The 53003-nt window shown below is 70.7% G+C and carries 43 protein-coding genes, 1 tRNA gene, 1 other RNA gene and 1 pseudogene; 13 read left to right on the forward strand and 33 right to left on the reverse strand.

The genetic code is table 11. The features are described from left to right. Positions 1-88: 88 nt before the first annotated feature. Genes GY24_RS08295 through GY24_RS08310 form a run of 4 tightly spaced genes read right to left on the reverse strand, consistent with a single transcriptional unit; the run spans position 89 to position 4337 of the window. Positions 89-1183 carry an ROK family protein gene (locus tag GY24_RS08295; RefSeq protein ID WP_104475213.1) on the reverse strand — a complete coding sequence of 365 codons (1095 nt, stop codon included), beginning with the start codon at positions 1181-1183 and terminating at the stop codon, positions 89-91. Between the two features lie 2 nt (positions 1184-1185). Further along, positions 1186-2145, reverse strand: a complete 960-nt coding sequence (locus tag GY24_RS08300; protein WP_233279273.1) for a carbohydrate ABC transporter permease — start codon at positions 2143-2145, stop codon at positions 1186-1188. Beyond that, positions 2135-3046 carry a carbohydrate ABC transporter permease gene (locus tag GY24_RS08305; RefSeq protein ID WP_083363475.1) on the reverse strand — a complete coding sequence of 304 codons (912 nt, stop codon included), beginning with the start codon at positions 3044-3046 and terminating at the stop codon, positions 2135-2137. Before GY24_RS08305 ends, GY24_RS08300 begins: the two co-directional genes overlap by 11 nt. A gap of 34 nt (positions 3047-3080) precedes the next feature. Next, positions 3081-4337 carry an ABC transporter substrate-binding protein gene (locus GY24_RS08310; protein WP_233279274.1) on the reverse strand — a complete coding sequence of 419 codons (1257 nt, stop codon included), beginning with the start codon at positions 4335-4337 and terminating at the stop codon, positions 3081-3083. 282 nt (positions 4338-4619) lie between these two features. Between GY24_RS08310 and GY24_RS08315 the strand changes: the two genes are divergently transcribed. Further along, complete coding sequence (locus GY24_RS08315; protein WP_104475214.1) at positions 4620-5795, forward strand: ROK family transcriptional regulator; 1176 nt, start codon at positions 4620-4622, stop codon at positions 5793-5795. A gap of 144 nt (positions 5796-5939) precedes the next feature. Here GY24_RS08315 and GY24_RS08320 read toward each other — a convergent pair whose 3' ends face one another. From GY24_RS08320 to GY24_RS08360, 9 genes are all read right to left on the reverse strand, one after another. Next, complete coding sequence (locus tag GY24_RS08320) at positions 5940-7235, reverse strand: alpha-L-fucosidase (protein ID WP_104475215.1); 1296 nt, start codon at positions 7233-7235, stop codon at positions 5940-5942. 127 nt (positions 7236-7362) lie between these two features. After that, the gene (gene ilvC, locus GY24_RS08325) at positions 7363-8388 is read right to left on the reverse strand and encodes a ketol-acid reductoisomerase (RefSeq protein ID WP_104475216.1); all 1026 of its coding nucleotides are present in this window, start codon (positions 8386-8388) and stop codon (positions 7363-7365) included. A 69-nt stretch (positions 8389-8457) separates the two neighbouring features. Continuing rightward, positions 8458-8967: an acetolactate synthase small subunit gene (gene ilvN, locus GY24_RS08330; protein ID WP_083363469.1), complete on the reverse strand. Its 510-nt coding sequence runs from the start codon at positions 8965-8967 to the stop codon at positions 8458-8460. A gap of 3 nt (positions 8968-8970) precedes the next feature. Further along, entirely contained in the window at positions 8971-10770 is a 1800-nt protein-coding gene (locus tag GY24_RS08335; protein ID WP_233279276.1) for an acetolactate synthase large subunit, read from the reverse strand. A gap of 73 nt (positions 10771-10843) precedes the next feature. Further along, positions 10844-12538, reverse strand: coding sequence for a dihydroxy-acid dehydratase (ilvD, locus tag GY24_RS08340; protein ID WP_104475218.1), 1695 nt, complete (start codon positions 12536-12538; stop codon positions 10844-10846). Positions 12539-12547: 9 nt separating this feature from the next. Beyond that, entirely contained in the window at positions 12548-14767 is a 2220-nt protein-coding gene (locus GY24_RS08345) for a bifunctional alpha,alpha-trehalose-phosphate synthase (UDP-forming)/trehalose-phosphatase (RefSeq protein ID WP_407662161.1), read from the reverse strand. Between the two features lie 359 nt (positions 14768-15126). Continuing rightward, a complete protein-coding gene (locus tag GY24_RS08350) occupies positions 15127-17115 on the reverse strand; it encodes a YhgE/Pip family protein (RefSeq protein ID WP_104475219.1) in 1989 nt (662 codons plus the stop codon). Further along, entirely contained in the window at positions 17115-20126 is a 3012-nt protein-coding gene (locus tag GY24_RS08355; protein ID WP_104475220.1) for an MMPL family transporter, read from the reverse strand. The genes GY24_RS08350 and GY24_RS08355 overlap by 1 nt, the downstream gene beginning before the upstream one ends. Before the next feature lie 75 nt (positions 20127-20201). Continuing rightward, positions 20202-20807 (reverse strand): TetR/AcrR family transcriptional regulator, encoded by a 606-nt coding sequence (locus tag GY24_RS08360; protein WP_104475221.1) that lies wholly within the window; start codon positions 20805-20807, stop codon positions 20202-20204. A gap of 103 nt (positions 20808-20910) precedes the next feature. Here GY24_RS08360 and GY24_RS08365 point away from each other — a divergent pair, with 103 nt between their 5' ends. The 8 genes from GY24_RS08365 to GY24_RS08400 all read left to right on the forward strand — a co-directional run bounded on the left by GY24_RS08365 (position 20911) and on the right by GY24_RS08400 (position 26474). Then, positions 20911-21099, forward strand: a complete 189-nt coding sequence (locus GY24_RS08365) for a hypothetical protein (RefSeq protein WP_083363463.1) — start codon at positions 20911-20913, stop codon at positions 21097-21099. Between the two features lie 157 nt (positions 21100-21256). After that, positions 21257-21583, forward strand: a complete 327-nt coding sequence (locus tag GY24_RS08370) for a hypothetical protein (protein ID WP_104475222.1) — start codon at positions 21257-21259, stop codon at positions 21581-21583. Between the two features lie 75 nt (positions 21584-21658). Further along, positions 21659-22282 (forward strand): biotin transporter BioY, encoded by a 624-nt coding sequence (locus GY24_RS08375; RefSeq protein WP_104475223.1) that lies wholly within the window; start codon positions 21659-21661, stop codon positions 22280-22282. Continuing rightward, entirely contained in the window at positions 22279-23535 is a 1257-nt protein-coding gene (locus GY24_RS08380; RefSeq protein ID WP_104475224.1) for a class I adenylate-forming enzyme family protein, read from the forward strand. The genes GY24_RS08375 and GY24_RS08380 overlap by 4 nt, the downstream gene beginning before the upstream one ends. After that, a complete protein-coding gene (locus GY24_RS08385) occupies positions 23525-24670 on the forward strand; it encodes a thiolase family protein (protein ID WP_104475225.1) in 1146 nt (381 codons plus the stop codon). Before GY24_RS08380 ends, GY24_RS08385 begins: the two co-directional genes overlap by 11 nt. Next, complete coding sequence (locus GY24_RS08390; RefSeq protein ID WP_104475226.1) at positions 24667-25347, forward strand: energy-coupling factor ABC transporter ATP-binding protein; 681 nt, start codon at positions 24667-24669, stop codon at positions 25345-25347. The genes GY24_RS08385 and GY24_RS08390 overlap by 4 nt, the downstream gene beginning before the upstream one ends. After that, positions 25344-25937: an energy-coupling factor transporter transmembrane component T family protein gene (locus GY24_RS08395; RefSeq protein WP_104475227.1), complete on the forward strand. Its 594-nt coding sequence runs from the start codon at positions 25344-25346 to the stop codon at positions 25935-25937. Before GY24_RS08390 ends, GY24_RS08395 begins: the two co-directional genes overlap by 4 nt. Before the next feature lie 135 nt (positions 25938-26072). Then, a complete protein-coding gene (locus GY24_RS08400; RefSeq protein ID WP_104475228.1) occupies positions 26073-26474 on the forward strand; it encodes a VOC family protein in 402 nt (133 codons plus the stop codon). Between the two features lie 188 nt (positions 26475-26662). Here GY24_RS08400 and GY24_RS08405 read toward each other — a convergent pair. Then, positions 26663-26738 (reverse strand) — tRNA-Lys (locus GY24_RS08405). A gap of 127 nt (positions 26739-26865) precedes the next feature. Between GY24_RS08405 and hisN the strand changes: the two genes are divergently transcribed. Continuing rightward, positions 26866-27660: a histidinol-phosphatase gene (hisN, locus tag GY24_RS08410; RefSeq protein WP_104475229.1), complete on the forward strand. Its 795-nt coding sequence runs from the start codon at positions 26866-26868 to the stop codon at positions 27658-27660. Between the two features lie 133 nt (positions 27661-27793). Further along, positions 27794-28321 carry a YdgH/BhsA/McbA family protein gene (locus tag GY24_RS08415; RefSeq protein ID WP_104475230.1) on the forward strand — a complete coding sequence of 176 codons (528 nt, stop codon included), beginning with the start codon at positions 27794-27796 and terminating at the stop codon, positions 28319-28321. A gap of 95 nt (positions 28322-28416) precedes the next feature. Here GY24_RS08415 and GY24_RS08420 read toward each other — a convergent pair whose 3' ends face one another. The 10 genes from GY24_RS08420 to ssrA form a co-directional block, all read right to left on the reverse strand. Then, positions 28417-34068 carry a peroxidase family protein gene (locus GY24_RS08420; RefSeq protein WP_161498710.1) on the reverse strand — a complete coding sequence of 1884 codons (5652 nt, stop codon included), beginning with the start codon at positions 34066-34068 and terminating at the stop codon, positions 28417-28419. Positions 34069-34231: 163 nt separating this feature from the next. Further along, positions 34232-34624, reverse strand: coding sequence for a hypothetical protein (locus tag GY24_RS08425; RefSeq protein WP_133161150.1), 393 nt, complete (start codon positions 34622-34624; stop codon positions 34232-34234). Between the two features lie 105 nt (positions 34625-34729). Beyond that, positions 34730-35131 (reverse strand): 4-carboxymuconolactone decarboxylase, encoded by a 402-nt coding sequence (pcaC, locus tag GY24_RS08430; RefSeq protein WP_104475233.1) that lies wholly within the window; start codon positions 35129-35131, stop codon positions 34730-34732. Beyond that, positions 35128-35916, reverse strand: coding sequence for an alpha/beta fold hydrolase (locus GY24_RS08435; protein WP_104475234.1), 789 nt, complete (start codon positions 35914-35916; stop codon positions 35128-35130). The genes pcaC and GY24_RS08435 overlap by 4 nt, the downstream gene beginning before the upstream one ends. Beyond that, positions 35913-37256: a lyase family protein gene (locus GY24_RS08440; RefSeq protein WP_233279277.1), complete on the reverse strand. Its 1344-nt coding sequence runs from the start codon at positions 37254-37256 to the stop codon at positions 35913-35915. The genes GY24_RS08435 and GY24_RS08440 overlap by 4 nt, the downstream gene beginning before the upstream one ends. Before the next feature lies 1 nt (position 37257). Continuing rightward, on the reverse strand, positions 37258-37827 hold the full coding sequence (pcaG, locus tag GY24_RS08445) for a protocatechuate 3,4-dioxygenase subunit alpha (RefSeq protein ID WP_104475235.1): 570 nt from the start codon (positions 37825-37827) through the stop codon (positions 37258-37260). Beyond that, a complete protein-coding gene (pcaH, locus tag GY24_RS08450) occupies positions 37827-38645 on the reverse strand; it encodes a protocatechuate 3,4-dioxygenase subunit beta (protein WP_104475236.1) in 819 nt (272 codons plus the stop codon). Before pcaH ends, pcaG begins: the two co-directional genes overlap by 1 nt. Before the next feature lie 76 nt (positions 38646-38721). Continuing rightward, positions 38722-39663: a hypothetical protein gene (locus tag GY24_RS17910; RefSeq protein ID WP_193953543.1), complete on the reverse strand. Its 942-nt coding sequence runs from the start codon at positions 39661-39663 to the stop codon at positions 38722-38724. Beyond that, positions 39660-40016: a PadR family transcriptional regulator gene (locus tag GY24_RS08460; protein ID WP_104475249.1), complete on the reverse strand. Its 357-nt coding sequence runs from the start codon at positions 40014-40016 to the stop codon at positions 39660-39662. Before GY24_RS08460 ends, GY24_RS17910 begins: the two co-directional genes overlap by 4 nt. Positions 40017-40164: 148 nt before the next feature. Further along, positions 40165-40540, reverse strand: a transfer-messenger RNA (tmRNA) gene (gene ssrA / locus GY24_RS08465). Between the two features lie 128 nt (positions 40541-40668). Here ssrA and GY24_RS08470 point away from each other — a divergent pair. Next, a complete protein-coding gene (locus GY24_RS08470) occupies positions 40669-41331 on the forward strand; it encodes an SIMPL domain-containing protein (protein ID WP_161498711.1) in 663 nt (220 codons plus the stop codon). Positions 41332-41395: 64 nt separating this feature from the next. On the opposite strand, the gene GY24_RS08475 is transcribed toward GY24_RS08470, so the two are convergent. The 8 genes from GY24_RS08475 to prfB form a co-directional block, all read right to left on the reverse strand. Then, a complete protein-coding gene (locus GY24_RS08475; protein WP_104475238.1) occupies positions 41396-42814 on the reverse strand; it encodes an HNH endonuclease signature motif containing protein in 1419 nt (472 codons plus the stop codon). 364 nt (positions 42815-43178) lie between these two features. Continuing rightward, the gene (locus GY24_RS08480) at positions 43179-43976 is read right to left on the reverse strand and encodes a tyrosine-protein phosphatase (protein WP_104475239.1); all 798 of its coding nucleotides are present in this window, start codon (positions 43974-43976) and stop codon (positions 43179-43181) included. Positions 43977-43978: 2 nt separating this feature from the next. Continuing rightward, positions 43979-44455: an SsrA-binding protein SmpB gene (gene smpB, locus GY24_RS08485; RefSeq protein ID WP_083363443.1), complete on the reverse strand. Its 477-nt coding sequence runs from the start codon at positions 44453-44455 to the stop codon at positions 43979-43981. A gap of 54 nt (positions 44456-44509) precedes the next feature. After that, on the reverse strand, positions 44510-45175 hold the full coding sequence (locus GY24_RS08490) for an ATP-binding cassette domain-containing protein (RefSeq protein ID WP_104475240.1): 666 nt from the start codon (positions 45173-45175) through the stop codon (positions 44510-44512). After that, entirely contained in the window at positions 45159-48167 is a 3009-nt protein-coding gene (locus GY24_RS08495; RefSeq protein WP_104475241.1) for a hypothetical protein, read from the reverse strand. Before GY24_RS08495 ends, GY24_RS08490 begins: the two co-directional genes overlap by 17 nt. A 44-nt stretch (positions 48168-48211) precedes the next feature. Continuing rightward, positions 48212-49126: a permease-like cell division protein FtsX gene (ftsX, locus tag GY24_RS08500; RefSeq protein ID WP_083363441.1), complete on the reverse strand. Its 915-nt coding sequence runs from the start codon at positions 49124-49126 to the stop codon at positions 48212-48214. Next, positions 49123-50148, reverse strand: a complete 1026-nt coding sequence (gene ftsE / locus GY24_RS08505; protein ID WP_104475242.1) for a cell division ATP-binding protein FtsE — start codon at positions 50146-50148, stop codon at positions 49123-49125. The genes ftsX and ftsE overlap by 4 nt, the downstream gene beginning before the upstream one ends. A 97-nt stretch (positions 50149-50245) precedes the next feature. Then, positions 50246-51349, reverse strand: coding sequence for a peptide chain release factor 2 (prfB, locus tag GY24_RS08510; RefSeq protein ID WP_083363439.1), 1104 nt, complete (start codon positions 51347-51349; stop codon positions 50246-50248). A 75-nt stretch (positions 51350-51424) separates the two neighbouring features. Between prfB and GY24_RS08515 the strand changes: the two genes are divergently transcribed. Beyond that, a complete protein-coding gene (locus GY24_RS08515) occupies positions 51425-52672 on the forward strand; it encodes an MFS transporter (protein WP_104475243.1) in 1248 nt (415 codons plus the stop codon). Between the two features lie 73 nt (positions 52673-52745). Here GY24_RS08515 and GY24_RS17630 read toward each other — a convergent pair. Continuing rightward, positions 52746-53003 (reverse strand): annotated as a pseudogene (locus tag GY24_RS17630) (pilus assembly protein TadG-related protein); the annotation flags it as partial.

Below are 53003 nucleotides of genomic sequence, written 5' to 3' on the forward strand. Positions count from 1 at the left end.
GCCGATGCGCGGGCGGACGAGGCCGCCCTCAGCGACCGGGGAGAGCGGGCCGGACCAGATTTCCGATGCTTCAATCACGCTGTAGTTCCTATGCTTCGGCGCTGACGAGAGCGCTGTTTCTGTCTGCGTTGTTCGGGTCCGAGCGGCTCGTGTCCGCGCGGTTCGTGGCTGCGCTGCTCGTGGCTGCGCTGTTCGTGGCTGCGCTGTTCGTGGCTGCGCTGTTCGTGGCTGCGCTGTTGCCGTCGGCGAGCCGCCAGGCCAGCGCGGCGGCGCCGATGGCGACGGAGTTGCCACCGAGCGCGCTCGGCACGACGACGAGGGGGTAGCCGGAGACGGGTTGGTGCGAGTTCAGCGTCTCACGGAGCGCGGGCTCGAGCACGTCCCAGGCGCCGCGCACTCCCCCGCCGATGACGACGTCCTGCACGTCGACCAGGTTGACCGCCGTGGCGATCGCGAGGGCGATGGCGTGTCCGGCGGCGTCGAAGGTGGCGATGGCATCCGCGTCGCCGGCACGCGCGCGCGCGGCCACGAGCACGGCGGTGTCGACGTCGTCGACTCCTGCCCGCTCGCTGTAGCGGGCCGCGATGGAGCGGCCGGATGCCAGCGTCTCCAGGTGGCCGAGCTGGCCGCACGTGCAGACGATGTCGCTGTATCCGGGCGTGTGCCCGATCTCGCCGGCCGCGCCGCGGGCGCCGAGGAACACCGCGCCGCCGAGCGCGAGCGCGCCGCCGACGCCGGTTCCGAGCATGATTCCGAGGGCGTTCTCGCTGCCGGCGATCGCGCCGTAGCGGGTCTCGCCGAGCAGGAAGGCGTTCACGTCGTTGTCGACGGCGACGCCGACACCGAGCCGCTCACCGAGGTCGGCGCCGAGGCCGAAGCCGGCCCAGTCGGTGAAGGACTCGGAGGCGGCGATGATGACGCCGGTCTCGGCGTCGACGACGCCGGCTGCGCCGACACCGGCCGCGATGACGCGGAGGCCGAGGGTGGCCTCGAGGCTCTGCACCAGCCGGGCGGCGGCGCGGCTCATCGCCGCGCCGCCCTCCCTGGCCGGGGCCGGGACCGTGCCGGAGGCCAGCACGGTGCCGGCACGGTCAACGAGCAGCGCAGAGATCTTGGTCCCACCGATGTCGATTCCCGCCACGGCCGCGGGCACAGCGGTGCCCTGGCGTTGTGCGTTCGTCATGCTTAGCGACCACCCAGACCGGCCATGGAGATGCCCTTGACCAGGTGTTTCTGCAGCGCGATGACGAGGACGGTCGTCGGGATCATGGAGATGATCGCGGCGGCCATCTGGAGGTCCCAGCGGGTTCCGGTCAGGCCGGAGAAGCTGGCCAGACCGATCGGCAGGGTGCCGTGGGCGGCGTAGTCGACGGTCACGATGAGCGGCCAGAGGTAGCTGTTCCAGAAGCCGAGGAAGGTGAAGACGGCCAGCACGGCGACGCCGGACTTGGACAGCGGCAGGATGATCTGCAGGAAGGTGCGGATCGGTCCGGCGCCGTCCACGCGGGCGGCTTCCTCGAGCTCGAACGGGATGCCGCGGAAGAACTGGCGCATCAGGAAGGTGCCGAAGGCGGTGAACGCGAACGGGAAGATGAGCGCCTGGTAGGTGTCGACCCAGCCGAACCACTGCATCACGATGAACATCGGGATGACGATGACCTCGGCCGGCACCATCAGGGTGGCCAGGAACAGCACGAACACGGCGTCGCGGCCCTTCCAGCGCAGGCGGCCGAACGCGTAGCCGGCCATGGTGGACACGGCGAGCACGACGAGGGTTCCGGCGATGGCGACGAAGAAGGAGTTGCCGATGTAGGTCAGGAACGGGCCGTAGCTGAAGACGTCGATGAAGTTCGTCCAGCGCACCTCTGACGCGATCAGCGTCGGCGGCATGGAGAAGATCTCCTGGTTCGGCTTCATGGCCGAGAAGAACGCGTACACCAGCGGGGCGAGGAAGATCGCGGCGGCGATGTAGACGCCGATGTGGGCGAAGACCAGGCGGACCTTCTCCGGTCGGGTCATCGGGGCGTGCCCGGCGACCTTCTCTTGGTCCTCCTTGCCGCGGCGGCGCTTGCGCGCCGGCGGCATCGTCACCGCGCGGGTGTCGTCGGCCGGGGCGGCCGGGGCGGTGATCGTACTAGTGCTCATAGTGCACCCACTTCTTCTGAGCGCCGAACTGCGCGGCGGTCATGGCGATGATGATGGCGAAGAGGATCCAGGCGGCCGCGGCGGCGAGGCCGAGCTCTTGGAACTTGAATCCCTGGTTGTAGATGAACTGCACGATCGGCTGGGTGGCGTTGCCCGGGCCGCCGCCGGTGAGCATCTGCGGCTGCACGAACACCTGCATGGCGCTGATCATGGTCATGATGCTGGCGAAGAAGATCGACGGCGACGTCAGCGGGACGGTGATCTTCCACGTCATCCGCAGGCCGGTGGCTCCGTCGATGCGGGCCGCCTCCACGACGGACTCCGGCAGCTGCTCGAGAGCGGCGGAGAAGATCAGCATGTTGTAGCCGAGGCCCTGCCAGACGCTCATCATGACGACCATCATCATGGCCCACTGCGGGTCGGCCAGGAAGTTCGGCAGTTCGATGCCGAACCAGGTCTGGGAGAGGCCGTTGACGAGGCCCTGCGGCTGCAGCAGCATCTTCCAGACCAGGACGTTGGCCACCATCGGGGTGACAACGGGGATGAAGAACAGGACGCGGAGGGCGCCACGGCCACGGATCCGCGAGTGCAGCGAGAGCGCCAGCAGGTAGGACATGACGACGCTGATCGGCACGTAGAGCAGCGCGAACACGAAGGTGTTGCGGAGGGCGGGCCAGAAGTCCGGGCTGTCCGTGAAGAGCTTGACGTAGTTGTCGAAGCCGACAAACGTCTTCTCGCCGACGGTGGGCCAGTCGAAGAAGCCCATCACGATGGAGAGTGCTACGGGGACGAAGGTGAACAGGGCGAGGCCCGCCAGGGCCGGGCTGACAAAGCCCAGCGCCTGACGGGATTCGCTCTTTGCAAGAGCCCCTCGACGAGGTGTGTGAGTACCGTTCGACATGTCGAGAGGACTCCTCGCTTTCGTTAGTTAGTTGTTACTTGCCGAACTGCGACTGAGCGGTCTTGAGCACGTTCTCCATGCTCTCCTGGCCGTTGTAGACGCTGACCAGCTGCGGCTGGACGAAGGTGTCGATCTTGGACCAGTTGTCGGTGACGTACTGACCCTGCACGTTGCTGAACGCAGACTCGAACGCGGCCTCAACCTGGTCGCGGAACTCGGCCGGGAGCGACTCGAAGTAGAGCGGCTGCGAGGAGACGCGGGCCGGGTAGCTGCGGCCGGAGGACGCGATGTAGTCCTGCGACTCGACGCTCAGCAGCGAGCCGAGAACCTTGAGGGCTGCTTCCTTGTTGTCGCAGTCCTGGGCGATGCCGAAGCCGGAGCCGAGCACGAGGCCGAGCGAGCCGTTGGCGCCTGCGGGCAGCGGGGCCATGCCGGCGGTGAAGCCCGGGTCGTTGTCGAGGTAGCCGACGGCGTTCCAGGTGCCGTCAACGGCCATGGCCGCCATGCCGCTGGAGTACTGGTTCTCGCCCCAGCCGGTGTCGGATGCGGAGGAGACGGGGAGGGCGACCTTCTGCTCGGTGACGAGCTCGCCGTACCAGGTGGCTGCGTCGACGAAGGCCGGGTTGGTCAGGTCGAGCGTGCCGTCCTGCTTGACCGGCTGGACGCCGGCCTTGGCGATGGGCAGTGCCTGCCACTGGAAGCCGCCCATGCCGATGCCGAAGCCGGCGTGCTGGTCGGTGGTGGCAGCCTTGGCGGTGGCCTCGAAGTCGTCGAAGGTCCAGCCGTCGGCGGGGACCGGCGCGCCGGTCTCGGCCAGCATGTCGGCGTTGTAGTAGGTGAGCATGGTGGCCATGTCGAAGGGAACGCCGTAGACGTCGCCCTTGTTGCTCAGGATCTCGAGGGCGCCGTCGGCGAACTCGTCGGTGACGATGCCGGCGGTGGCCAGGTCCTCGTCGGTCAGCTGGGCGAAGCCGGCGGTGTAGCTGGAGAGCATTCCGCTGTTCATGCCGGTGACGCAGGCCATGTTGCCCGAGGCCATGTTGGTGGTGAGCTTCGTGAAGAAGTCGCCCCACGGCGCGGTGCGCAGCTCGATCTTGAGGTCGGGGTTGGCCTTCTGTGCGATGGCGACCTGTGCCTCGAGTGCCGCGGTGTCGTCCTGGCTGCCTGCCCACATGTCAACGACGATCTTGTCGCCGCCTGCGCTGCCTGCGTCCGTGCCGCCGGCGCTGCAGCCGGTCAGGACGAGCGCTGCCGAAGCGGTCAAGGCCGCTGCGATGTGCATCTTCTTCATCGAAAAATGTCTCCTCAGTGCGGGCCGCTCGCGCGGCCGCGTTCAGTAATTCAGGTGCACACTCCCCGAGCGATTTCCTCGTCGAGTGTCAGGGAAAGGGCTACTTATTTTGAAGGTCAAAGTAAGTTGCTCTTGATATTGCGTAAAGTCATACTCGCAGACGCCGGGCAAAAAGGTCAACTTTCATCCGATGTCTCCGTGTTACGGCTTTGTAACGCCGCAAATACACGGGGCGTGCACGCCAACGAGTAGTCTCTACTTAATTCGAAGATGAGGGAAATTATGTCGCCCATTGGCCCGCGCACCGGCGCGCACGGCACCGAGCAGTACACCGAGCAGATCATCGATCTCATCGCCTCCGGCACGGCGACGTCCCGCAGTGAGCTCGCCAGAGCGCTCGGCATCGCCCCGTCCACGGTCTCGCTGCGGGTGGCAGAGCTGGAACGGCGCGGGCTCATCGTGGAGCGCGGCGTCGGCCACTCCAGCGGCGGCCGCAAGCCCCGCATCCTCTGCCTGCGCGAGGGCACGGACTTCAACATCGTCGCCGATCTCGGCGGCCAGCATGCCCGCATCGGCCGGGTAGACCTGGCCGGGGTGCTGCACGAGACCGCGACCTTCCCCGTGCGCATCGCCGACGGGCCGGAGGCGACGCTGCGCCTGGTGTCCGCCGCGTTCGCAGAGATGATCGCGGCGGCCCCCGAGGCGGAGAGCAGCAGGCTGCGCGGCATCGGCATCGCGCTGCCCGGGCCGACATCCGAGGAGTTCGGCGGCGTCGAGTTGCCCTCCCGCATGCCCGGTTGGCAGGGCTTCTCCGTGCGCGACCGGCTCGCGCAGGACTTCCCCGACGTGCCCATCGTCGTCGACAACGACGCCAACCTGATGGCGCTCGGCGAGCACTATGCGCAGCTCACCTCCGAGCAGCACAGCATCACCGTGAAGGCCGGAACCGCCATCGGCAGCGGCATCATCGTGAACGGCGCCCTCTACCGCGGCGCGACGGGTGCGGCGGGCGACGTGACGCACACCCGCATCTCGGCGGCAGCCTCCGAGCCCTGCTCCTGCGGCAACATCGGCTGCCTCGAGACGATGGCCAGCGGCGCCGGCCTGGTCCGCCAGCTGCGCGAGCTCGGTGTGGACGTCGAGACGACGGCCGACGTCATCGCGCTCGCCCGCGACGCGCACCCGCTCGCCACGACGCTGGTGCGCACCGCCGGCACCTACCTCGGCGAGGTGCTGTCGAGCGTCGTCAACTTCTTCAACCCGGACGCGCTGTTCCTGACCGGCGGCATGGCCAGCTGCGAGCCCTTCATCGCCGCGGTGCGCAGCCGCGTCTACGAGGGCTGCCACCCGCTGGTGACCCGCAGCCTGCGCATCGAGGCAGCCAGCACGGGCCCGGATGCCGGGCTCCTCGGCGCCGCGCACCTCGTGCGCGAGAAGGTCTCGCTGCTCGGCGGCTAGCCCGCGCGGCTGCGCGGCTGCCGCAGCTGCCGCCCAGCGCCAGTTTGTCGCCCTCCGCGCCACAGAATGTGGCGCGGAGGGCGACAAAGTGGCGCACAGCGGGCTCGCCGCACGGCGCGGGGCGGCGCGGGGCGGCGGCGCGGCCTAGTCGGCGAGGGTCAGCTCGATCACGGGCATCGCCACGTCGGGGCGCCGCGTCGGCAGCGACAGCGTGAGGGTGCCGGCCGCCTGCCCGGCCGGCTGCGTCACGAGCGCCTGCTGGTCCGGGTCGGAGACCGACGTCTTCACCCACGAGCCGTCGTGCAGCAGCCGTGCGTAGCTGACCTTGCCGGCCAGCTCCGGCAGGTGCAGGAAGCCCATCGGCCAGGTGAAGACGTGCAGGTAGAGTTTGTTGCCGCGCTGCGTGTAGACGCCCTCGCGCGGCGGCCTGTGCGCGGCGTGGCCGGCGCCGACGACGGCGCGCTCGTGCAGTCGCATCCACTCGCCGATCTCTGCCAGCAGCGCGGTGTCGCGCTTGTCGAGCGCTCCCCTGCCGTTCGGGCCGACGTTCAGCAGCATGTTGCCGCCCATCGAGACGGAGTCGGCCAGCATCCGGATGAGCAGGTCGGCCGACTTGTGGTTGTCGTTGTCGCGGTCGTAGCCCCAGGACCCGTTCGTGGTCTGGCAGGCCTCCCAGAGCACGGGCACGCCGTCGGCGACGAGCGGCTCGGTCGGCTGGTACTGCTCGGGGGTGACGAAGTCGCCGGGGATGCCGAGCCGGTCGTTGACGATCATGCCGGGCTGCAGCTCGCGGCAGAGCGCGAGCAGGCCCTCCGCGTCCCAGTCCGCGGCCGACTTTCCGGCCCAGCCCTGCTTGGCCTCCGGGTAGGTGTAGTCGAAGAACAGGTAGTCGACCTGGCCGTAGTCTGTGAGCAGTTCGCGCACCTGGCCGAGCAGGAACTCGCGGTAGCGGGCCATGTCGCGGCCCTCGTTCAGGCTCGCGGCGTTCTCGTCGTCGCGGCGCGGGTGCACCCAGTCGACCGTGAAGTCGGGGTGGTGCCAGTCGATCAGGGAGTGGTACAGGCCGACCTTGAGTCCTGCGGCACGGAGCGCGTCGACGAGCTCGCGCACGAGGTCGCGGCCGCAGGCGGCCGCCGAGTTGAAGTCGCTCAGTGCGGTGTTCCAGAGCGCGAAGCCCTCGTGGTGCTTGGTCGTCAACACGACGTAGCTCATGCCGGCCTGCTTCGCCGTGCGCGCGATCTCGGCCGCGTCGAAGAGGTCGGGGTCGAAGTTGTCGAAGTACTGGCGGTAGTCCGCGTCGGTGAGCTTCTCATTCGTCTGCACCCACTCGTGCCGGGCGGCACCGCTGTACAAACCGAAGTGGACGAACATTCCGAAGCGGGCGGCGGTGAACCAGTCAGGTGCAGACACGGCGTTGTACTCCTGGGGTGAGGGGCGGATGACTCCCCCAGTTTAGCCATAGACATCGGATGTCTGGCCGGGCCGCGTGGCTGAACGAGCTGTGGCCCGCCTCGAGGAGGCGGGCCACAGCGGTGGAGCAGGGTGCAGCGCGGAGCTGCCGGAGCGGCTAGCGGGAGACGCTGCCGTCGGTGTAGTCCTCGTCCAGCTGCTTCCACGCGAAGAGGCTGCGCAGCTCGCGGCCGGTGACCTCGATCGGGTGGGCCTCGCCCTTGGCGCGGAGCGCGAGGAACTCGGGTGCGCCGGCATCCTGGTCGTCGATGAAGCGCTTGGCGAATGCACCGCTCTGGATGTCGGCGAGAACGGCCTGCATGTTCTCCTTGACGTGCGGGTCGATGACGCGCGGGCCGGAGACGTAGTCGCCGTACTCAGCGGTGTCGGAGACGCTCCAACGCTGCTTGGCGATGCCGCCCTCCCACATCAGGTCGACGATGAGCTTGAGCTCGTGCAGCACCTCGAAGTAGGCGATCTGCGGCTGGTAGCCGGCCTCGGTCAGGGTCTCGAAGCCGTACTGGACGAGCTGCGAGACGCCGCCGCAGAGAACGGCCTGCTCACCGAACAGGTCGGTCTCGGTCTCCTCGGTGAAGGTGGTCTTGATGACGCCGGCGCGGGTGCCGCCGATTGCCTTCGCGTAGGAGAGGGCGATGTCCCAGGCCTGGCCGGTCGCGTCGTTCTCGACGGCGATGATATCGGGGATGCCGCGGCCGGCGACGAACTCGCGGCGAACCGTGTGGCCGGGGGCCTTCGGGGCGACGAGGATGACGTCGACGTCCTTCGGGGCGTCGATGTAGCCGAAGCGGATGTTGAAGCCGTGTGCGAAGGCGAGGGTCTTGCCCGCGGTCAGCTTGTCCTTGATCTGGTCGTTGTAGATCGAACGCTGGTGCTGGTCCGGAGCCAGGATCATGATGAGGTCGGCCCACTCGGCCGCGTCGGCGACGGAGAGAACCTGGAAGCCCTCGTCCTGCGCCTTGGGCGCGGACTTGGAGCCTTCCTTCAGGCCGATGACGACCTCGACACCGGAGTCGCGGAGGTTCAGCGCGTGGGCGTGGCCCTGCGAGCCGTAGCCGACGATGGCAACCTTCTTGCCCTGGATGATCGACAGGTCGGCGTCTTTGTCGTAAAGGATCTCAGACATTCGTGTTTCTCTCTAACTTGGTTGTAGTGGTGTGGAAGAAATGCCGGTTGATTGCGGTGAAGCGAGTGACTAGCTCTTGAACACGCGCTCGGTGATCGACTTGGAGCCGCGGCCGATGGCCAGGCGCCCCGACTGCGCGATCTCCTTGATCCCGTAGGGCTCGAGCACGCGCAGGAACGCGTTCGTCTTGCCGGCGTCGCCGGTGACCTCGATGACGAGGGCGTCGGTCGCGACGTCCACGACGCGGGCACGGAACAGCGTGACCGCCTCGAGCACCTGGGAACGGGTGACGTTGTCGACCTTGACCTTGATCAGCATGTGCTCGCGCTGCACGGACTGTGCAGGGTCGAGTTCGACGATCTTGATCACGTTGACCAGCTTGTTCAGCTGCTTGGTGACCTGCTCGAGCGGCAGGGCGTCAACGTCGACGACGACGGTGATTCGGGAGAGGCCCTCGATCTCGCTGTGACCGACGGCGAGGCTCTCGATGTTGAAGCCGCGGCGCGCGAACAGGCCGGCGACGCGGGTGAGCAGGCCGGGCTTGTCTTCGACGAGCAGGCTCAGAACGTGGGTGCTCATGGCTTACTCCTCTTCCCAGGCTGGTGCGTGATCTTTGGCGTACTGGACGGAGCTGTTGGAGAGCCCCTGCGGCACCATCGGCCACACCATGGCGTCTCGGCTCACGATGAAGTCGATGACGACTGGGCGGTCGTTCGTCTCCAGGGCGAGCTTGATCGCCGCGTCGACCTCCTCCTCCGTGCGGACACGGATGCCGAGGGCGCCGTAGGCGTCGGCCAGCTTGACGAAGTCCGGCACCATGGCCGTCTCGTGGCCGGTGTTCAGGTCGGTGAAGCTGTGCCGTCCGTCGTAGAACATGGTCTGCCACTGGCGCACCATGCCGAGCGAGGAGTTGTTGATGATCGCGACCTTGATCGGGATGTTGTTGATGACGCAGGTGGCAAGCTCCTGGTTGGTCATCTGGAAGCATCCGTCGCCGTCGATCGCCCAGACCACGCGGTCCGGCTCGGCCACCTTGGCGCCCATGGCGGCGGGGACCGAGTAGCCCATGGTTCCGGCGCCGCCCGAGTTCAGCCAGGCGTTGGGGCGCTCGTACTTGATGAACTGCGCCGACCACATCTGGTGCTGCCCGACGCCGGCGGCGTAGATGCCCTCCGGCCCGGTCAGCTCGCCGATGCGCTGGATCACGTACTGCGGGGCGAGCAGGCCGTCGCTCGGCTTGCTGTAGCCGAGCGGGTAGCGCTCACGCAGATCGTTGAGGTTGGTCCACCAGTCCGCGATGTCGGGGGCGGTGCCGCCGGTCACCTCGGCCAGGGCCGCGGTCAGGTCGGCGATGACATCCTTGGCGTCGCCCACGATGGGCACGTCGGCGTTGCGGATCTTGGAGATTTCGGCCGGGTCGACGTCCACGTGCACGATCTTGGCGAGCGGGGCGAACAGCGACACCTTGCCGGTGACGCGGTCGTCGAAGCGGGCGCCGAGCGAGATGATCAGGTCGGCCTGCTGCAGCGAGAGCACCGCGGGCACCGTTCCGTGCATCCCGGGCATGCCCAGGTGCTGCGGGTGGGAGTCCGGGAACGCGCCGCGCGCCATCAGGGTGGTGACGACGGGGGCACCGGATGCCTCGGCGAGCACCTTCAGCTCGGCCGAAGCCTGGGCGCGGATCACGCCGCCGCCGACGTAGAGCACGGGCTTCTTGGCCTCGGCGAGCAGCTGGGCCGCGGCCTGGATCTGCTTGCCGTGCGCCTTGGTGATGGGGCGGTAGCCGGGCAGGTCGATCTTCGGCGGCCAGGTGAACACCATCTCGCCCTGCTGGGCGTCCTTGGTGATGTCCACGAGCACGGGGCCGGGGCGCCCGGTCGAGGCGATGAGGTGCGCGGCGGCGATCGTCGCCGGGATGTCCTCGGCGCGCTTGACCAGGAAGGAGTGCTTGGTGATCGGCATCGTGATTCCCACGATGTCGGCCTCCTGGAAGGCATCCGTTCCCATCAGCGTGGAGAATACCTGGCCGGTGATCGCCAGCAGCGGCACCGAGTCCATGTAGGCGTCGGCGATCGCCGTGACGAGGTTCGTGGCGCCGGGGCCGGATGTCGCGATGGCGACGCCGACCTTGTTGCTCGAGGAGGCGTAGCCCTCCGCCGCGTGGCCGGCACCCTGCTCGTGGCGAACGAGGATGTGGCGGATCGCGGTCGAGGACATCAGCTCGTCGTAGAACGGGATGATGGCGCCGCCGGGCAGGCCGAAGACGTCCTTGATGCCGAGCAGCTCGAGGCTGCGCAGGATGGCGCCGGAGCCGGTCATCGTCTCTGGGCCGGTCAATGGGTTCGCCGCTGCCCCCGCACCCGTCTTGGGTGTGGGAGGCATCGGCACGTTCTGAGATTCCGTAGGCATACGGTGGGTTCCCTTGGGTACGTGATGGATTGATGAAACGCGGCTACTAGCCGGTGACTGCGCCTTCAGCGGCAGAGTGCACGAGCTTGGAGTACTTCGCGAGGACGCCACGGGTATAGCGCGGGGGAAGAGGTGCCCAGCCTTCACGGCGGGCGGCCAGCTCAGTCTCGTCGACAAGTAGGTCAAGGGAGCGGGCCGCGATATCGACCCGTATAAGATCACCATCGCGCACGAATGCAATTGGACCTGCGTCCACTGCTTCGGGTGCTATGTGGCCGATGCACAGTCCGGTTGTGCCACCTGAGAATCGGCCGTCCGTCAAGAGTAGTACATCTTTTCCGAGCCCGGCGCCCTTGATGGCCGCGGTGATCGAGAGCATCTCCCGCATGCCGGGTCCGCCCTTCGGCCCCTCGTAGCGGATGATGACGACGTCGCCCTTGCTGATCTTGCCCTCGGTCAGGGCATCCATTGCGCCGCGCTCGCGCTCGAACACGCGGGCGGGGCCCTCGAAGATGTCGGCGTCGAAGCCGGCCGTCTTGACGACGGCGCCCTCGGGGGCGAACGTGCCCTTCAGCACGGTGATGCCGCCGGTCGCGTGGATCGGGTTGTCGAGGGTGCGAATGACCTCGCCGTCGAGCGGGTCGGGGTTCAGCGCCTCCAGGTTCTCGGCCAGGGTCTTGCCGGTCACGGTGAGCACGTCGCCGTGCAGCAGGCCGGCCTCGAGCAGGGCGCGCATGAGCACCGGGATGCCGCCGTGGCGGTCCACATCGGCCATGACGTACTTGCCGAACGGCTTCATGTCGGCCAGGTGCGGCACCTTGTCGCCGATGCGGTTGAAGTCCTCGAGGGTGAGCTCGACCTCTGCCTCGTGCGCGATGGCGAGCAGGTGCAGCACGACGTTTGTCGAGCCGCCGAGCGCCATGGCGACCGTGATGGCGTTCTCGAAGGCCTTCTTGGTCATGATGTCGCGCGCGGTGATGCCGAGGCGCAGCATGTTGACGACGGCCTCGCCGGAGCGGTGGGCGAAGTAGTCGCGGCGGCGGTCGGCCGAGGGCGGGGCGGCCGAGCCGGGCAGGCTCATGCCGAGCGCCTCGGCGACGGATGCCATGGTGTTGGCCGTGTACATGCCGCCGCAGGCGCCCTCGCCCGGGGCGATGGCGCACTCGATGCGCTTGAGGTCTTCCTCGCTCATGGTGCCGGCCTTGCAGGCGCCGACGGCCTCGAAGGAGTCAATGATGGTGACCTCCTTCTCGGTGCCGTCGCTGAGCTTGACCCAGCCGGGCGCGATCGAGCCGGCGTAGAGGAACACGGAGGCCAGGTCGAGGCGGGCCGCGGCCATCAGCATGCCGGGCAGCGACTTGTCGCAGCCGGCCAGCAGCACGGAACCGTCGAGGCGCTCGGCCATCATGACGGTCTCGACCGAGTCGGCGATGACCTCGCGCGAGACGAGCGAGAAGTGCATGCCCTCGTGGCCCATCGAGATGCCGTCGGAGACGGAGATGGTGCCGAACTGCAGCGGGTAGCCGCCGCCGGAGTGCACACCCTCCTTGGCGCCCTGGGCGAGCCGGTCCAGGCTCAGGTTGCAGGGCGTGATCTCGTTCCACGAGCTCGCAATACCGATCTGGGGCTTGTCCCAGTCCTCGTCCCCCATGCCGACGGCGCGGAGCATTCCGCGGCTCGTGGTGGCTTCAATTCCATCAGTGACTGCACGGCTTCGTGGCTTGATATCAATCTCAGGCATGGCTTGAGTCTAGAACCTAGCCGGGGGCGGCTCCGTCGCCTCTGGGTGGGCCCGGCCGACCGCTTCGGCGTTCGCCGTGCGGAAATCGGCGAGCAGGGCGAGCACCTCGGCCAGTTCCTCCGGCCCGCGCACCCGGTTGCCGGCCACCGTGATGCCCTGGCCGATCTTCAGGGAGAGGTCGTCGGCTCCCTGCACCGCGAAGGCGTTCTCGTCGGTGACGTCGTCGCCGGCGTAGAACACGGATGTCGCGTCGGTGTACTCCCGCAGGCGTTGCAGTGCGTCGCCCTTGTTGCCGTCGCGGACGGAGAACTCGAGCACGTTCTTGCCCTCCAGCACGGTGAGGGTCGGCAGCACGCTGCTGACCGCCCCGCGCGCGCTGCGCTGCAGCGCCTGCCCGACCGGCGCAGAGACGAGGCGGGTGTGCAGCGCGAAGCCGGCCGGCTTCCGCTCGACCCACACGCCCTCGGCCCGGGCGGCGATGCCGTCGAGGATCTCGGCGAGGGTCGCCAGCTGGGCGATCTCCTCGCCGAGGAGGTCGACCGAGATGCCGGGCTGGTCGAGCCGCATCTCGATGCCGTGCGAGCCGGTCAGCAGCACCGACTCCGGCGGCTCCGCGACCTGTTCCAGGCTCACCAGCGCGCGCCCGGAGACGAAGGCGACGCGGGTGTCCGGCAGGGCGACGAGCCGCATCACGGCGTCCCGGGCGCTCTCCAGCGCCCGGGCCTCCTCCGGCCTGTCCACGTGCGGGGCCAGCGTGCCGTCGAAGTCGAGGGCGACGAGCAGCCGCGGGGTCGCCGCCACCTCGCGCAGCTTGGTGACGAGGCCGTCCGGGATGCCCGGCTCGATGGCGGCCCGCCCGGTGAGGATGTCGAGGAACGCCTTGGCCCAGTCGGAGACGTTGTTCTCGCGCAGCCGTTTGCGCAGCGACTTCATCCGCTTCCTGCGCTCCTTCTTCGGCATCCGCACCGCCTGCTCGATGGCGTCCTTCAGACCGTCGATGTCGTGCGGGTTGATGAGCAGAGCCTGTTTGAGCTCGTCGGATGCCCCGGCGAACTCGCTCAAGACGAGCACGCCGTCGTTGTTGATGCGGCAGGCGACGTACTCCTTGGCGACCAGGTTCATGCCGTCGCGGAGGGCGGTCACGAGCATGATGTCGGCGGCGAGGTAGAGCGCGACCATCTCCTCGCGCGGGTAGGCCTGGTGCAGGTAGGCGATGGCGGTGTGGCTGAGCGTGGAATGGTCGCCGTTCAGCCGTCCGACTTGCAGTTCGATTTCGTCACGCAACGTCATATAGGTCGCGACGCGCTCCCGGCTGGGGCTGGCGACTTGCACGAGGACGGTGTTCTCGACGTCGAGCCGGTGCTGGGCAAGGAGCTCGCCGTAGGCCTTCAGCCGGTGGCCGATGCCCTTGGTGTAGTCCAGCCGGTCCACGCCCAGCATGACCGTGTCCGGGTTGCCGAGGCCCTCCCGGATCTCGCGTGCCCTGGCCTGAATATCGGGCCGCGCGGCGAGCTCCTCGAAGCCGGCGACGTCGATCGAGATGGGGAAGTTGGTGGCGACGACGCGCCGGAGGTCGCCGTTCTCGCCCGGCACCTCGACGACAGTGTGCCGGGTGGTGTAACCGAGCAGTCGGCGCACCGCGCGGGTGAAGTTGCCGGCGTCCGCGACCCGCTGGAAGCCGATGACGTCGGCGCCGAGCAGGCCCTCGAGGATCTGCTTGCGCCAGGGCAGCTGCGAGTACAAACCGTAGGGCGGGAACGGGATGTGGTTGAAGAAGCCGATGACGAGGTCGGGCCGGAGCCCGCGCAGCATCGCCGGCACGAGCTGCAGCTGGTAGTCCTGCACCCAGACGGTGGCGCCGGGCGCCGCGGCGCGGGCGGCGGCCTCGGCGAAGCGCCGGTTCACGGCCTGGTAGCTCTCCCACCACTCCCGGTGGTAGCTGGGCGGCGCGATGACATCGTGGTAGAGCGGCCAGAGGGTGTCGTTGGAGAAGCCCTCGTAGTAGCGCTCGACGTCCAGTGTGCTGAGCGCGACGGGAACAATGGAGATGCCGTCGTTCTCGAACGCCTCGAACTCGCGGTCGGCCACTCCGGCCCAGCCCACCCAGGCGCCGTCGGATTCGCGCATCACCGGTTCCAGCGCGGTGACCAGGCCGCCGGGCGAGGAGCGCCAGCGCGACGTTCCATCATCGTCGACCACGTAGTCGACGGGCAGGCGGTTCGACACCACGACGAGGCTGTAGTCGCCGGTGGGCGCAGCGGTGTCGGTGGGCGATTCGGTTGTGGGGCTCAGTGGGGCGGAAATGGTGTGTCCGTTCCGGTGCGAAAGGTGCTCGCACCTTGCTCGTCTTCGAGGCTAGCACCGGCCTCCGGCCGCCGCCGGGGGTTTACGAACGGCGTCTGCTCTGGTACGCGCGGGAGCCCGCCGGCTCGACGGGGCGCCGGCGACCGGAGCCGGCGGGGCGAGTCTCGGCATGCTCAACAGGCACGCTCAGCCGGCACGCTCGACAGGCACGCTCGACCGGCACGCTCAAGAGAAGGAGGGCCCCGAGACTCGCGCCTCGGGGCCCTCCGCACAGCGGGAGCCCGCTAGCTCTGCGCCAGCGCGAACGCGAAGGAGCGCGCCCCGCGGCGCCGGGCGACCACGGCGAGCGAGCCCAGGGCGCCGAGCAGAGCGAACACCGCCAGCACGAGCGCCGCCGTGCCGACCGCTCCCCCGCCGACGCCGGCCACGATCGCCTGCATGCCCTGCACCGCCCAGGTGAGCGGCAGGATCGGGCTGATCAGCTGGAACGGCGCGGCGAGGATCTCCACCGGATAGAGCCCGCCCGCGCTGGTCAGCTGCAGGGCGAGCAGCACGAGCGAGACGACGATGCCGGTGCGCCCCCACGCGGTGACCAGGAAGTGGTGCACTGCGACGAAGGCGGCGGCCATCAGCAGGCTGAAGCCGAGCGTGGCCGGCAGGGCGGCCCAGCTCACGCCGAGCGCGGTGTGCAGCAGGGCGACGACGACGAGCGCCTGCGCGGCTGCGATCGCGAAGCCGCGCAGCAGCCCGCGCGCGACGATCCGGCCGGTGGAGGCCGTCGAGCCGAGCGCGAGCGCCGTCACCGGGCGCATCAGCAGGAAGATGACGAGGGCGCCGATCCAGAGCCCGACGGGCACGAACACCATGCCGATGATCTGGCCGATCGAGGAGATCGCGTTCTCGCGCTCCAGGCTGACGCCGACGGGCTCGGCGATCACCTCGGCCGTGGTCTGCGGGTCGCTGCCGGCGAGTGCGCTCGCCTGCTCGGCGCCGTCGCCGAGGCCCGTGGCCAGCTCGCTGGCGCCGTCGTGCAGCTGGTGGGCGCCGGATGCCGAGGCGCCCGCCCCGTCGGCGAGCTGCGCGATGCCGCCGGCAAGCTCTGAGGCACCCCCGGCGAGCTCTGAGGCCCCGCCGGCCAGGCTGTCCGCGCCGGAGCGCAGGCCGTCGGACCCACCGGAGAGCTGTGCGGCACCGTCGGCGAGCTGGCCGATTCCGCCTTGCACGCCGCCGATCGCGGTCGCGGTCTGCGCGGCGAGCTCGTCACCGCTGCCGACGAGCTGGTTGATCCCGGCCTGCACGCCGCCCATGGCCTGGAGGGCGCCCTGCGCCGCCTGCTGCTGCTCGGGCGTCAGGCTCGGCATCAGGGCGCCGAGAGCGGCCATGCCCTGGTCGAGATAGGGGTTCAGCTGCCCGACGGCGCCGTTGATGCCCTGGGTGTACGCCTTCACGCCATCGCTCAGCTGGGTCAGCCCGGCTGCGCTGCTGTTCAGCGTGCCGAGGCCCGCCGCGATGCCGTCGACGCCGGTGGAGTACTCGCGCACCCCGCCGGCCAGTCCGCTGGCACCGCCGGCCAGCCCACTGGCGCCGTCAGCCAGCTCGGCCGCGCCGGATGCCGCGGTGCCGGCGCCCGTGCTCAGCGTGTCGAGTCCGCCGGCCAGGGTGCCGACGCCGCTGGAGAGCGTCGTCGCGCCGTCGGCCGCCGTGCCGAGCGAGCTGCCCATCTCGGCGATGCCCGAGTAGAACGCGGTCAGGTACTGCGTGGTGATCGCGCGGCCGAAGCTGCTCGTCATCGCCTCGCCGACGGACTGGGCGGCCGAGCCGGCCAGGTAGGCGTGCGCGTCATCCGTGGTGATCTGCAGGTCGGCCTGCGTGGGCTCCGCGCCGGAGAGCGAGTTGATGGCGGCGGAGAAGTCGCTCGGGATGGTCAGCACGGCGTACGCCTCGCCGGCGGCGAGCGCCGCGGCGGCGTGCTCGGAGTTGGAGATCGTCCAGGCGAAGCCGGCGGTGTCCGGCCCGGTCAGCTCGGTGACGAGCTGGCGCCCGGCGAGGATCATCTGCTCACTGCCGTCCGGCAGCGTGGCGGTGACCATCTCGTCGTTGTTGACGACGATGGCCGGCACCGCGTCCAGGCGGTCGTCGGCGCTGGCCAGGGCCCCGGAGACGAGGCCGGCGATCGCCAGCGGCACGACGATGATGCCCGCGAGCATCAGGGCGAACGCGGTGCGGCGCTGGCCGGGCGTGCGCCGGAACAGTTTCTCGAGTCGAGCGCTCATCAGCGCACTCCCCCTTCTTCCAGGACGGATTCCTCTGCGGCGAACTCCCGATCGTCGGCCCCTGCGGGGGCCCCGATCAGGGCGTCGGTGTCGATGTCGGTGTCCATGTCGGTGTCAATGTCGGTGTCGTGTGGCTCTGGCAGTGCGAGGGCCACGGCGGTCCGCGCCCCGATCAGGGCGCCCGATGCCGCCTGCACGGCGTCACCGGCGGCCAGCACGATCGTGGTCGAGGCCGGGGCCAGGGCCGCCAGCACCTGGGCGATGCTGCGCCCGCGGGCGTCGACGGGCAGCGCGTCGCCGAGGTCGACGATCAGCACCTCTGGCCGCTCGGCGAGGACGCCGGCTGCGAGAACGGTCGCCCGTCCCAGCGCGCTGAGCGAGGCGATGCTGGTGTCGGCCTCGAGCGGGCGGTGGCTGGTGCCGGTTGCGCGGAGGGCCGCGTTGACCCGCTCCACCCACTCGTGCTGGCCGCTGCCGCTGCCGGCACCGCGGTACCAGGGCGCGGAGAGCTCCAGCCGCCCGGCGAGCAGCTCGCCGACGGTCTGCTCGAGCGCGCGGGGTTGCCCGGCCCCGACGTCGATGTAGCCGACCCGACGCAGCGCCAGGGAACGCTCGGAGGGCAGCGGGGAGCCGAGCAGTTGCAGCCGGCCGCCGACGGGGTCGAGCCGCCCTGCGAGCGAGGCGGCGAAGACGCGGCGGGAGGCGGCGGGCGCCTGCACGGTGACGACGCTGCCGGCCTCGATGTCGAAGCTCAGCGGGCCCATCGCCTGGCCGGGCAGGCCGAGGAGGGCCGCGTCGGCGGTGATAGCGCCCTTCTGCGCCTTCGCCCAGGCGAGGTCGCCGAGGTGGGCGCGCAGCCCCTCCCCCTCGACGTCGACGTTGGGCAGCAGCCGGCCGAGCCAGCCCGGCAGGTACCAGGCGGCCTTGCCCGCGAGCGCCATGGCGGCGGGGACGAGCGTCATGCGCACCAGGAAGGCGTCGAAGAACACGCCGATGGCGAGGGCGAAGGCGATGCCCTTGATGACCCCGGCGCCCTCCGGCACGAAGCCGAAGAAGACGAAGAACATGATCAGGGCGGCGGCCGTGACGACGCGGGCGGAGTGCTGGAAGCCGTGCACGATCGCCTCGCGCGGCTTGCCGTCTCGCACGAACTCCTCGCGCATGCCGGAGACGAGGAACACCTCGTAGTCCATGGCCAGGCCGAAGAGGACGGCCATCAACAGGATCGGCAGGAAGCTGAGGATCGGGCCGGTGTGCTCGATGTGCAGCAGGTCGGCGAACCAGCCCCACTGGAACACGGCGACCGTCGCGCCGATGGCGGCGAAGGCCGAGAGCAGGAAGCCGAGGGCGGCCTTGATCGGCACGAACAGCGAGCGGAACACCATCATCAGCAGCACGATGGAGAGGCCGACCACGATCAGTGCGAACGGCACGAGGGCGTTGCTCAGGCGGTTGGAGATGTCGATGGTGACGGCCGTCTGGCCGGTCACCCGGATCGGGGTGCCGAGATCGGCGTCGATGGAGGGGGCCAGGTCGCGGATGGCCTGCACCAGCGTCTTGGTGGCCGGGTCGTCGGGCGCAGTGGTCGGGATCACCTGGATGATGGCGGTGTCCACGGTCTCGTTCGGCAGGCCCTGGGCGACGTAGGAGACGCCGTCCAGGTGTTCCAGCTCGGTGCGGATCGCGTCGAGGTCGGTGAAGATGTCGGTGGTCTGGGTGATGTCGACGACGACGATCAGCGGGCCGTTGGCGCCGGGGCCGAAGCCCTCCTCGACCAGCTCGTAGGCGGCGCGCTGGGTGGAGCCGGCCGGCTCGGCCGCGCCCGTCGGCAGGTTGAGGTCGAGGCTGAGCGCGGGCACGGCGAGCGTGCCGAGCACGCCGACGACGAGCACGACGGCGACGATGGGCGCCTTCAGCACGGTGTTCACCCAGCGGCGGCCGAGGGTCGGCTTGGCGTCGTCGTCGGCGAGCGCGCGCCGGTGGGCGCGGCTGCCGGTCTTGGGCGTCATCCGCCCCTTGATCAGGCCGAGCATGGCCGGCAGCAGGGTCACGGCGATCAGCACCGCGACGAGCACGGCGAAGGCGGCGGCGATGCCCATGGTGCTGAGGAACGGGATGCCGACGACCAGCAGGCCGAGCAGGGCGATGATCACGGTGATGCCGGCGAAGACGACGGCGCCGCCGGCGGTGGCGACGGCGGTGGCCGCCGACTCCTCCGGCTCCACCCCGCGGGCCAGCTGTTGCCGGTGCCGCGACAGGATGAACAGCGAGTAGTCGATGCCGACGGCCAGGCCGAGCATGACGGCGAGCATCGGCGCCGTGCTGGAGACGTTCGTGAAGGCGGCGGCCCCGAGGATGCCGCCGGCGGCCACGCCGACGCCGACGAGGGCCATCAGCAGCGGCATCCCCGCCGCCAGCAGCGACCCGAACGTGATCACGAGCACCACGGCCGCGAAGAGCACGCCGAAGACCTCGACGATGGTGAGCCCGAAGGTGGTGTCCTGGAACACCTGCCCGCCGAAGGCCACGGTGAGCCCGGCCTCTTCGCCGATCGCCGCGGAGGCGGTCACGGCGTCGAGCGTCGCCTGGGTGACATCCGTGGACGCGCCGTCCATCTGCACCCGGGCGATGGCGGTCTGGGCGTCGTCGGAGACGGCATTGGCCGCGTACTCGGAGAACGGGCTGACGGCCGCCGCGACACCGGGGACGTCCTCAATGGCCGTGATGGTCTGCTCGATGGCGTCCTTGTAAGGGGCGTCCTCGACGCTCGCGCCGTCCGGGGCGTGGAAGACGGCCTCGACGGAGGCACCGGACACCTGCGGGAACACAGCCCCGAGCATGTCGATCGTCTCCTGCGACTCGGTGCCGGGGATGACGTAGGACTCGGCCAGCTGGCCGCCGAGGGCGAGGCCTCCGCCGAGCAGCGCGGCGAGCACCACGATCCAGGCGGCGATCACCGTCCAGGCGCGGCGATAGGCGAAGTGACCGATGCGGTAGAGAAAGGTTGCCACTGGTGTCCTGCTCCTGAAGGGCGTGCGGTGAGGGGGGTCTGGTGCGGGGGGGTCTGGTGCGGAGGGCCTGGCGGCCTAGGCGGGGAGCGCGAGCGGGGCGAGCAGCTCACCGACGAGTTGGATCAGGGCGGCCCGCACCTCCTCGGCCGGGCCGAGTGAGTCGGCGTCGAGGAAGTCCATTCCGGCCACGAGCGAGTAGGTCGCGCCGCCGAGTGCGACGCCGAAGCGCATCTTCTCCACCGTCGAGGCGTTGTCATCGCAGACGGTGTGCGAGAGCGTGACGATGAAGGCGTTTGCCCTGTCGATCACGGGGATGCCGCGCAGGGAGTGCCCCTGGTTGACGAAGGTGTACACCTCGAGGCGGTGCTCGAGCAGGAAGTCGATGAACTCCTCCACGAACAGCGTGCGGGCCTCCAGCGAGGAGCCGCGGTCGATGTAGCGCTGCAGCAGCGCGCCCAGCCGGTCGATGGCCGGGCCGATGGCGGCCTCCAGCAGCGCCTCCTTGTTCGCGTAGTGGTAGAGCACGCTGGACTTGGAGTAGCCAGCCTCGTCGGCGATCTGCTGCAGCGACGCCCCGGCGAAGCCGACGGCGGCGAACTGTTCGAGGGCGATCTGGCGCAGTTCGTCGCTCGCCTTCGGGCGCGGGCTGACGGAGCCTGATTCGGCGTCGTGTGTGGGCATGCGACCAGAGTATTTGACCAATCGGTCAGAAACTGCACGATCGGTCAGACTAGGGGGCAACTCTCAGATCCGGCTAACGTGGAGGGGACGAAAGGTGCAGACAATGCGCAAGTACCTGTTCAATGGCGCGGTGATCGGCGCGGTCACCAGCAGCTGGGGCATCATCCAGGCGACCCGAAACGGACCGCGCGACTGGCGCCTGGCGCTGATGTGGGTGAGCTGGGGGATCTCACTCGCCCTGGCGGTCGCCGCCGTCCGCGATGAGGCCAAGGAACGCGCCCTCGAGCAGTAGGCAGTTGACGGCGTCGCGGCGTGTCCCCCCGGGATCCGACGGAGTATAGCGCAGACTGGGGGACAGCACCCGAAGCGAGCGAGAGGAAGCGACCGTGGCGATGTTCCGCAGGCGCCGACAGTCAGCACCCGTCCTGATAGCAGCCGCACCGCCCGAGTTGAGCGACGACGCGCTGCTCGCGATCATCGACGGCAAGCTCGCAGACCTCATCGGCGCGAGCGGCGAATGGACTCTGGTCCGACGCGAGAGCGGCGACACCGACGACATCTTCCACACCATGCTGAGCGGCCAGATCGCCGTCGAGCTCGCCCAGGCCGTCAAGGCCGGCCGCGCAGCGCTGCGCAACGCCCCGGGCACCGAGCCGAGCGCGCTGCCGTGGACCCCGGCACCGGTCGCCGTGTGGGCGAATCCCGCGCACGCGGCAGCACCCCAGGGCGCCCCCGTGCGGTCGGTCCCCGCTCCGGTCGCGGCCGCCGCAGCCTAGCCGTCCAGATTTCGCCGCTGTTTTTTGTACGGCGGATCGAGCGCGGCATCCGCCCGCGCTTCTAGCGTTGCAACCATGACACAGCACAGCATCGACCGGCCTGCGGCAACGCGCTCCTTCACGGCCCGCGACCTCGCCTCCATCGCCACCTTCGCCGCACTCATCGCGGCGCTCGGACTCCCCGGCGCCCTGCAGATCGGCGCCAGCGGCATCCCGATCACCTTCCAGACCCTCGGTGTGATGCTGGCCGGGGCGATCCTCGGCGCCCGCAACGGCTTCTTCGCCGTGCTGTTGTTGGAGGTGCTGGTCGCCGCCGGCCTGCCGCTGCTCTCCGGCGGCCGCGGCGGCATCGCCGTCTTCGTCACCCCCGGCGCCGGCTACCTCGTCGGCTGGCTGCTCGGCGTGCTCGTCATCGGCTGGTTCACCGCCCGCCTCCTTCCGCGCTACCGGGTGCTGCCCGCCCTCGGCGCGACGGCGCTCGGCGGCATCGTCGCGATCTACCTGATCGGTGTGCCCTGGTTTGCCCTCAGCACCGGCACGCCCCTCTGGGTCGCCCTGACCGGCGCCTTCGTGTTCCTGCCCGGCGACATCCTCAAGGTCGTCATCACGGTGCTCGTCGCCAAGCAGGTGCACCGCGCCTGGCCCGGTCTGATCACGCCGCGCGGCAAGAGCGCCCGTACCGAGCCGATCTCCGCATGAGCGACTCGTCGTGGCTGGGCGGGGCGGACGGGGATCGCGCAGTCAGCGTCGCCGGCCGCGCCCTCAGCTACGGCGAGCTGCGTGAGCGCGTCCAGAACCACTCCCTCCCGCCCGGCCCCATCGTGCGCGCCGAGCACTCCGACCCGGTCGAACTGCTGGTGCGGCTGCTGGCGGGCATCGACCAGGGCCGCCCCGTGCTGGTCGCCGACCCGGCCAGCCCCGCGCCGCTGCCCCGTGCCGTCCCGGCCGGCACCGAGCTGCTGCTGCTGAGCTCCGGCTCCTCCGGCCGGGCGCGGGCCATCGCCCGCACCGCCGCCTCCTGGCACGACTCCTTCGCCCCGCTCACCGCCGCCACCGGCATCCGGCGCACCGACGTCGTCGCGCCGAGCGGGCCGCTGCACGTCTCGATGCACCTGTTCGCCGCGCTGCACGCGCTCTGGCTCGGGGCCGAGCTCAGCTTCGACCCGGCGGGCGCCGACGTCGTGCACTGCACCCCGACCGTGCTCGGCCGGCTGCTCTCCTCGCCGCGGCTGCCGCGCCTGTTCGTCGTCGCCGGAGCGGCCCTGCCGAGCGGGGCCCGCGCCGAGGCCCTCTCCCGCGGCGCCGCCGTCACCGAGTACTACGGTGCGGCCGAGCTCTCCTTCGTGGCCGTCGCCGACGCGGGCGGCGCGCTCCGCGCCTTCCCCGGCACCGAGCTGGCCCTGCGCGGCGGCGTGCTCTGGGCCCGCTCCCCCTACATCAGCCTCGGCTACGCCGCGGGCGACGGCGCTGACACGGGCTCGCTCCGCCGGGACGCGGACGGCTTCGCCAGCGTCGGCGACCTCGCCGAGCTGGGCGCGGGCGGCGAACTCCGCGTGCTCGGCCGCGGCGACGACGCCGTGACCACGGCGGGCGGCACCGTGACGAGCGAGCAGATCGAGTCCGCCCTGGACGCCCTCCCCGGCGTGCGAGCCGCCGCCGTCATCGCCGAGCCGCACCCCGTGCTCGGCGAGATCGTCGTGGCCGTGGTCGAGCTCGAGAGCGCGGCCGAGAGAGAGCTCGAGAACGACGCGGACGCCGGCGCGCTCCCGCGCTCCGTCCAGGCCCGCGCGGACGCAGCCCTCTCCCCCGTCGAGCGCCCCCGCCGCTGGCTGTTCGTCGAGCAGCTGCCGCGCACGGCATCCGGCAAACTGGCCAAGGGCGCGCTGCGCCAGGGGCTGGCCGACGGCACGATCCCCTTCACCGAACATGGAGCACCCCGCAATGCGCACTGACAACGCCCCCGTGATCGTCGCCGCCCGGCGCACCGCGATCACCTCCAGTGGCCGCGGATTCGCCCAGCACACCGTCGACGCCCTCGCGGCGCCGCTGCTCGGCTCGATCGCCGCGGAGCTCGCCGCAGCCGGGCGCCCCGTCGACGAGGTCATCCTGGGCAACTGCCTCGGCCCCGGCGGCAACGTGGCCCGCGTCGCCGGGCTCCGCGCCGGCCTGGACGAGTCCGTGCCCGCCGTCACCGTCGACCGCCAGTGCGGCTCGGGCCTGGAGGCCGTGCTGCAGGCGGGAACCCTGCTGCGCTCCGGCGCGGCCGAGCTGGTCATCGCCGGCGGCGCCGAGTCCGCCTCCACCGCGCCGTGGCGGTTCTGGCCGCCGCAGGGCGACGCGCAGCCGGAGCGCTACACGCGCGCCCCGTTCGCCCCGATCGGCTGGCCGGACCCGGAGATGGGCCCGGCCGCGGATGCCGTCGCCGCCCGCTTCGGCATCTCGAGGCAGCGCCAGGACGAGTGGGCGGCGCGCTCGCACGACCTGGCCAGCGCCACCCGGGAGCGCGGCGGCTTCGACGCCGAGATCGTCGCCGTCGACGGCGTCACCCGCGACGACCGGCCGCGGCGCGACCTCGACCGGGGCCGACTGGCCCGCTTCGGCGCCGCCTTCAGCGCGGGCGGCACCGTCACCGCCGGGAACTCCTGCGGCATCTCGGACGGGGCCGCCGCCCTGGCCGTCACCACCGAGGCGGTGCGGGCGGAGCTCGGCCTGCCCGGCCTCCGCATCGTCGCCGCCAGCACGGCCGGCTCCGACCCCGCCCTGCCCGGCATTGGAGCGGTCGCCGCCGTGCGCAAGCTGCTCGCCCGCACCGGCGTCGCCACCAGCGAGCTGGACGCCGTCGAGATCACCGAGGCGTTCGCCGCCCAGCTGCTGGCCGTCAGCGACGAGCTCGGCCTGGACGAGGAGCGCATCAGCGCGGGCGGCGGGGCGATCGCCCTCGGCCACCCGTGGGGGGCGTCCGGGGCGGTGCTCGTGGTGCGCCTGGCCGCGCGCATGCTCGCCGGCGGCGACCGCCGCTACGGCCTCGCCGCCTGCTCGATCGGCGGCGGCCAGGGCATCGCGATGCTCGTGGAGCGTGCGGCATGAGCGGCATCCGGTTCGAGGACGTCTCCCACGGCTACGGCGAGCGGCCGGTGCTGCACGAGATCAGCCTCGACATCACCGAGCAGCGGGTGGGCATCGTCGGCGCCAACGGCTCCGGCAAGTCCACCCTGGCCCGCATGGTCAACGGACTCGTCACGCCCGACCGCGGCCGGGTCAGCGTGCACGGCCGGGACGTCGCCAAGAACGGCCGCGAGGTGCGCCGGCTCGTCGGCTTCGTCTTCACCAACCCCGACAACCAGATCGTCATGCCGACCGTCGCAGAGGACGTCGCGTTCAGCCTGCGCCGCCGCGGACTCGCCAAGGAGGAGATCGCGGGGCGGGTCGCCGCGATCCTGGAGCGCTTCGGCCTGTCCGGGCACGCCGACCACGCCGCGCACCGGCTCTCCGGCGGTCAGAAGCAGCTGCTCGCGCTGGCGTCGGTGCTCATCGCCGAGCCGGCCGTCGTCGTCGCCGACGAGCCGACGACCCTGTTGGACGCGCGCAACGCCCGCCTGATCACCGATCTGCTCACCGGGCTGGACCAGCAGGTCCTCGTCGTCACCCACCAGCTGGAGCTGCTGGCCGGCTTCGACCGGGTGATTGTCGTGGAGGAGGGCCGCATCGTCGCCGACGACGTGCCGGATGCCGCCATCCGCCACTACCTGGGACTGTTGGCGTGATCGGCTTCTACCACCCCGGCCACTCACTGCTGCACCGCGCACCCGCGCTGCTGAAGCTCGGGCTGCTCTCGCTGCTGATCGCGGTGACCGTCGCGCTGCAGGAGCCCTGGCAGCTGGGCGTCGTCCTGGCCGTGGCCGTGCTGCTGGCGGCATCCGCCCGCCTGCCGTTCCGGGCGCTCTGGCGCCAGGTCTCCCCCGTGCTCTGGGTGCTGGCGATCGCCGTGCCGATCCAACTGCTCTTCGCCGACTGGGTGATGGCGGTCATGATGGGCGGGCGGCTGCTCATCGCGGTGCTGCTGGCCGCGCTGTTCACGCTGACCACGACGGTCGGCGCCGTGCTCGACGCCTGCGAGCAGCTGCTCCGCCCCCTGCGTCGCTGGGTGGACACCGACCGCATCGGCCTGCTGCTGGCCCTCACCATCCGCTCGATCCCGGTGATCGCGGCGATCGTCGGCGAGGTGATGGAGGCCCGCAAGGCCCGGGGAACGCAGGGCTCGGTGATGTCGCTCGCCGTGCCGGTGATCGTGCGCTCCCTGCAGAGCGCCGAGGCGCTCGGCGACGCCCTCATCGCCCGCGGCTTCGACGACTGACGCTGTCGCGCCGCCCCTGTCGCGCCGCCCCCGTCGCCCTGACCCCCTGTCGCACAGGGGCCCGGCGGCCTACCCTGAACGGGCAGGGCCGCGCGCTCAGCGCGGCCGGCAGCTCAGAGCAGAGAGGTCAGTCTCATGGACTGGAAGATCGAACTGGTGGCCATCCCCGTCACGGATGTCGACCGCGCGAAGGCGTTCTACGTCGACCAGGTGGGCTTCAACGCCGACCACGACATCGTCGTGACCGACGAGCTGCGGTTCGTGCAGCTGACACCGCCGGGCTCCGCCTGCTCCATCGTGCTCGGCACGGGAATCACCGAGATGCCGCCCGGCTCGCAGAAGGGCGTGCAGATCGTGGTGCCGAATGCCGAGGAGGCCCTGGCCCACCTGCGCGAGCGCGGCGTGACCGCCAGCGACATCGACCCGCAGCCGTGGGGGCGATTCGTCTACTTCTCCGACCCGGACGGCAACAGCTGGGCGCTGCAGGAGCTGCCGCCCCGCGACGGGGCCGGCGCGGCGCCCGACTACGCCGTCTGAGCCGCCGGCCGCGGGCCGCAGGGTGCGGGCTGCGGGCCCGTCGCGGCCCGTGTCGTGTCTCGCGGCACGCGGTATGTCGGGGGCCGCGAGACAGAACGCGGGCCGCGACGAGAAATTTCCCGATCGACGAGAACACTCCGTGCCCGTTAACGAGAAAACCCCGGCCTCTCGCGAGACCGGGGTTTTGGTGGTGCACCCCCTCGGACTTGAACCGAGAACCCACTGATTAAGAGTCAGTTGCTCTGCCGATTGAGCTAGAGGTGCGTATCTTGGCCCGTTTTGCGCTTCCCGGGCCGAGATAAAACATTACCATCTGATTTCTGAGCTGGCGAATCGTCAGATCCCGGGAGTGTCGGAACGGCCGTTCCGTCTGCGCCGATAGGCTGCTTCTGTGAATTCAGCAGCGAACTCGCCCCTGGCGCTTGACCTCATCCTCGCACAAGAACTGGCCGACATCGCCGACGCGATCTCGTTCGATCGCTTCCGCTCGAACGACCTCGAGATCTCGACCAAGCCCGACCGCACCTTCGTGACGGATGCCGACCAGGCCGTCGAGCGGGCCATCCGCGCCCGCATCGCCGAGGCCCGCCCCGACGACGGCATCCTCGGCGAGGAGTACGGCACCGAGGGCGAGAGCACCCGGCAGTGGATCATCGACCCGATCGATGGGACCGCGAACTTCCTGCGCGGGGTGCCCGTCTGGGCCACCCTCATCTCGCTGAGCGTCGACGGCCACCCCGTGCTCGGCGTCGTCAGCGCGCCCGCCATGGCCTCGCGCTGGTGGGCGGCATCCGGCGGCGGCGCCTTCATCCAGGAGGGCGACGCCGCACCGCGCCCGCTGCGCGTGAGCGGCGTGCGCGAGCTCGCCGACGCCTCGCTCAGCTTCAACAGCATCGCCCAGTGGGATGAGGCCGGCTACCTGGACCGACTGATCGCGCTGACCCGCTCCGTCTGGCGCGACCGGGCATACGGCGACATGTGGTCGTACATGCTGCTCGCCGAGGGCCTCATCGACGTGGCCGGCGAGTTCGACGTGAAGCCCTACGACCTGGCGGCCCTGGTGCCGATCGTCGAGGAGGCCGGCGGCCGGTTCACCTCGGTGACCGGCGAGCCTGGACCATGGCACGGCAACGCGCTGGCCAGCAACGGCCTGCTGCACGAGGCCGTGCTCGACGCCCTGAAGTAGGCGCCCGCGGCCGCGGCGGTGCTCCGCTCCTCGCCGAGCGATCTGCGTCCCCCCGATTTGCCCCGGACTGGACCCACCGATACCATCCCCATTTGGGGGTAGACGCCCCCGTCCACCCTGCAGATGGAGCATCGTGAACACTTCGACACTTGCCCGCTTCGCCCGCCACACCGGCGCCGTGGCGGCCGCAGCCGCCCTGGCCATCACGCTGAGCGGCTGCTCCGTGTTGCAGGGCGTCCTCGGACCCACTGCGGCCCCGCCCGTGCGTGACGCGGCGACGCAGGAGATCACCGAGTCCGGCCAGGCCGACGTGTTCTCGATCCAGGTGGGCGATTGCATGAACGAGGTCAGCGGCGACACCGTCTACGACGTCCCCGTCGTGCCGTGCGGCGAGCCGCACGACGAGGAGGCCTACTTCGAGCACACCTTCACCGTCGCCGAGTTCCCCGGCGACGACGCCGTCTACGATGAGGCACTCGACGCCTGCTACGTCGCGTTCCCCGCTTTCGCGGGCATCTCCTACGAGGAGTCCACTCTCGACTTCTACCCGTTCACGCCGACGAAGGAGAGCTGGGAGCAAGCCGACGACCGCGTCGTCACCTGCATGATCTACGACCCGTCCGCACGGACCACCGGGTCGCTCGCGGGCGCGGCCCGCTAGTCGCCCGGTGGCAGACGGGTGAGGGGTGCGACCGCCCGGCCGCACCCCTCACCCGTCTCCGGCGCCGACTCCCCCTACGGAGCCCGCGCCACCGGCTACGGAGACGGCGCGACAGGCACGTCCGTGACCGGACCGACCGCCGCCGACGTGTTCGCCTCCTCCGTGCCGAGATCATCGGTGTAGCGCACAACCACGCGGATGCCGGCACCGACGTCTGCCGCCTTCAGCAGGTAGGCGGTGCCGCCGGCCCCGGCGATCACCTCGTGGGTGGCGAAGCCGTCCAGCGAGCGCTGCCATTCGTAGACGATGCCGGCCTCGGCCGCCTCGGCCAGGCCGTCCCCGTCGGTGAACGGCTGGGCGAGGAGCCCGGCCCCGACGTGCAGGCCCTCTGCGGTGCGCAGCACGACCTCCGACGGGACGTCGTTGACGTTGGCCACCGTGTCGGCCGTGGTCTCTGACACGATCGCCCGCACCCGGCCGTCCGGCCCGGTGTAGTTGACGACGACGCGCAGCACGGAGCCCACCGCGGCATCCGTGACCGGCCACGTGCTCTCCGTCAGCGTGCCCGGGTTCGGCCCCGTGCTCTGCAGGAGTTCCCACTCGCCGATGTCGTTGCCGTCGCCCGGCTCGCCCGCGTACCAGTGGTAGCGCACGTTGCTGACGCCCGCGGTGTCGAACGGAGCCCCGCCGAGGCCGAGCATCGTCGCCGTCACCGGCTTATCCTCCGCCAGGGGTGCCTCGTAGCTGAGCGCCACGGCGCCCTCTGCGACGCAGGCCGCCCCGGTGGCGAACTCGTAGCATCCGTCGCTGAACTGGATCCGCTCGAAGTTGCGGACGATGTCTGCCCCTTCGCTCTCCTCCGGCTCGGCCGCACCGGAGTGCAACACCCTGTAGTAGCCGGAGCCGGGCACCGTCTCGGTGATGGAGTACTCGCTCATGCTGCCGAGGTACACCACCGTGTCGATCGAGTCGGTTGCCTGGTCCTCCTCGATGGCCCGCTCGATGTCGATGTCTCCCGGGTTGATCTCGCCGGCGAAGATCGCGGCGTGCAGCTGGCGCGCACTGTCGAACTTCTGGCCGGTCGGGAGGTGCACCAGCTGTGTGCGCAGGTAGGCGTCGCCGTCGAGGAAGTCGTCGCCCTCGCGCCCCTCGATGGTGTCGTTGCCGGCACCGCCGATCAGGATGTTGCTGACGCCGTCGCTGTCCACGGCGAGCGGGTTGTCCATGAAGCGCAGCGCGTAGTCCTCATGGGCGCCCCCGGGGCGCAGGAGCGCCTCGAGTCCGGCGACCAGGTCGAGGCTGGCCTCCGTCGCCTTCTCGAGCACCGCATCGGAGTCACGGTACTCGTCGGGCAGCTTGCGGGAGCCGCGCAGGGTGTCGTCCCCGGAACCGCCGGAGAGGGCCTCCAGCTGGTCGAAGCGCGCACGCACCGCGATCGCGCCGGGTGCGGTGAGGCGGTTGACCATCATGTCGGCGGTGACCGGCATCTTCGTCCCGTAGTACGTCAGCCAGTCGAAGCCCAGGTTGCCGAGGTAGCGGTCGGTGCCGAGGGCCTGGCCGACGAGGATGTCGTCGCCGCCCTCACCCTCCACATCGTCGTTGCCGCTGCCGCCGATGACGACGTCCGCGCCTCCTGTCGTGTCGTTCTGGAACTGGTTGCCGTTGTCTCCCTGCAGCAGGTCGCCGTGCTTCCCGCCCTCGACCCAGTCGTTGCCCTCGCCGCCGAAGACGATCATCCGCCCGGCTCCGCCGACCGTGATGTCATCGCCGGTCCCGGCGAAGGTGGTGTTGTCGGTGTCGCCGCCGGAGACCAGGTAGTCGTCGCCGTGGCTGCCGAACAGCAGGTTGATCCCGGGTCCGCCGTCCAGGGCGTCGTTGCCGAGGCCGCCCTTGAGGTTGTCGTCGCCGAAGCTGTCGGTGAGGATGTCGTCGCCGCTGTTGCCGAGCAGCAGGTCGTTGCCGTCGCCGCCCTCGATCCGGTCGTTGCCGCCGTTGCCGAACAGCGAGTCGTCGCCCTGGCCGCCGCGCATCCTGTCCTCGGCCTCTGTGCCGTGGATCTCGATGTGCTCGTCACCCGCCCAGCGGTAGGTGCCGTCGAGCATCTGCGAGAACTTCGCGAGATCCGCCGGCAGCGGGTTCGGGATGGCATCGAGGTCGATCATCGGGTCCTGCACCGAGAAGATGTTCGCGGGCAGGTCGGTGGCGGCCGTGTTGCGCTTGATCAGGTCGGAGAAGGAGCTGGCCTCCAGCGCCGCGAACAGCTGCTGCCCCTGGTTGCGGAACAGGTAGTAGAAGCGATCGCCGAACTGCAGGTTCTCGAGTTGCCGCTCGAAGACGACGTTGAACGTCGATCCGAGCATCCCCCCGAAGGGGTTGAGAGCCTCGGCGAGTCCGCCGACCCACATGTCGATGTCTCCGAGGCCGGTGGGGTCGACGCCCGCGGCATCCGCGGCCCAGGTGCCGACGCCGTTCATGAACTCGAGCCGGTCGTCGGGTGCGACGATGTTGGGGTCGATCGCGGCCTCCATGTCTGCCTGCACCGAGACGTTCACCACGGCGTCGCCACCGAGGACGACGACCTTGGTGACGCCGAGGCGCCGCAGCTCGGCCTTGACGGCCGGCAGCAGCTCGGCGCTCGGCACGAGCAGCAGAGGCGCGTTGTTCGCCGCAGCGACGGGGGCAGCGGCCAGGGCATCCGGGAAGTTCGCGCCCGTCGCGATGTACGCCGTCGTCGCCCCCTTCGGCAGTGACGCGCGGCTGTTCTCGATGGCGGTGTCGTAGCGGTCGGCGCCCGCAATCCGCACCACCTTGCCGTCGGTGAACTTTCGCAGGCCGGCGGCGACAGAGGGCGAGATGACGCTTGTTCCGCCGAGCACGACGATCTTGGTCGGCTTGAGCCTCGTCAGCTCTGCGGCCGTCGCCGCGGGAATCGCCCCGTCGGCCACCAGGAGCACCGGCCCCCGGCCCTCGGTGGTCCCCTCGGCGCCCGCCGCAGCGGATGCCGCCAAGGCGTCGGGGAAGTTCGCCCCGGTCGCGATGTAGGCCACACCGGCCTTTCCGCGGAAGGTCGCGGCGCTCACGGCGGCGGCCGTCTCATACCGGTCGGCTCCGGCCAGACGCGTGACCGGCCCCGAGGTGAAAGCACTCAGCGTCTCGAACACCGCGGGGTCAACGACGTGCTCCCCGCCCAGCACCGTGATGCTCTGTGGTTGGAGCCGCGCGAGTTCTGCCGCCGTCGCCCGCGGGAGGCCCGCGGTATGGGTGAGCAGGATCGGTGCGTTGGCGATCGCGGCCGCGGGGCCGCCGGAGAGCGCGTCGGGGAAGTTCGTTCCGACGGTCACGAACGCTGTCTTGACGCCGGGCTCGAAGTTCGCCCGGCTGAGCAGCGCGGCGGTGTCGAAGCGGTCGGCTCCGCCGAAGCGGGCCGACAGCGGCACCGGCGCCGGCGTGCCGTTCACGAGCAGTTCGGCGGCCTCCCGCTTGGCGGCCATCGTGGTGGCGTCCGCCACGCTGGGGTGCCGGCCATAGGCGGCGACGAAGTTCACCAGTGAGGCGTTGCTGCCGGTGCGGCCGAAGTTGTCCCCGGTCTTGAGGTTGAGGCCGAAGTCGACCCAGTTCTCGTAGGGGCGGAGCACCGAGTCGCCGCTGGCGGCGTACAGCGTCTGCCGCGCCGTCTGCAGCGACGGCACACCGGCATCCCTGGCACGCACCAGGTTGATCGTGGCCAGGTCCAGCGGCAGCCCGAGCAGGTTGTTGCGGAGCGTGTCGACGATGAACTCGTCGATCTGGTTGGCGACCTGGTCTGTCGTCCCGTTCACGATCGATCCGGCGGCCTCGTCGGGTGAGAGCGCGCCGTCGTTGTCGAAGCTGCGCGGGTTCAGGAATCCGTCCAGCAGGGGCACGTCGCTCGTCCCGAAGTCTCTGCGCGCGACATCCTCGGTCATCATGGAGTGGCCGAAGCGGTAGACGACGTGGGCGAACTCGGCCACGATGGCCGGGTCGATGGTGCCGTCATAGCTGTTCTCGTTGAAGACGACGGCGTCGATGGAGGGCTGGATCGTGCGGGCGTACTCCTCGAACACGAGGTGCTGGTACTGCATCTCGGTGACGAAGCGCGCGGCCTGGAAGAGGCGCTGCGCATAGCTCCAGTTGTCGGCTTCCGCACCCGGCAGCCTGTCGCTCTCGCGCAGCGCCGGCCAGTTGTTCGCCTCGCCGAGGTAGGCCTTCTTCAGCTCGGCGTTCTCCGGCTTGTTCAGCAGCGACTCGATCTCGCCGATCATGCGGTTGTGCTCCGAGTGGAACACGTGGTGCACGGCGGTCAGGCCGATGTTCTCGTTGCCGCGGCCGTCGCCGGTGGCGAAGTGCTCGCCGAGCGTGACGTTGTCGTAGCCGGTCAGCACGAGCTCGCCGGAGGCGTCCCGCACGGGGTCGCCGTTTCCGTCCAGCGCGACGCTCGGCGTGGCGCCGTGGGCGATGTCGTCGAGGAAGGCGTGGCCCGTGCCCGCGGCATCCGCCGTCGAGATCGGCGCCTGGATGTTGCCCTCCACCGGGCCGGCGAGGGTGACCAGCACCGGCAGGCCGTTCTCACCCGGCAGGAAGTTGCCGTAGAGGTCGGTGGCCAGCAGCGGGACGTCGAGCACGTCGGCGTCGCCGAGGTTGATGCCGAGCACCGTCTGTGCCTGGGCCTTGATGTCGTTCCAGGTGGCCAGGCCGGCGCGGCTGCCGTCGGGCTGGCGCCCGTCCAGCAGCCGGCCGGTGTCGACCGGCTTGCCGCCGACCAGCTCGTACTCGCGCAGGAAGACCTGGTGCGAGGGGTGCGAGGTGTAGGTCTGGTTCTGGTCGACGTAGGGGGTGGTCTGGTTGTTGTGCGAGGTGCCGTTCGGGTCCTGCTCCCCCGCCTCGTTGAAGCGCGTTGCCCGCGTCAGCGTGAGGAAGTTCGTGCGGCTGCCGGCGACGTAGAGCGGGTCATCCGGCTGCAGCGGCACCACGATTGTGCCGTTCTCGCCCTTGTTCACCAGGTCGAGGCCGTGGTCGAAGAACTGGCCGAAGAAGCCCAGCCACGTGTTGAACGGGGCGGAGAGCCCCTCGTCCGGAGAGGTGTTCGGGATGAACAGCCGCCCCGTCGCCAGGTCCTCTGTCGACCCCGGTGTGTTCACGGCGGCGTTCAGCGCTGCCGGATTGCCGCGGGTCTGGTCGACGATCAGGTTGCTGATGGTGCGCGGGTCGGAGTCGTAGACGAATCCGTCGTTCATGGCGTAGCAGGTGGATGCCGGGTCGGCACAGGCGCTGGTGTCGCCGGTCTGCGGCGGGGCGGCCGCCGGCGCGGGGTCGGCCTGGCGCCACTCCTGCGGCAGCAGCTGGGGGAAGACGCGGTCTGCGGCGCCGTAGTCCTGCTGCCCGGCGACCAGGTTGTTGAACGAGCCGTCGACGGTGCGCAGCCCCATCGGGAGGGCGGGCGACGGAACGCATTTGCCGCTGACGTCGGTGATCTCGTCGCAGAGCAGCGCCCCGCCGGCGGCGTGCGCCTCGGCTATCTGGATCTGTCGCAGGATGAACGCCAGGTCCTCCTCGACGATGCGGAAGGAGGGGTTCGTGTCCGTCGCGACGGCCTGGGCCGGCAGCGCGTTCTGGGTGATGCTCCCACCGAGCGCGACGGCGACGGTCGCGATGACGGCGATGACGAGTCGTCGGCGGGAATGCCGCCGCTCATGCACCAGCGGCGAGTGGGTCTGAGGCAAGTTCAACACGGCGGATCCCTCCAACGGAGCGTCGAGACGCTGAGGCAGGCCCGATTCCGATGGAAGAGGGGGCACCATTGCCCCGTTCCAGTAGCAGGGCTTCGGGTTCCCGTGCTACATGAGTGTGTCTACTCCCGAAGGTGAGCACACCTCAAGTAATGCCTTGTTAATGTCACCCGTTTTGGGGGTACGGGTGGATGCCCCACGAGCCGCTTTCTCGCGGCGTTGTCTTGACTGCGGCGGGCAGAGGGGGGCCGCGGCTCCGCGTCATAGTGACGAAGCGCGCGGCGCCGGCATCCTCGACCACGCGGCCGTGCAGCATGACCAGGCCCGGCGGATCCACGGTGCGGGCGGCGGGCAGTCCGTCATCGGCGTCGGCGCGCTCCTTGTCGCCCTCTGCGCCCTCTCCGCCCACGGATGTCGATGCGAATCCCCGGTCAGAGCCCTGAAACTCCAGCGCAGACGTGAGCGAGCCGGCGAGGGTGAGGCCGCTCAGCACGGCCAGGGCGGCGCCGGCAATGCTCACGCGGCGGAGCACGTCTCGCATTCCCGGCACGCGTGTCATGGCATCGTCGCATTCCCCGCTCACGGTGCTGCGTCGGATCCGCAGGCGCGCGAGCGGCTTCTGGCGCGATCATAGACCCGGAGCCGCTCGGGCGCGCGCGAAGAATCAGGGATTCTCGGCGAAGACCTCCGCGGCGATGCGGAACGCCGTGTTGGCCGCCGGCACCCCGCAGTAGATGGCGCTCTGCAGGATCACCTCGCTGATCTCGGCGACGGTGAGGCCGTTGCGCAGGCCCGCCCGCAGGTGCATGGCGAGCTCCTCGTCGTGGCCGAGGGCGATGAGCGCGGTGATGACGCCGACCGAGCGCGCACGCCGGTCGAGCCCCGGGCGCGACCAGACGTCGCCCCACGCGACGCGGGTGATGAAGTCCTGGTAGTCCGCGGTCACCGGGGTCGCGGCCGCCGTCGCACGGTCGACGTGCGCGTCGGAGAGCACCGCGCGCCGCACCTGCATGCCCTGCTCGTAGCGCTCCGCGTCGCTCAGCCCTGTGCCGTCCGGCCTGCTCATGCCCGTGCCTCTCGTGTGTGGGTGAAGAACGCCAGCAGCTCGTCTGCCGTGGCCCCTGCCTGTTCGGCGGGCGGCAGGTGTGCCGCATCCGGGATGCGCGCCGTCGCGCCGTGCTGCACGCCGCCGGCGATCTCCCGGGCCTTGGCCTCGGGGGCGACCTGGTCGTACTCGCCCCAGACGGCCAGCACGGGGGCCGAGATCTCGCCCAACCGCTCGCGGACGTCCAGACCGGCGAGCGCCTCGCAGCAGAGTGCGTAGCTCTCGTCATCCGCGCCCTGCAGCGCGTGCAGGAGCCGCCCGGTGAGGCCGGGCTCCCGCTCCACCGAGCCGGGCGCGAACCAGCGGCCGGCCGAGGCGCTGATCAGGGCGGAGGTCGACTGCCTGCGCACCAGGGCGGCGCGCTCCAGCCAGGCTTCCGGTGAGCCGAGCTGGGCGCCGGAGGCGACGATCGCGGCCGCGGTGACGAGGTCAGGGTGCCGGAGCGCCAGCTCCAACCCGGTCGCCCCGCCGAGCGACACCCCGGCGTAGAGCAGCGTCTCGTCGCCGCCGGCGCGCACCGCGGCGGCCACCGCATCGGCGAGCTCGGCGACGCTGAACGGCTCGGTCGCCGCCGGTGAGTCGCCATGACCGGGCAGGTCCCAGGCCCGCACCCGGTAGTGCTCGGTGAGCGCGGGCGCCGCCTGCTCCCAGAGGATGCTGGAGGTGCCGAGCGAGGGGCCGAGCACGAGCAGCGGCGCATCGGCGGGGCCGATCGCGGCGGTCAGGGCGATCCGGGGCACTGTCATGATGTCTGTTCCTCCTGCTGCGCGGCATGTCCCTGCTGCGCGGGGTCTTCCTGCTGCGCGGGGTCTTCCTGCTGCGCGGGGTCGCCGCCCAGGTTCCGCACGGCGAGCTCGCTGGCCAGGCCGATGTAGTCGGCGGGGGCCGATTCTCCCGCGCGCGGTCCGCGCTCGGCGAGGAGGGCGCCGCCCGTCATGGCCAGGTTGCGGGCGACGGCGGCGTCGTCGACGACCAGCCCGCCGACGAGTCTGCGCGTGTGCGCGGTCGCGCCGAGGGCCAGCCGCAGCAGTTCGCGCAGCGTCGGCCATTCGGCATGCCAGGAGCCGTCCGGGCGCTCGTCCACGGCGAGCACGGCGGCCAGCTGCAGCGTGGCGCCGAGCTGCGGGGCGCGCAGGGCGGCCGAGCGGATCAGCACGGATGCCGCGGGGTTGCGCTTCTGGGGCATGGCCGAGGAGCCGCCGGGCTCCCCCTCGGCGATTTCGGCGATCTCGGTGCGGCTGAGCGTGGCGACATCCGTCGCCAGCTTGCCGAGCGCCGCCAGCAGCTGCACGAGCGCGTCGCCGAGCTCGGTGACGGGCCAGCGCTGGGTGTGCCAGGGCGCGTCGGGGGCGGCCAGGCCGAGCTCGGCGGCGAAGGCGGCGGGCAGCGCGGCTGTCCGCTCGGCGCCGAGCGCGTCGGTCCAGGAGGCGAGGGTGCCGCCGGCGCCGCCGAGCTGGGCGGGGAGCAGGGCGGCGTCCAGGGTCAGCCGGGCCCGGCGGATGCCGCGCAGCCAGTTCGCGGCGCGGAGACCGACCGTTGTCGGCACGGCGTGCTGGGTGAGGGTGCGGGCGGCGGCGGTCTGGCCGCGCCGCTCTTTGGCCATCCGGGCGAGGGCGGCCTCGAGCGCGGTCAGCTCGGCGGCGATCTGGGCGCGGGCGCGTTCGGCCAGCAGCATGAGGGCGCTGTCCAGGATGTCCTGGCTGGTGGCGCCCTCGTGCGCCTCGGCGAACCCGCCCGCCCGCAGCGCCCGCACGAGCGGGATGACGGGGTTGCCGCCGGAGGCGGCCGCCCGGGCGATCTGGTCGAGGTCGATGCCGAGCCGGTGCCCGGTGCAGAGTTCCCCGGCGCCGCGCCAGCCGAGCTCGGCCGAACGCCGCTCACGGGCGGAGGCCTCGCCGCCGCGCACGGTGTCGAGGGCCCGCCAGAGCGCCACCTCGACCGTCACCAGACCGCCGAGCACGGCGTCATCGGCCACGAGGGCGTCGTGGCCGGCCGTCACCGGGGAGAGCAGCCCGCGGTCGAACACCGAACCGAGCGCCGCAGCGGCGTTCGACACTTCAGCGTTCGTCACATCAGTGTTCGTCACATCAGAAGGCAAGGAACACGGTCTCCTTCTCGCCCTGCAACCGAATGTCGTGGTGGAGCCCACCGCCCGGCAGGCGCGTTGCGATGAGCGTAGCGCGCTCCCCGGCCGCGAGCGACGACAGCAGCGGGTCGGCGGCCAGCGCCTCCGCGTCCTCTGGCAGGTAGATCCGGGTGTGCAGCTTGTCTGGCAGCCCGCGCGCGAACACGATCGCGGCGAGGAACGGGGCGCCGCCGGCCGCGGCGCCGGGGTTGCGGGTCCAGAACTCGTAGCGGCCGTCGTCGTTCGTCGCCGCGCGGCCGAAGCCGGTGAAGCTGTGGTCGTCGCGACGGCGGGCGCCGCGGGCGCGGGGCACGGTGCCGTCGGCATCCGCCCCCCAGATCTCGACGAGGGCGTCGGGGATCGGGTTGCCCGCGCCGTCGTACACGGTGCCGCCGAGCAGGAGCGCGCCGGGCGAGTGCGGATGCACGACCTCATGCATTTTCTCGTAGTTGGTGCCGAAGGCGAAGAAGGGGCCGACGGTCTGGCCGGGCGTCGGCTCGAGGCTGCGGGGCGGGGCGGATGCGGTCGTCATCAGTGGCCTTCCTCCTGCTCGAACCAGGTGGCGTCCGGGCCGTCGACGACGATGTCGAAGCGGTAGCCGGTGGAGCGCTCCGGCTCGGTGAGGTCGTGGTCGTAGACGCCGATCAGCCGGTCGCGGTCGGCCTGCGTGCGGATGGAGTTGTAGATCGGGTCCAGGCCGAACAGGGGGTCGCCGGGGAAGTACATCTGGGTGACGACGCGCTGCGTGAACGAGCTGCCGAACACCGAGAAGTGGATGTGCGCCGGCCGCCACGCGTTCACGTGGTTCTTCCACGGGTACGGGCCGGGCTTGATCGTGGTGAACAGGTACTCGCCGCGATCGTTCGTGACGGCGCGGCCGGCACCGGTGAAGTTCGGGTCCAGCGGCGCCGGGTGCTGGTCGCGCTGGTGGATGTAGCGCCCGGCCGAGTTGGCCTGCCACACCTCGATCAGCTGGTTCGCGATCGGGCGGCCCCAGGAGTCGAGCAGCCGCCCGCGCACCGTGATCCGCTCGCCGAGCGGCTCCCCCGCGTGCTGCAGGGTGAGATCGGACTCGATGGCGGCGACGTCGCGCTGCCCGAAAGCGGGCGAGAGGAGCTCGATGGTCTCCGGGTCGACGAGGGTCGGGCTCTTGGTCGGATGCCGCAGGATGCTGGAGCGGTAGGGCGGGAAGTCGTACATCGTGCGCGGGAGAACCTCACCCGCCGCCTCGCGGCGCAGGAAGTCGGCGTGGAACTCGGCGATCTCCCGGGTGATCTCGGCCTGGGAGGCCTGGTCTGGCGCGGCCAGCAGGCTCTCCGGCGCCACCGGGGGGCGGGGAATGACGGTCATGGGCGCCTCTCTGCGACACAAGCGAATACCCCCGAGTGTGGCAGCGGCGCCCGCCCGACCGGCAGGCGTTTCCCATTCAATGGGAAGGATCTGCGGCGGCGACGGCGGCCGCGCGTCGCAGTGTGGTCGCCCCGATCAGGAGCGATGCGCAGACGGCCGTGGCGACGAGGAGCGCCATGCCCTCCTCCCCGCGGGAGGTGAGCGAGCCGACCGCCCAGGCCGCCGCCCAGGGCAGGCTGGCGATCACCACGACCGCGGCGGCCGTGTCGTTCCGGGCGACGAGGAGGGCACTGGCGAGGAGGAGCGCCAGCACGAGGGCAATCCCCAGGTTGGAGATTCCGGCCGGAACCAGCCAGAAGAAGTGATCGCCGTGATACCGCGCGCCGAACACGCCCAGCCCCGCGTACACGCCGGCGAGTGCCGCGGTGGCCACGCCGAAGCCGACGAGCGTCATCCGGGGTGCAACGGGCGTCCCCCCGAGACCGAGGAGAGCGAGGAGCCCGAGGAAGCCGATCGTGGTGGACGAGAGCCCCGCCCAGCCTCCGGTGACGTGGCTGGCCGCCACCAGGCCGATCGCGGTCGCCACGCTCGCGGCCAGGGCGATCCGGGCCGCCCGCCGCCAACCGAACAGGAAGAGTGCGAGGGCGATCAGCCACGCCGCGTAGAGGAGCACGCCCGGGTTGACGAACGGGCCGAACGTCCGCACCACGACCATCGGGTCCCTGGCCGCCCACGGCGCCCAGCCGTGAGCCAGGAAGAACACCAGCGAGAGGGCGGCGCCCGTCGCCAGGGCCACGGTGGCAACGCCGTCGCGGACCGGCGCGGGCAGGGAGGCGCCCAGCCGGGTGGCCAGGCCGTTGCCGAGCAGGGCGATCGTCTCGCGCGCGCTCGGCGACAGGCGGCCCTCGCCGTCCGCGACGTCCAGAAGGGTTCCGAGCACGGCCTCCTCGTTGGCCGCCCGCCAGGCGCGCGGGTACACGCGCAACAGGGCGCGGTACCGAGCCTCCAGGGTGCTCACGCAGCGCCTCCGAGCGCGGCTCGCATGGATGCCGGCCGCGCCTGCAGGCGGGAGCGCAGCTGGCGCGCGTTCGCCTCAATCCGCTGGAGCTCGCGCTCCAGGGCTTCCGATCCGGGTTCCGTCAGGGCGTAATAGCGGCGGAGGCGCCCGTCAACGGACTCCTCCCCGGCCGGGGCGACCAACCCCTGTGTGCCGAGTCGACCCAGGGCCGCGTAGAGTGTCGCGACCTTCAGCCGGACCCGGCCGTCGGAGAGTGCGGCGACGTCGTGGATCATCGCGTAGCCGTGCTTCTGTCCACTCGCCAACGACGCGAGGATGAAGAGGGTCGGTTCGCGCATCTCGGTGTCTGCCATGCGACAGAACATACTCTGTTGATCGATATATCCCGGTGCTGCGGCCCGGGCGTGTCTGCACGACGTGTCGCGGATCGGGCCGGAGAACGCCGCGTGCGAGAAGGGTGTGACAACAGGAAGAAACAACAACGTGTGACAACGACCTTGATGGTGGAGATGCCGGGAATTGAACCCGGGTCCACTGCTGTAGTCATGCGCCTTCTACGGGTGTATCTAGTGAAGTCGTTCTACTCGGCTCCGGAATTTGCCACTAGCACCTAATCCGACAAGCCCAGCCCTCGTTTAAGTCCCTCTACACCCCGCGGCTCAATGTAGAAGCAATCTCTCTAAATGGCGCCAGGATCCGGGTAGAGAGCATTCCCGGTCTGACGGACTTCTTTAGTGCGCTCGCTTAGGCAGCGAGGGCGAAGTCAGTGCGCTTTGAATTGGCACTTATTGTTTTTCAGAGATCGTTTACGAGATAACCCTGAATCCTCGACCCGCTTCTCGCAATTGAACAGGCAATGTCGAAACCGATCATCCCCATGAAGCAGGTCGTTGTCACACGCTGTTGAGTTGTCAAACACTGCACGAGACCGTCCTAGACGAGAACCTCATGCAGCCCTACAGTCTAGAACAGCAGCCAGCAGAAATCCATTCCAAGGGGGACGCCATGGGCATCACCATCACCGTTTCCGGAGAAGCCGAGCGCAAACGCGCCGCAGAGCGCGCCGTGCTCCACCTCTCCGTCGGCTTCGAGGGGCCGGAACGCGAGGACGTGCTGGAGCAAAGTGCCCGGCTGCATTCCGAGCTGAGCGCCCAGCTGGGCTACCTGCACTCCCCCGGCACGGGCCCCGTGCTGGAGTGGGCCGGCGAGCAGCTCCGGGTCTGGGGCCAGCGGCCGTGGAGCCAGACGGGCGAGCAGCTGCCCGTCGTGCACCACTCGGCGGCATCCCTCAGCGCGACGTTCAACGACTTTGTCGCCCTCTCCCGCTGGGTGGGCGAGATCGCCCTGCTCGACGGGGTGACGGTGAACGGCGTGGACTGGTCGCTCAGCGACGCAACCCGGCACGAGGTGGAGAGCGCGGTGCAGCGGGATGCCGTCGCCGCCGCCGTCAAGAAGGCCGAGATCTACGCAGCCAGCCTCGGCTTCACCGGCGTCATCCCCGAGGCGATCAGCGACCCGGGCCTCCTGGGCGACGACGACCACCCGCTGGCGAAGATGGCGATGCGCACGTCGATGGGCGCCGCGGATGCCGGCGGAGACGCCACGACGCTCAAGCCGGAGGAGATCCGGGTGAGCGCGGCCGTGCACGCCCGGTTCAGCGCGGGGTAAGCCTCGGCACGGGCGGAGAAGCTGGCTGGCTGGCTGGCCGGCGGGCGTGATTCGACCCGGGGACCTACTCGACGAGCACGGGCCGGCGGTCGCGTTGCTGTTCGAGGAGGTCGGCTAGTTGGGTGCGGGACTTCGTGGATCTTCGCCACAGGGCGTTGGCCTCTGAACGGCCGTTTCTGAGCCAGGGCGGCGGCTTCACGTGCGGGACGCCGCCGATCATGAGGATCAGCCAGCCGCTCGTCTCGATCGTGCGGTGGTGGAACCAGCAGAGGAGCACCCCATTGCAGGTCTCGGTTTCGCCACCATCCCGGTAGGCGATGACGTGGTGGATCTCCGACCACGCGGCCGGGATCGTGCAGCCGGGGATGATGCAGCCGCCGTCGCGGAGGCTGATCGCCCGCCGCTGGGCTGCGTTGAATACCCGGTCGATGCTGCTCAGGCTGACCAGGCGCCCGTCGTCGCCGATCAGCACGTGCTGCTGCCCGCCGGCGCAGATGAACTGCTCCACGGCGCGCAGCGAGACGGGCGCCTCGCAGCCCTCGATGAACCCGGCACCGGTGCCCGAGGCCAGGTCGGCCTGCCGCACCGAGACCAGCACCGTCGGGGCGGCGCCGCCCATCGTCGGGGCGGCGGCGCTGCGGGCGGCCCCGTCAATCAGGCTGGCGAAGACGTCATGCCGGGCCTGCGCGGTGGCGCGCGGGTCCTTCGGCTGGTCCGGGTCGGCGTCGGCGAAGCTGGGCTTCGAGCGCGGGCTCAGGTACGCGTTCAGCAGGGCCTCGAACTTCGCGTCGACCTCCGGCAGCAGCGCCATCCTGCGGTGCACGAGGCCGTCGCGGGTGAGGCCGCCGCTGATGCCGCGGGCGGCCATGGCTCGCTCCTCAATCGGTTCGGTGCCGTCCTCGTCGAGCACGTTCTCCCAGACGCGGGCCTGGCCGCGGACCTCGTCGGCGGCGAACGGCAGTGCGGATTCGATGGTGGGGCCGGTGGCGGCGGCCACGAGCGCGGTCTCGGCGAGTTCCACGTTGAGGTCGCCGACCCGGGCCCGGATCGGGTCCAGGGTGTCGACGATCGCCGCCGCGCTGTCGTAGCCGAGGGTGCCGGCACGGAGGGCGTCGGCTACCTGCTCGAAGCGGGCCGGCATCGTGTCGCCGGTCAGGGCGAGGCGCGGGCGGGTCGCGGATCCGAGTCGCATCCGCTGGGTGATCGTGCGCTCAGACGCGAGCGTGGTCCGGGCGAGGAGCTCGACCCCGTTGCGGCAGCCCTTCTTGGCCGAGAGGCGGTCCTCGCCGAGCTCCCGGCGGGAGCGGAACGCGACCTCCCCAGCGGCCCGGATGCGGAGCGCGTCGGCGAGCCGACCGACGGCCTCGGCCGTCGCGGTGAGCTCGAGCAGGGCATCGTCGCGCAGCATCCGCTCGTCGGAATCGGCGAGGGCGGCGGCGAGGGAGGACTGTGCATCTGCCAGTGCGTCCGTCGCGTTTCCCATGACACCATTTTACGACGGAAAGCAAGGGTTCGACGAAGAAAATCCCTGATGTGGATAACTTTCCGCGCAGTGTCGGTGGGGTGCGGTAGCGTCGGAAGTGGCGCCGCGTTCGGGCGGGAAACCGGGCTTCGGTCGCTCGTTCCTCGCTCTCTCAGCCGACGCGGGGAGAGGAACGTGGAAGGCGGACGCGTGAGTCGCACGCCGGCTGGAGGCGGGGCACGTGATTCGCACGCCGGCTGGAGGGAGCGCCAGCGACCGAAGCCCCGACACAGCGTGAGGCTGGCAATGGCTTCGACAGGCTCAACCAGCGGGATGCGCGGGGCGGCAGCGCGCCAGGCGCAGCCCAACGGCGGCTCGGCGCGGCCTAGGCGGTGGGTTCTGCGGCGGGCTCTGCGGCAGGCTCCGCGACGGGCTCTGCGACGGGTTCTCCGGCGGGCTCGACCAGGGCGGCGCGGAGCTTCTCGATCTCGCTCTCCGGCATCCCGGAGTCCGCCAGGTACTGGCTGACGGAGCCGTGCCCAGCCTCGATGCTCTGCAGCGCGGCATCGAGCACCTCGGGCGGGCTGCCGCCCATCAGGGTGCGCAGCGCGGGCGTCGCCTCGACACCGTGCTCGGCGAGCAGGGCGAGCATGCCGTCGAGCCACTCCCCGCCGAGGTTTGCCTCGGAGCGGGCATAGTCGGCCAGCACGGTCTCGCGGTCCACGCCGGCCACGAGCAGGGCGAGGGCCACGACGACGCCGGTGCGGTCCTTGCCTGCGGTGCAGTGCACAAGCACGCCGGCGTCGGAGTCGGCGATGTCGCGCAGCGCGGTGACGACGACATCCGAATGCTCGCTCAGGATCTTCTCGTAGAGCGCTTCCAGGCTCACGTTGCCCTCGGCCTGGGAGGCGCCGGAGCCCTCGAAGACGGGAAGCCGCACCGTCCGGATGCCGGTGCCGTCCAGGTCGTCCGGCATCATCGTCGCCTCGAAGTCATCGCGCAGGTCGATCACGAGCCGCACGCCGAGCCGCATCAGATCGCCCTTGCCGGCGTCCCCGAGCTTGCTCAGACCATCGGAGCGGAACAGCTTGCCCGGGCGCACGACCCCGCCGGCGGCGGGATACCCACCCACGTCACGGAAGTTGAAGGTGCCGGAAACGGGGATGCGGTCGTGCGGGTTCATGCTCAGTCTCCGAGATTCTTCCTGCTGGCGATGGCCCGGTCGGACTCACGCTTGTCCTGACGTTCGCGCAGCGCCTGGCGCTTGTCGTATTCCTTCTTGCCCTTCGCCACCGCGAGCTCGACCTTGGCGCGGCCGTCCTTGAAGTAGATCTGCAGCGGGATGAGGGTGTAGCCGCCCTCTTTGGTCTTGTGGCTGATCTTGACGATCTCCTGCTTGTGCAGCAGCAGCTTGCGCTTGCGCCGCGGCGGGTGGTTCGTCCAGGTGCCGCCAGAGTACTCGGGGATGTGCACGGCGTCGAGCCAGATCTCGCCGCCCTCGATGAAGGCGTAGCCGTCGACCAGGCTGGCCCGGCCGGCACGCAATGACTTGACCTCGGTCCCCGAGAGCGACATGCCGGCCTCGTAGGTGTCCTCGATCGTGTAGTCGTGGCGGGCCTTGCGATTGGTGGCCACGACCTTCTCGCCACGTTCCCTGGGCACGACGGGCTCCTTCTGTCTGGGGGTGGCCCGGCAGATGCCGAGCAGCCTTTCACTCTAACGGATGCCGCCGCCCAGTGTGGAGCGCACATCGGCCGCGTCGATCAGCGCCTGGTCGGCCGAGGCGACGAGCAGCGCCCGTCCGTCCGCGCGCTGGGCGCCCAGCACGGCGATCATCGCGTCGGCGGACGCCCGGTCCAGGCCCGTCGTCGGCTCGTCGAGGATGAGCAGCGGTGGCTCCAGCAGCAGCGCGCGGGCCAAGGCGACGTGCCGGCGCTCGCCGGGCGAGAGCTCGGCCGGGCGGGCGGAGGCCACCTCGGCCAGCCCGAACTCGGCCAGCAGCTGGTGCGCGCGCCCCTGCAGCTCGGCGCCCCGGCGCCGGGGCACGGCCGGCAGCAGCACGTTCTCCAGCACGCTCAGGTGGCCGAGCAGCGTCGCCTCCTGGTCGACGTAGCCGATGTGCGCCGCACGCCGCGAGGCGACGGCATCCTCACCGAGCGCGGCCAGGTCCTCGCCGTTCCAGGCGACGGTGCCGGACGTCGGGCGCAGCAGCCCGGCCGCCACTCGCAGCACGCTGCTCTTGCCGGAGCCGAGCGGCCCGGCCACGCAGTGCAGGCGCCCGGTGCGGAGACCGAGGTCGAGCGAGTCGGCGAGCACGGTCAGGGTGCCGGAGCGGTCGGCGAAGGCCACGCTCACGGCGCGGAGTTCAAGAAGCGATGCCACGGGACAGGGCCGCCTTTCGGGCTGGGATCTTCTCGGCTGACGGCGAGGAAGACGGGCGGGGGCGGGGCGGCAGCAGGAGCAGTGCGGCGGCGAGCCCGGCGACCAACGCCGCGCTGACCGGGGTGTTGACGCTGTCGATGCCGGCGGAGCTGAGCACGAACCAGAGCGCGTAGCTGCCGAGCAGCGCGGCGGCCAGCGGGGCGGCGAGCGACTCGGCCAGCGCGGCCAACCGGACCTCGCGCGGCAGCCAGCCGCTGGCCGCCAACACGGCCGCGGGGGCGTCGCCCGGCTCGAGCGTGGCGACCTCCCGGTCGCGCTGTCGCACCACGGCGAGCAGCACCAGGCCGGCGGCCACTCCGGCCCCGGCGAGGAGGAGCTGGGCAGGGCCGACCCCACCCGGCTCGGCGCTTGGCCGCGGTGAGCGCGGCGACGGGGCCATCACCGCGCCGACGGCGGCAGCGCGCGGCAGTGAGGCGGCGGGGCTGCGCCAGGCACGCTGCAGGCCCCACAGCAGGGGCGAGCGCGGCATCCGCACGATCCGGGCGGCCGGCAGGGATTCCGCAGCCGACGGGTCCGCGCCGAGCACGCGGGCTTCCGGCCGCCGCTCGAACTCGCGCGCACGCGCGTCGCCCCGCGCGTGCTGCAGCTCGGCCTCGCTCGCCGTCCACGCGCGGGGCGCCCGGGTCGCCCGTGCAAGCGCCGTGAGCGCGATCGCCGTGCCGGCGAGCAGCGCGGCGGCGACAACGGTCGCGGTCAGGCCCGGGTCGGCGGCGACGAGAACGGCGGCCAGACCGGCGGCCGCGAGCACCGGCAGCGCGACGGCATGCTCGGCCGCGAACCAGGCCACGATGCGCCGGCTCCGCCAGCCGAGCCCGCGGAGCACGGCGGCCTCCCGGCGTCGGGCCGACACGGCGCCCGCTTCGATCACGGCGAAAGCGCCGAGCACGGCAAGCAGCGCCGTGCCGAGCAACAGCTGTGTACCCGCGCCGAGGCCGGCTCCGGCCGCGGCGGCCGGCCCGAGCACGCTCCAGCGCTGCTGGATGACGCCGAGCTCCCCCACCCTTTGCGGGGTCGCAGCATCCATGGTGCCGAAGGCGTAGCCGCCGACGCTCACCTTCAGGTCCTCGCCCTGGCTGCCGGCGACGATCGTGGCGCGGTAGCCGAGCCGCTCGATCTTGCGGGCGGCCTGCGTGACGGCGCTGATGCCGGCCGCGTCGTAGCGCTCGACGCCGGCGACGCGCACCCGCACCGCGTCGACCTTGTTCTCGCTGCGGAAAGCGACGCTGTTGATGTCGGCGATCGCGCTCGTGCGCCCGGCGGCCAGGCCGAGCGGGCCGAAGCCGGCGACCGGGGATCCCACCGACAGGCCCTCGTCGTCCGCGGTCGCGAGCAACGTGGCGTCACTCGGCTCGTATGCCCCGAGCGGAATGCCGGCGGCGAGCTCGGTGATGGCGCGCTGCCCGCCGGTGCTGAACCCGCCGACGCTGATCCCGGCCCGATACTCGCCCTGGGTGGGCACCCCCCGCTCGCGTGCCCGGACGACGCCGAAAACCGACTCGGTGCCGGCGAGGTCGGGATTCACGTCTGCTCCGCCGCGCAGGCTCTCGTTGAGAACGCTTCCGGCATCCCCGCCGAGCTTGTGGAATCCGACGCCATCCAGGCGCACCTCCTGCGCCCCCTCGGATCCGACGGTGGCGACACCCGGCGCGAGGTCGTGCACGCTCACCGGGCTGGACAGGTCCACGTAGAACGGGTAGTCGGGGAACGCCGACTCCGGCGCGGGACGGGGAACCGTGCCGGGCCAGGGAAGCGAGAGTGCGCCATAGGACGCGGGATTCAGCAGCACGGAGGCGTCGATGCTGACCGGCGGCAACGCAACGCCCGGGTCGCCGTTGCGCACGGCATCCGGAATCGGCGGGTTGGGCACGTAGCCGCCGCTGTTCTCGAGTGGATCGGGGAGTGGACCGCTCGGCCCGAACGACTCCACGCTGAGCTCGGCGCGAAGCGCACCTGCGGCGAGATCATCGGCGAGGAGCATGGGCACAACGGGCATCATGGTGCCCGTGTAGGCGTTGGGGTCCGGCTCCTCGCCGCGTTCGCGCATGATGCGCGCATACTCCAGGTATGCCGCCCCGGCCAGGAACTCGTCCTGGAACTTCTGGGTGGCCCGCGCGGTGGCGTTGATCGCGCGGGCCGCGGGGGTGTCGTGTGCCTCCGCCCAGGACTCGAGGGCGTCGTAGTCGACCGGCGCCGGGCCCCCGAGGTCGATCAGCGGGTCAAGGAAGCCGCCGGCTGTGCCGAGCAGCGCCCGCTCGGCGTTCGGGTCGATGAGCGTCATCCGCAGGTCGCCGCTGAACGAGGCCGGCATATGCAGGGTGATCGTCTGGCCGTCGCTCTCACCGGTGCTCGAGTACGTGCCGTCGAGGGCCTCCATCCACACCGCCGTCCGCCACCGGGGCGCGCTCGCCCACGGGAACAGCGAGCACGGGATCGCCACAGCGCCGATCGAGCAGGAGGAGTTGACGTCGTCGACCACCGCGGGCAGTTCCGGCGGCACGTTGGCTCGGTCCAGCGTCAGCGCAGCGGTGTTCTCGGTGATCAGCCGCTCGCCGAGGCCGCTGTCACCGAGCAGGCGCAGCACCGCCCGGTAGCTCTCGGGCGCCGAGACGGGTTGGCCGAGGTCGACCGGGATGCGCACCTGGGTCTGGTAGCCGCGCTGGCCGGGCACGACGATCTGGGCGATCGGGGCAGCCAGATCCACGCCGGCCAGCGCGCGGATGGCCTCGACGTCGGCGAGGCTGAGCTGCTCCTCCCCCGTGTACAGCGAGTTCGGGGCGAGCAGCGTCGGCGCCTCGCTGGCCGCATCCGCCGTCACCAGGATGTCGTAGATCCCGCGCGAGGACGGGTCGACGCTCGCGGCCAGGGCGGCGGATGCCGCGTCCTGCAGCAGCGCGGAGCCGAGCAGCAGCACGGCCAGAGCTCCGACGGTCACAGCGCGCACAGGCGCACGCAGTAACCGCCGGAGCGCGCTGGGCACTAGACCTTCAGATACCTGGAAATGGCGAAGTTGGCCGAGAAGGCGGCGAGCACGGCGCCGACGACGAGCAGGATCGGCACTACCACGAGGGCGTCCTTGACGTCGACGAAGCTGGTGAACTGCATCGCGCTGCCGAGGTAGCCCTGCACGAAGAAGTGAACGATTCCCACCACCGCGCCGCCGGCCAGCAGTGAGCCGAGCAGGGCGGCGAAGACGCCCTCCAGCACGAACGGCGTCTGGATGAAGCGGTTCGATGCTCCGACGAGGCGCATGATGCCGATCTCCCGCCGCCGGGAGAAGGCCGACAGCCGGATGGTGGTGGCGATCAGCAGCACGGCGGCGATCAGCATGAGCGCCGCGATGCCGATGGCGGTGTAACTGGCCGCGTTCAGCACCGAGAAGATCTGGTCGAGGTAGCGCCGCTGGTCGGTGACGGTCTCCACGCCCGGCATCGTGCCGAGGCTCTCGGAGAGCACCGCGGCGTTGGACGGGTCGATCAGGTTCACCCAGAACGTCTGGTTGAGCTGGTCGGCCGTGACGTACTCGGTGACGGGGTTGCCCTCGAACTGCTTCTGGAAGTTCTTGAACGCCTCCTCGTGCGACTCGAAGAACCACTTGTCGATGAAGGGCGAGAGCACGGCGGAGTCCAGCTGCGCCTCGACGGCGTCGATCTGCTCCTGGGTCGCCTCACCGCCGGCGCAGGACTCCCCCGGCGAGATGTCGGTGCAGAGGTAGACGGCGACCTGCGCCTTGTCGTACCAGACGCTCTTCATCTGCGAGATCTGCATCTGCATGAGCACGGCCACGCCGACGAAGGTCAGCGAGATGAATGTGACGAGAACGACGGAAACCACCATCGACGCGTTGCGGCGCAGGCCGTTGGCGGCCTCGCCGAGTACCAGACCGAGTCTCATTTCGTCGGCCCCACTTCTTGTGCATTGCTCTGATCGTTGTTCTCGCCCGGGCCGCGGAGGCCCAGCTTCTCGGCGAGACCCAGTTGTTCTGGCACCTCGTGCCTGGCCACCGGCAGCAGCGGCCGGATCATGCTGCCCGTCATCGGGGCGGGCGGCGCGGCGGGGGCCGGCTGCACCGCCTGGGCCGCGGCGGTGACGGCGGCCGCGGCATCCGTCACCTCGTCATTGAACTCGGGCTCGACGTAGAGCGGCTGCGACATGGTGCTGGTCGGCACGGCGCTCGTGGCGGGCGCGGCTGCGGCGACGGATTCGGGGCCGACGGCCAGGATCGGCACGGCGCTCGTGGCGTAGCCGCCGTGGCGCTCATCGCGCACGATGGTTCCGGCGCTCAGCTCGATCACGCGGCGCTGCATCTGGTCGACGATGGCCGCCTCGTGCGTGGCCATCATGACGGTGGTTCCTCCGGCGTTGATGCGCTCGAGCAGGGTCATGATGCCGGTGCTGGTCGTCGGGTCGAGGTTTCCCGTCGGCTCGTCGGCGAGCAGCACCTGCGGCTTGTTCACGATGGCGCGGGCGATGGCAACGCGCTGCTGCTCACCGCCGGAGAGCTCGTGCGGGTAGCGCTGGGCCTTGCCGTCGAGGCCGACCATCTTCAGCGTGTCCGGCACGGCCTCCTGGATGTAGCCGCGCGACTTGCCGATGACCTGCAGCGTGAACGCCACGTTGTCGTAGACGGTCTTGTTCGGCAGCAGCCGGAAGTCCTGGAAGACGACGCCGAGGTTGCGCCGGAAGTACGGGATCTTGCGGTTGGAGATTGTTCCCAGGTCTTGGCCGAGCACGTGGATGCTGCCGGTGCTCGGTTTCTCCTCTTTCAGCACGAGCCGCAGGCAGCTGGATTTGCCCGAGCCTGACGCGCCGATGAGGAAGACGAACTCGCCCCGGAGAATTTCAAGGTCGATCGCGTTCAGCGCCGGCCGTGTGGTTCCCGGGTATTTCTTGGTGACGTGGTCAAAGCGAATCATGACCCTCCGAGCTTAGGCAGCGGTGCGAAGAAACGGCGCAGCGACGCGCCACGTCTCAGCTTGGCGTCGAACAGTGGCGGCAAGTGTGACGCTCGGGCTAGTGGGCACCCTTGCGCCAGCGGATGCCGGCGGAGATGAACCCGTCCAGGTCGCCGTCGAACACGTTGCTCGGGTTGTTGACCTCGTAGTCGGTGCGCAGGTCCTTGACCATTTGGTACGGCGCGAGCACGTAGCTGCGCATCTGGTCGCCCCAGCTGGCCGTGATGTTGCCGGCGAACTCCTTCTTCGTGGCGGCCTCCTGCTCGCGCTGCAGCAGGAGCAGGCGCGACTGCAGAACGCGCAGCGCGGCCGCGCGGTTCTGGATCTGGCTCTTCTCGTTCTGGCAGCTGACGACGATGCCGGTCGGCAGGTGGGTGATGCGCACGGCGGAGTCGGTCGTGTTCACCGACTGGCCGCCGGGGCCGCTGGAGCGGAACACGTCGATGCGGATGTCCGCCTCGGGCACGTCGACCGACTGGGCCTGCTCGATCAGGGGAACCACCTCGACGGCGGCGAAGCTGGTCTGGCGCTTGCCCGCGGCGCCGAAGGGCGACATCCGCACCAGGCGGTGGGTGCCGGCCTCCACGCTCAGGGTGCCGAACGCGTAGGGGGCGTCGACCTCGAAGGTGGTCGACTTGATGCCGGCCTCCTCGGCGTAGCTGGTGTCGAGCACACGCACCGGGTACTTGTGCTTCTCGGCCCAGCGCAGGTACATGCGCATCAGCATCTCGGCGAAGTCGGCGGCGTCGACGCCGCCGGCGCCGGCGCGGATCGTGACGACGGCCGGGCTCGGGTCGAACTCGCCGTCGAGCAGCGTCTGCACCTCGAGCTCGCCCATCAGCTTCTGCAGGCTGGCCAGTTCGGCGCGCGCCTCCTGGGCGCTCTCGTCGTCGCCGGCCTCGTTGGCGAGCTCGACGAGCACCTCGAGGTCGTCCAGCCGGCTGCCGATGCTGGTGATCTTGGCGAGCTCTGACTGGCGGTGGCTGAGCGCGCTGGTCACCTTCTGGGCGTTGTCGGTGTCGTCCCAGAGGTCGGGGGCACCGGCCGCCTCACTCAGGCGTGCGATGTCGGCGGTGATGGCGTCCACGTCGAGCACGGCGCGAATGTCGCCAAAAGTGGACCGCAGGGCGGCAATCTGTTCGGATATATCGAGCTCAATCATGTCGGCACCAGCCTAATACTCCGCGAGACGTCGGGCGGCTGCCGCGCTCGACGGCTGAAGTAGCATCGAGGAACCATGTCTGATGCCGCGCCCCAGTTCTCCATGCGCAGTGTCGCACTCGCCGCCTTCCTGCCGACTCTGCTGTTCTCGATCGGCGAGGGCGCCATCATTCCGCTCATCCCCCTGGTCGCCCACGACCTCGGCGCCTCCCTGGCCCTGGCCGGGCTGCTCGGCGCGCTCGTCATGGTCGGCACCGTCGTCGGCGACATCCCGAGCGGGGCCATCGTCGCCCGCATCGGCGAGCGCACCGCCATGATCTGGGCGGCGCTGCTCGCCGTCATCGCCGTTCTGATCTGTCTGGCCGCCCCAAACGCCCTCGTGCTCGGCATCGGCGTGTTCATCATCGGGCTCGCGACGGCCGTGTTCGGCCTGGCCCGGCACGCGTTCCTGACCAGCTATGTGCCGCTCCAGTACCGGGCGCGCGCCCTCTCCACCCTGGGCGGCGTGTTCCGGGCCGGCTTCTTCATCGGCCCGTTCCTCTCCGCCGCCGTCATCCACCTGACCGGCGGCACCCAGGCGGTGTTCTGGGTGTTCATCGTCTGCTGCCTCGCGGCCACCGCCGTGCTGCTGCTCCTGCCCGATCCGGCGAGCACCTTCGGGGCCCCGCAGGGGCGGCCGGGCACCGCGGGCGCCGACGGGCTGTTCCGCACCCTCTGGGCGAACCGCGGCGTGCTGCTGCGGCTCGGCACCGGCGTCGGGTTGGTCGGCGCGATGCGGGCGACGCGCCTCGTGATCATGCCGCTCTGGGCGGTCAGCATCGGCATTGGGCAGGCGGACACGGCGCTGATCATCGGCATCGCCGGCGCCGTCGACTTCGCACTGTTCTACGTCAGCGGCCAGATCATGGACAAGCACGGACGGCTGTGGAGCGCTCTGCCGTCCATGCTCGGGCTCGGCTCCGGCCTGCTCGTGCTCGCCTTCACGCACGACCTGCCCAGCAATGTGGCGTGGTTCATTGCCGTGGCCATGTTCCTCTCCCTCGCGAACGGGATCGGCAGTGGCATCATGATGACCCTCGGTGCCGACCTCGCCCCGCGCAGCAACCCGGCCCCGTTCCTCGGCGCCTGGCGCTTCGCCGGCGACCTCGGCTCCGCTGTGGCGCCGCTCGCGGTGGCCGGCATCACGGCCATCGCCACCCTCGCCCTCGCCAGCGGCGTCGCCGGGGTGGCCGGGCTCTTCGGCGCCGGCATCCTCGCCCGCTACATTCCCCGCTACCTGCCGCGCACCGCCAAACACCCCGCCAAGCGCGCCGCATCGTCATGACAGCTAGGCGTCTTCCCGGCGCCCCGGGGACACGTACTGCTGCCATCTCGGCGCTCGCCCCGCCCCGGCCCGGTCAGCGGAACACCGAGCGCGCCGTCGAGCTGGCCTCGAGGCGGATTCCGGCCGGCACGAACACCGTGAGCACCGGCGGCCGCCACCAGGCGCTCAGCGTGACCACAGCCGAGGCGCCATCCGGCGTGCCAGCGTGCTCGAGCCGCAGGTCCTCCAGCGAGCCGTGCGGAACCGCGCCCAGGTGCTCCAGCGCCGCCGCCCGCACATCGGCGTCGCGCACGGTGACGGTGAGCCCGTCGGGGCCCGGCTGCACCGCGCC

Origin of the sequence: Microterricola pindariensis, from assembly GCF_002936985.1 — a bacterium.
In the GTDB taxonomy this organism is placed as follows: domain Bacteria; phylum Actinomycetota; class Actinomycetes; order Actinomycetales; family Microbacteriaceae; genus Microterricola; species Microterricola pindariensis.

Excerpts from the sequence above, each read along its gene's own strand:
- GY24_RS08375 (WP_104475223.1), top strand. The coding sequence starts at position 21,659 with ATGACACAGCACAGCATCGACCGGCCTGCGGCAACGCGCTCCTTCACG.
- ilvN (WP_083363469.1), bottom strand. The coding sequence starts at position 8,967 with ATGAGCACCCACGTTCTGAGCCTGCTCGTCGAAGACAAGCCCGGCCTG.
- ftsE (WP_104475242.1), bottom strand. The coding sequence starts at position 50,148 with ATGATTCGCTTTGACCACGTCACCAAGAAATACCCGGGAACCACACGG.
- GY24_RS08390 (WP_104475226.1), top strand. The coding sequence starts at position 24,667 with ATGAGCGGCATCCGGTTCGAGGACGTCTCCCACGGCTACGGCGAGCGG.
- GY24_RS08335 (WP_233279276.1), bottom strand. The coding sequence starts at position 10,770 with ATGCCTCCCACACCCAAGACGGGTGCGGGGGCAGCGGCGAACCCATTG.
- GY24_RS08425 (WP_133161150.1), bottom strand. The coding sequence starts at position 34,624 with ATGACACGCGTGCCGGGAATGCGAGACGTGCTCCGCCGCGTGAGCATT.
- ilvD (WP_104475218.1), bottom strand. The coding sequence starts at position 12,538 with ATGCCTGAGATTGATATCAAGCCACGAAGCCGTGCAGTCACTGATGGA.
- GY24_RS08435 (WP_104475234.1), bottom strand. The coding sequence starts at position 35,916 with ATGACAGTGCCCCGGATCGCCCTGACCGCCGCGATCGGCCCCGCCGAT.
- pcaG (WP_104475235.1), bottom strand. The coding sequence starts at position 37,827 with ATGACGACCGCATCCGCCCCGCCCCGCAGCCTCGAGCCGACGCCCGGC.
- GY24_RS08295 (WP_104475213.1), bottom strand. The coding sequence starts at position 1,183 with ATGACGAACGCACAACGCCAGGGCACCGCTGTGCCCGCGGCCGTGGCG.
- GY24_RS08360 (WP_104475221.1), bottom strand. The coding sequence starts at position 20,807 with ATGCCCACACACGACGCCGAATCAGGCTCCGTCAGCCCGCGCCCGAAG.
- GY24_RS08305 (WP_083363475.1), bottom strand. The coding sequence starts at position 3,046 with ATGTCGAACGGTACTCACACACCTCGTCGAGGGGCTCTTGCAAAGAGC.
- GY24_RS08300 (WP_233279273.1), bottom strand. The coding sequence starts at position 2,145 with ATGAGCACTAGTACGATCACCGCCCCGGCCGCCCCGGCCGACGACACC.
- GY24_RS08350 (WP_104475219.1), bottom strand. The coding sequence starts at position 17,115 with ATGAGCGCTCGACTCGAGAAACTGTTCCGGCGCACGCCCGGCCAGCGC.
- GY24_RS08470 (WP_161498711.1), top strand. The coding sequence starts at position 40,669 with ATGGGCATCACCATCACCGTTTCCGGAGAAGCCGAGCGCAAACGCGCC.
- GY24_RS08315 (WP_104475214.1), top strand. The coding sequence starts at position 4,620 with ATGTCGCCCATTGGCCCGCGCACCGGCGCGCACGGCACCGAGCAGTAC.
- prfB (WP_083363439.1), bottom strand. The coding sequence starts at position 51,349 with ATGATTGAGCTCGATATATCCGAACAGATTGCCGCCCTGCGGTCCACT.
- GY24_RS08385 (WP_104475225.1), top strand. The coding sequence starts at position 23,525 with ATGCGCACTGACAACGCCCCCGTGATCGTCGCCGCCCGGCGCACCGCG.
- pcaC (WP_104475233.1), bottom strand. The coding sequence starts at position 35,131 with ATGAGCAGGCCGGACGGCACAGGGCTGAGCGACGCGGAGCGCTACGAG.
- GY24_RS08480 (WP_104475239.1), bottom strand. The coding sequence starts at position 43,976 with ATGAACCCGCACGACCGCATCCCCGTTTCCGGCACCTTCAACTTCCGT.
- GY24_RS08460 (WP_104475249.1), bottom strand. The coding sequence starts at position 40,016 with ATGGCAGACACCGAGATGCGCGAACCGACCCTCTTCATCCTCGCGTCG.
- GY24_RS08475 (WP_104475238.1), bottom strand. The coding sequence starts at position 42,814 with ATGGGAAACGCGACGGACGCACTGGCAGATGCACAGTCCTCCCTCGCC.
- GY24_RS08515 (WP_104475243.1), top strand. The coding sequence starts at position 51,425 with ATGTCTGATGCCGCGCCCCAGTTCTCCATGCGCAGTGTCGCACTCGCC.
- GY24_RS08380 (WP_104475224.1), top strand. The coding sequence starts at position 22,279 with ATGAGCGACTCGTCGTGGCTGGGCGGGGCGGACGGGGATCGCGCAGTC.
- ilvC (WP_104475216.1), bottom strand. The coding sequence starts at position 8,388 with ATGTCTGAGATCCTTTACGACAAAGACGCCGACCTGTCGATCATCCAG.
- ftsX (WP_083363441.1), bottom strand. The coding sequence starts at position 49,126 with ATGAGACTCGGTCTGGTACTCGGCGAGGCCGCCAACGGCCTGCGCCGC.
- pcaH (WP_104475236.1), bottom strand. The coding sequence starts at position 38,645 with ATGACCGTCATTCCCCGCCCCCCGGTGGCGCCGGAGAGCCTGCTGGCC.
- GY24_RS08365 (WP_083363463.1), top strand. The coding sequence starts at position 20,911 with ATGCGCAAGTACCTGTTCAATGGCGCGGTGATCGGCGCGGTCACCAGC.
- GY24_RS08400 (WP_104475228.1), top strand. The coding sequence starts at position 26,073 with ATGGACTGGAAGATCGAACTGGTGGCCATCCCCGTCACGGATGTCGAC.
- GY24_RS08310 (WP_233279274.1), bottom strand. The coding sequence starts at position 4,337 with ATGAAGAAGATGCACATCGCAGCGGCCTTGACCGCTTCGGCAGCGCTC.